We start from the raw sequence: 57,297 nt of genomic DNA, 5'->3' as shown, positions 1-57,297 counted from the left end.
CTGGCGGGCCGGCTCGGAGAAGGTCCAGTCCACCCAGTTGCCGTCGGCCACGCTGATGTCTTCTATCGCACCGCTGAGCAGCAGCCGCGACTGCTGGTTGCGGGCCAGCAGATCCCCGCCCTGGCGCAGGCCCGGGCTGCGGGGCAGCCGGGTGTCGGTCGCCAGCTGATGAGGCAACTGTGTCATAAGATTGACGCTGTCGCCCAGGCGCTGGGCCAGCCGCTCGGTCACCGCCAGGCCCAGCTCGTAAATCTGCCCGATCTGGCCCTGCTCCGGGCGCAGCAGCGGGAACTGGGTCAGGGTCATGCCCGGCCGGTAACGGCCGATGCACTGGGGCTGGAGGTTTTCATCGGGCCAGATGTCGGCGCGGACCTTGAGCCAGAGCCGGCCCTGGGACTGGCGCTCTTCCAGGATCACATAGTCCATCAGCTCGCCCTGGGCGGTGATGTCGAGCCGTTGGCCCGACAGCATGCCGTTGGTGACCGACTGCACCGTGGTCAGGGAGGCGCCGGCCTGCAACAGGGTGTCGGCCAGCGCCTGCTCCAGCGCCTGTTGCCGGGCGGAGTCGGTGCCCATGCTCAAGGGGGCAGAGCCCTCGGCCTGGTACCAGTCGGCCACGCCGCCGAGCGGAAATAACAGTAACAGTATGGGCAGAGTTTTCGATTGCACGTGATTGGAACCTGGAGCCGATGTGAGTGGATAAGTTTAGGCAATATATATGCCAGAGATCTGGGTTCAAAAAGGCAACATGTCGCCGGGATCTCCGTGCTAATTAAATCGGTGGAATTCGATAAAGATTCAAACGCTGCCGCCGATAACAGGTGATGGAATAATCATAATTATTAACATTGAAGTAGGGAGCCCTCTATGTCGAGGCCATTGTTTTGTTTACTTTTGTTGGGATTGACCGCCTGTAGTAGCACCACCACTCAGCCTTCGAACAGAGGCGTCGATGGTTCCCCGCATGCCCATGGATTTGATGCCATCCATCACTACCTGCCTCATGATCATGCGGCCCATTATTATGAGCAAGGTCGAGCTACCGCCCATCAAGGATACGTTGGCCATTACAACGCCTATGGCAATGTCCGACAAAAAGTGCATGAAGATGGTCGGCTTTATGTGCCGGATCACCGCTCTCCTCGTCATATTCTGGATGGTATACCCATGCGTATGAGCGCCGGGGATCGTAGTGTTTACCTGCCGGCGGCGGGGCCGTCGATCGTCGGTGGCCAGACCCAGTTACAGCAACACATTTCGGCTATGGCACATAAATTGCTTTCCAGCGTGCATGGACTGGATGGAAGCACCGGTATTGCGGTGAGCGGTTTTGTCGATCAGGAAGATTACCGCTCGCAAGATAGTTTCAGTCGCTTCTTGTCTGAGTCCATGATGTTTCAGCTCAATCAGTATGGGTTAAGGGTGATTGATTTCAAAACATTGCCCTTTATTCGGATTACTCCCCAGGGAGATATCAGTGCCAGTCGAGACTATCGTCAACTGACGACCAATCTGGACGCTCGTTATCTGTTACATGGAACCGTTACCCGGGCGTCAGGAGGTCGTATGGTGAATGCTCGCTTGGTCAGAATGGGGGATAATTCCCTGGTAGCCAGCTCTCAGCAGTTTGTGCCCGAGTACCTGGCATCCAGTGTACCCAAGCTGGCGGGACCTGAGGTGGTCATGACACCGGAGCAAAGGAGCCGGTATGCGAAATAAGTTAGTCGCCCTGCTGGTGTTGGCCCTGAGCGGTTGCGCCGGCCAGGGCAGTGGCCCTTTTGCGGCCTCTTCTTCCCCGCGGCAGTTGCAGGCGGTGGGCTATGCACCCATCAGCCTGCAGCGGCCAGCCGATTATCAGCAAAAGCTGCTGCACGCCATGCGGGCTTCCCGCATGGACGCCTATCGGGAGCTGTCGGAACAGCTGGCGGGGGTAATGATATCGAGCTCCAGCCGGCTCGACAGCCATATCCTGCAGGACGGCACCGTCAGCAGCAGCAGCCGTGGCGTGGTCAGGGGCGCGCGGGTGGTGAACAGCTATCCCGACGGGGATATGTACGTGACCGAGCTGGAGCTGGATCTGGCGACCTATCAGAAATTGCGCCGGGGACAGTGAGATAATCCGGCACCAGGGACTGGTGGCTGACTCCCCGGCCCCCGCAGTCAGACCTTGAAGCCGGCTCCCTTGTTGATGCCCTTGGTATGGCCCTTTTGGTCGTAGGTCATGCTCTGCCGCTCATGCAGCCGGCTCAGGGTGTTGGCCAGTTTGCGGGTGCTGGCCAGGGACTGTTCGAGCACCTGCTCCGCCACCTGGTTCTGCTCCTGGCAGTCGCGCAGCAGGGCGCGGATGGCGGCTACCTGTGCGCCGTGGGTCGAGCTGAGCAGGGCGCGGTCGGGATGGGTCGACAGGCGGCCGTCGGTGGCCTGGATCTCCAGCAGCAGGGCCTGCTTGCGCTCGGTCAGGGGAGGGAGCTCCAGCGCCTTGCGCTTGACGAGCAGCGCCAGCTCCTGCCCGGTGAGCTCGAGCAGTAGCTGGAGCTGGGATTGTTGATGGTTCAGCAGCTCATCCAGGGTCATTGCTATAGGGTCTCGATATCCTGTTCAAGGTTGGCGATATTGGCGGCCAGCCGGTCGCTGTCAACCTGGTAGCTGCCCTCGTTGACTGCTTTTTTGAGCGCTTCCAGCCGGGCGCTGTTGTCCGGGGCCGGTGCGCTGGCCAGCGACTGTTGCATCTTGGTGAGCCGCTGCGCCTCCGGCGTCAGGCTGACCGAGTCCTGCTTCGCCTGGGGTGAAGCAGGCGCCTGGCCATTTTCGGCCTGGGGAGAAGCCTTGTATTTATTGCCGCCCACCGTCTGGGCGCCGCCGGTCAGCCCGGGGGGTAACTTGTCGATAGCCATGATGTTCCAATCCTGAATTGCTGCTGCATTACCCACGGTATCGGCGCAGCCCGCGATAACTTTAGCAGAAATTACAGCCTGACCCGCACCACGCCGGAGGCGGTGACCCGGGCACTGATTTCGCGGCCGGAGTTCAGGTTGCGGATGCGGATACTGTCGTTGAACGAGCCGTCTTCCTGGGCCAGGCCCTCGGTTTTAATCGACAGGCTCCCCGTTTCGGCCAGGATCATCACCTTGTCGCCCTTGCACACCACGCACAGCTGGCTGCTGCGGATCGGTTGGCCGGGACGCAGATCCCGCTTGTTGCGGGTGCCGATAAGCTGGTTGGGATCGCTGAACACATCGCCGCGCAGCAGCACTTCGTCCTGGTAGTCGACCCGCAGGTGCTGTGCCTGCAGCAGGGTATTGCGGGCGACCGGATCGGCCGCCGTCACCACCGGCTTGAGAATTTTCACCCGTACCGGCACGAACAGCTCCCAGCCGGGCTGCTCATGGCATTGCAGGTAAACATGGGTGTTGCGCCGTACTTCGCCGTCGCCGCGAATGTCGGCGGTGAGCTTGCCCAGGCACTCGGTCAGGGGCAGGCGGGTATCGATGCTGGCCGCGGCCACTTCCAGCCGGTCGTGCTCGGCCACCGGCACGAAGTCCCGGACATAATCTTCCGCATAGTGGCGGATGCTGTCCTGCACCGACGACTGGGCCTGGGCGGGCGCGGCGGCCGCCAACAGGAGCCCCAGCCATGCTTTGCAGGGCGGGAAAATACCGTTAAACATCACTACCTCATCGCCGATAAAGAACGTAAGCTGGCCACTTATGGCGCTTAATCCACACGGATGCTAAGCTAACAGCGCATCGATAAATTCAAGCATAAAGCATGCCACGACGTAAATGGAGACACTGGAATGGCGGGGATACTCGACTCGGTAAACCAAAGAACACAGCTCGTCGGCCAGAACCGGCTCGAACTGTTGCTATTCAAACTTAACGGCCGTCAAAGATTTGGCATCAACGTGTTCAAGGTCAAGGAAGTACTGCAGTGCCCGGCATTAACCGCCCTGCCCCAGCGCCATCCGGTGATCAAGGGTGTGGCCAGCATCCGCGGACAGACCATCTCCATCATCGACCTGAGCAAGGCCATGGGCGGCAGGCCCACCGAGCTGACCGACAACTGCTTCGCCATCATCTCCGAATACAACCGCTCGGTGCAGGGGTTCCTGGTCAATTCGGTGGAGCGGATCATCAACGTCAACTGGGAGTCGATACTGCCGCCGCCCAAGGGAGCCGGCCGCCTGAATTACATGACGGCGGTCACCGAGATAGACGGCGAGCTGGTCGAGATCCTTGATGTGGAAAAAATCCTGGACGAAATCTCCCCCGCCAGCACCCGGGTCAATGCGGATATCGTCGAGCAGCTCTCCCACCTGGAGCAGGGCCAGCACAAGCCGATCCTGATCGCCGACGACTCCTCGGTGGCCCGCCGGCAGATACAAAAGGCCATCGCCTCCATCGGGATGGAATGCATCGTGACGGAAAATGGCCGCCAGGCGCTGAACAAGCTGCGGGAGATGGCCGGCGAGGGCCCCATTACCGAGCAGTTGTCGATGGTGATTTCCGATGTGGAAATGCCCGAGATGGACGGCTATACCCTGACCGCCGAGATCCGCAGCGACGCCAAGCTCCGGGACCTGCACGTGATCCTGCACACCTCCCTGAGCGGAGTCTTCAACAAGGCGCTGGTGGAAAAGGTGGGGGCCAACAATTTCATTGCCAAGTTTCAACCCGATGAGCTGGCCTCGGCCGTTAAAAGTGCCCTGTGATGAGGCGTGAATTCTGCGGATGAAAAACTTCACCGACGAGCAGTACAAGGCGTTTTGCCAGTTTCTCGAAACCCATACCGGCATCGTGCTGGGGGAGAGCAAGCAATATCTGGTGAAAAGCCGGCTGTCGCCATTGCTGAATCGCTTTGGCATCGAATCGCTGGGCGAGCTGCTCGGCCGTTCCATGTTGGTGCGGGAGCGGGAGCTGAAAACCGCGGTCATCGATGCCATGACCACCAATGAAACCCTGTGGTTCCGGGATGTCTACCCTTTCACCCTGCTCGCCGAGCGGCTCTTTCCCGAACTGGCCCGGCCCGGCAAGGGCCTGAAAATCTGGTCGGCGGCCTGCTCTTCCGGTCAGGAGCCCTATTCCATCGCCATGACCGCCCTGGAGTACCAGGCCCGGCGGCCGGGCTCCTTGCCGGGGCTGCAAATTCTTGCCACCGACATTTCCAGCAACATGCTGGAAATGAGCAAGGCCGGCATCTACGACAGCCTGTCCCTGGCGCGCGGTCTATCGCCCGAGCGCCGGAGCCAGTTTTTTACGCCGCTGACCGATGGCAAGATGCAGCTGCAGCCGAGGGTACGCAACATGGTGAACTTTCGCCCTTTCAACTTGCTCGACGGCTACGGCGTACTGGGCAAGTTCGACCTGATATTCTGCCGTAACGTATTGATTTACTTCTCTCCTGAAAATAAATCCAAGATCCTCAACCAGTTTGCCGGCGCCCTTAATTCCGGCGGCTACCTGCTGCTGGGGGCGTCCGAATCCCTGACCGGCCTGTCCGATCGCTTCGAGATGATCCGCTGCAGCCCCGGCATTATCTACCGTCTTAAATAGCCCTGATTGGCACATATTTTGCTTTTGTTTAGGCACTGGCAACGGGCCTAAGTCAGCATCAGGCAGGAGGTGTGTGTGGCGATATCGTTCGACAAGGCATTCGGTGTGCACCAGCATGCGCTGGTCGCGCGCTCCGAGCGTGCCGAATTGCTGGCCGGCAACCTGGCCAATGCCGATACCCCGGGCTACAAGGCGAAAGACATGGACTTCCAGGCGGCGCTCAGCCAGGCCCAGAACAACCAGAACTTTTCCCTGAATCGCACCCACATGCAACATTTTGCCGTGGAGCTTGCCCCCCCCGGCACCGTGCAATATCGGGTACCGACCCAGCCCGATACCGGCGACGGTAACACCGTGGATGTGCAGGCCGAGCGCAACGGTTACATGGAAAACGCCCTGCAGTATCAGGCCTCCCTGGAATTTCTCAACAGCAAGATCAGCGGCTTGATGAAGGCCATAAAAGGAGACTCGATGTGAGCCTTTTCAAGGTATTTGATATATCCGGCAGTGCCCTGAGCGCCCAGTCGGTGCGCCTGAACACCACCGCCAGCAACCTGGCCAACGCCGACAGCGTCAGCTCCAGCATCAACGAGACCTACCGCGCGCGCAAGCCGGTCTTTGCCGCCGACCTGGACCAGGCGCTGTCGGACCGTCAGGAAAGCGTCGGCGTCAAAATCATGGGCATCGTCGAGACCAACAAACCATTGCAGAAAGAGTTTCGCCCCGATCATCCGATGGCGGACGCGGAAGGCTTTATCTACAAGCCCAACGTCAATGTGGTAGAGGAGATGACCGATATGCTCAGTGCCTCGCGCAATTACCAGACCAATGTGCAGGTGGCCGACGCCGCCAAGCAGATGCTGCAGCAGACCCTGCGCCTGGGCAAGGGGTAAGGACGGATGCAGGTCAATAACGATTATCTCAACGGCCTCAAGTGGCCCGGGGAGCAGAGCCCGGCGGACAAGGCGGCGGACAACAGCAAGGCCCAGTTGGATCAGGAGGATTTTTTCGCCCTGCTGACCCAGCAACTGGCCTATCAGGATCCCTTCAAGCCGGCCGACAACTCGCAGATGATCTCCCAGATGACGTCTTTTTCCACCGCCGACGGCATCAACAACATGACGGCACAGTTGAGCGGCCTGAACGAGGTGATGACCTCCAACCAGGCGCTACAGGCCTCCAGCCTGGTGGGGCAGAAGGTGCTGGTGCCCAGCGATCTGACCTACTGGGACGGCACCGAGGCGATGGATGCCATCGCCGTCACCGGTGAGGGGGCGGATAACGTCCGTATCCGCATCGAAGACGAAAAGGGGCAGCTGGTCCGGGACATTACCCTGGAAGGTCCCCAGCGTGGCAATGTGCCCTTTAGCTGGGATGGCCTGGACAACGGCGGACAGCCGGCACCCACGGGCCGTTACAAGATCAGGGTGAATGGTCTCATCGGCAATCAGCGCGAAGATCTCAACGCCCTGGCCTTTGCCAGGGTGGACAGCGTGACGCTGGGCAGTGCCGAGAGCCCGACCCTGGTCAATTTATCCGGTTTAGGCGGCTTGCCGCTGAATCAGGTCTTGGAAATCGCCAGCCGCAAGGTTGGGTAAGGAGTAACGACATGTCTTTCACTATTGCCCTGAGTGGTGTCAACGCAGCCCAGAAAGATCTGGATGTCACCGCCAACAACATCGCCAACGTCAATACCATCGGTTTCAAGGAGTCCCGGGCCGAGTTTGCCGACGTTTATGCCAACTCTATTTTTGCCAACACCAAGACCCAGTCGGGCAGCGGCGTGCAAACGGCGGCGGTGGCCCAGCAATTTCATCAGGGAGCCCTGCAATTCACCAACAATTCGCTGGACATGGCGATCAACGGCAGCGGCTTCTTTGTAATGTCCAATGAACTGGGATCCCTGGATCGCACCTATAGCCGGGCCGGCGCCTTCAAGCTGAACGATCAGGGCTTCGTGGTCAACTCCCAGGGTAATTACCTGCAGGTGTTCGAAGCCAACAGCGATGGCACGCCGGCGGGGCTGGCGCTGAACTCCACCCAGGCGCTGCGCATTCCTGAGCGGGTCGGGGCGCCCCAGATGACCGAAAACGTTAATCTGAGCATCAACTTGCCGGCCGGCGCCGAGGAGCCGACAGCGGCTTTTAGCCGCGGTGATTCCGACACTTACAATGCTTCCACCTCTTCCACTGTCTATGACTCACTGGGTGAGGCGCATACCCTGACCAAGTACTTCATCAAGACCGATACCAATGAATGGCAGGTTCAGGTTTTTGTTGATGATGAAACGGTGGCGACGGCGACTGAAACCCTGACCTTCGATACCAGTGGCAATGTTACCGCACCGCTTCCGACCGAACTGACTACTGCGGCATTGGGCTTTACCAACGGCTCTGACCCTGCTCAGGCGGTCACGGTCCAGTTTGATGAAATCACCCTGTTCTCGTCACCCTTCGAAGTCTCCGCTATTGAGCAGGATGGCAGCACAGTGGGGCGGTTGACCAAGGTGGACGTGGGGACCGACGGGGCGGTCAGGGCGACGTACAGCAACGGCACCACCGAAACCCTGGGGATAGTGGCCATGGCCCGTTTCTCCAACGAACAGGGCCTGACCCAGATCGGCGATACCCAGTGGCGGGAGTCCCAGTTGTCCGGCGAGGCGGTTGCCGGGCAACCCAATACCGGGGTACTGGGCAAGATCAGCGTGGCGTCGCTGGAGCAGTCCAACACCAACCTGACCGGTGAACTGGTCGACCTGATCACCGCCCAGCGCAACTTCCAGGCCAACTCCCGGGCACTGGAGGTCAACAGTACCCTGCAGCAGACCATACTGCAGATACGGTAACGATTAGAATCTGGATGCTGGATGCTGGAAGCCAGAAGCGGGAAGAAAACCCCGGTGCCGAAAGGCGTCGGGGTTTTCCTTCTTAACCCATTGACAAACCTTGGTATTACTCTGTAGCCACTCCCGCTCTCTTTCCCGTCACTCCCGCAGGCGGGAGTCCAGGTGTTGGGCACCGATGTGGTGTTGGCGTTCTGGATCTCCGCCTTCGTGGGGATGACAGCATAGGGGGCGGAGATGACGGCTATTGAACAGCGGCGTTGAAGGGAGGGTTTCTGGCGAAAGTAGGGTTATGGGTATTGGCTTTCCCCCGTCGCCCCATCCTTCCAGCTGGCATTTTTCTTGCATTTAATTTCGTCATTACCGCTCAGCCAACGAACGGAGCTGAAATGGATCACCTGCTTTATATCGCCATGTCGGGCGCCAAGGAAAACATGCACAGCGTGGCCCTGCGCGCCAACAACCTGGCCAATGCCAACACCACCGGCTTTCGCGCCGATCTGGAACAGGCCCGCGCCATGCAGGCCTTCGGCGAGGGGCTGCCGAGCCGGGTGTTCGCCATGACCGAACGGCCGGGGCAAAATTTTGCCGCCGGCCCCATCCAGACCACGGGACGGGAACTTGACGTGGCCATCGCCGGCGACGGATGGCTGGCGGTGGAGTCGAAGGACGGCAGCGAAGCCTACACCCGCAACGGCAGCCTGATGCTGTCGCCGGAAGGCCTGCTGCAGACCGGCAACGGCCTCAACGTACTGGACGACAACGGCGACCCCATCTTTTTGCCGCTGCCGCTGGAAAAGCTGGAGATCAACAAGGACGGCACCCTCTTTGCCCGGCTGGAAGGAGAGCCGGCCAACGGCGGCGAAGATCTGCAGCGGATCAAGACGGTGCTGCCGGATAACGGCGACATCGAGAAGGGGCTGGATGGCCTGTTTCGCCGCAAGGACGGCGAGGCAGAGCCGCCTTCGGCCCAGGTGGAACTGATTGCCGGCGCCCTCGAGGGCAGCAACGTCAATCCCATCGCGGAAATGACCCACCTGATCGATCTGCAGCGGCGCTTCGAAACCCAGCTCAAGATGATGAGCCACGCCGAAGAAAATGACAAAGCCCATGACCAGTTGTTGCGCATCGGCTAACGGAGAGCGACATGAACCCAGCATTGTGGATTAGCAAGACCGGCCTCGACGCCCAGCAGACCAATATTTCGGTCACTTCCAACAACCTGGCCAACGCCAGCACGGTAGGATTCAAGAAAGGGCGGGCCATCTTTGAAGACCTGCTGTACCAGAACATCCACCAGCCCGGCGGCCGAGCCACCGCCGACACCGACCTGCCTTCCGGCCTGATGCTGGGTGCGGGCTCCAAGGTGGTGGCGACCCAGAAAACCTTTACCCAGGGCAGCGTGCAGACCACCGACAACGCGCTCGACATCATGATCGACGGCCGCGGCTTTTTCGAGGTGCTGTTGCCCGACGGCAACATCGGCTACACCCGCAACGGCCAGTTCGCCCTCAACGATGAAGGGGTGATCGTCACCCCCGGCAACGGCTACCCGCTGCAGCCGGAAATGCAGATCCCGGAAAATGCCCAGAGCATCAGCGTGGCCACCAACGGCGAAGTGTCGGTGCAGATTGCCGGCCAGGCCGAAGCCCAGGTCATCGGCCAGCTGATCGTCACCGACTTCGCCAACCCGGCCGGCTTGCAGCCGAAAGGGGAGAACCTCTACCTGGAGACCCAGTCCAGCGGCGCGCCGCTGCAGGGCATTGCCGGGGCCGACGGTTTTGGCGCCCTGAAGCAGGGCATGCTGGAGAGCTCCAACGTCAACGTCACCGAGGAGCTGGTCAACCTGATCCAGGCCCAGCGGGTCTATGAAATGAATTCCAAGGTCATCTCGGCGGTGGATGACATGCTGGCCTACGTGAACCAGCAGCTGTAACGGGGGATTGACGATGCGATCTGTGCCGGTTGTCCTGGCCATGCTGCTGGCGGGCTGCGCTTCCACGCCCTATACCCCCAAGCCGGACGATCCGGCGTACGCCCCGGTGATCCCGGTGTCCCAGCAGGCGATGCTGGAGCCCAACGGCGCCATTTACCAGGACACCTATGCCAACAACCTGTATTCCGATATCAAGGCGCACCGGGTGGGGGACATCATCACCATCGATCTGTCCGAATCGACCCGGGCGCAGAAGCGGGCCACTACCCAGCAGGGCAAGGACTCCAGCCTGGGCATCAACCCGCTCAGCCTGGGCGGGGTGCCGGTGAACATCGGCGGTTATCCGATTTCCGCCGAGATGTCGAGCAACAACGAATTCGACGGCCAGGCCAACACCAACCAGAGCAACAGCCTGCAGGGCAGCATCACGGTGAGCGTGGCCCAGGTACTGCCCAACGGCAACCTGGCGGTACAGGGCGAGAAATGGCTGATGCTGAACACCGGCGAGGAGTATGTGCGCATTACCGGCATGGTCCGGCCGCAGGACATTGGCCCCGACAACAGGGTGGAATCGACCCGGGTGGCCAACGCGCGGATCTACTACGGCGGCACCGGGGATTTCGCCAATACCCAGAGCCGCGGCTGGCTGGCCCAGTTCTTCAACAGCCCCTGGTTTCCGTTTTAAGGGCAACTTGAAGCTGGAAGAAAAACCACTGTGCTTGCGGGCCGGGGCCGTAGGATCGAATTTATTCGACCACCTGATGCAAGGTTTGTATCTGAGCCGTAGGGTCGAATTTATTCGACCAGCCGAGTGAATGGATGTGCCCAACAGTACTTATGCCCTTTGAGGGAGTGAATAGATGAAACCATTTACCGCTTTGCTGATGAGCCTGCTGTTGCTGCCGGCCCTGATGACGCCGGCCCAGGCCGCGCGTATCAAGGATATCAGCTCGGTAGCCGGGGTCCGTGCCAACCAGCTGGTGGGCTACGGCCTGGTGGTGGGCCTGCCCGGCACCGGCGAACGCAACAACGCCTTTGCCCAGCAGACCTTTCGTACCATGCTCAACAACTTCGGTATCACGGTGCCGGAAAACGTGCGGCCCAAGATGAACGACGTGGCGCCGGTGGCGGTGCATGCCGAGCTGCCGCCCTTCGCTAAGCCGGGCCAGACCATCGACATCACCGTCTCCGCCATCGGCGAGGCCAAGAGCCTGCGCGGCGGCACCCTGTTGCAGACTTTCCTCAAGGGGGTGGACGGCCGGGTCTACGCCCTGGCCCAGGGCAGCCTGGTGGTCGGCGGCCTGGGTGCAGAAGGGGCCGACGGCTCCTCCATCATGATCAATACCCCCACGGTGGGACGGATTCCCGGCGGGGCCATGGTCGAGCGGGAGGTGGCCAACTCCTTCTCCCGGGGGGACACCATCACCTTCAACCTGAACCGGCCCGACTTCACCACCGCCAAGCGCATGGCCGAGGTGATCAACGATCTGGTCGGCCCCAACAGCGCCCAGGCGCTGGACGCCACCTCGGTGCAGGTGTACGCGCCCCGGGATCCGGGCCAGCGGGTGAGTTACCTGTCCAGCCTGGAAAACCTGACCGTGGACGTGGCCGACGAAGCCGCCAAGATCATCGTCAACTCCCGCACCGGTACCGTGGTCATCGGCCAGCAGGTTCAGCTCAAGCCCGCCGCCATTACCCACGGCGGGCTTATCATCACCATTTCCGAAAACCCGCAGGTGTCCCAGCCGAATGCCCTAGCCGGCGGCGAAACCGTGGTGGTGCCCAACACCACCATCAACGTGGAACAGCAGGACGGGCGCATGTTCAAGCTGGATACCGGTACCACCCTGGATGACCTGGTGCGGGCGGTCAACCAGGTGGGCGTAGCCCCCGGCGATCTGGTGGCGATACTGGAAGCGCTGCGCCAGGCCGGCGCCATCCAGGGCGAGCTGGTGATTATTTAAAGCGAGACCGGCCCGTAGGGTCCAATTTATTGGACCAAAAAATCGGTCGATTGAAATCGACCCTACGACAAGGCATGCCCGCGACCGGCCCGTAGGGTCCAATTTATTGGACCAAAAAATCGGTCGATTGAAATCGACCCTATGACAAGGCTTACCTGCGACCGGCCCGTAGGGTCCAATTTATTGGACCAAAAAGAGTCGGTCGATTGAAATCGACCCTACGACAAGGCATGCCCGCGACCGGCCTGCCGGGTCCCATTTATTGGACCAAAAAAGGCCTGGGTTTAACCAAGCCAAACGGACGGATGTAAGGTATGAAAGCTATCGACTCGTTTCAGAACAGCCTGCTGGTCAACGATCTGCAGGGGCTGGACCGGCTGCGCCAGCAGTCCTTCGAGGATGACCGCGGCAAGGCGCTGGATGAAGCTGCCCGCCAGTTCGAGAGCCTCTTTACCCAGCAGCTGTTCAAGTCCATGCGCGAGGCCAACCGGGTGTTTGAGGCCGACAGCCCGATGAACAGTCGCTATACCCAGTTCTACCAGGATATGCACGACGAACAGATGACCGCCGAGCTGAGTCGCCAGGGCAGCCTGGGGCTGGCGGATCTGGTGGTCAAACAACTGGGCGGGGAAGAGGCGGCCGGGGCGCCCCAGGCCCGGCATTTCGATCTGGCCGACGTGCGCCGGGTGTCCGGCAAGACCATTCGCCCGCCCAAACGGGAAGACGGTGAAGGCGCGCCCGAGCAGGCCAGGCCGCCGCTGCGGGCCGCGGCAGAGGAGGCCGCACCCGCGAACAGGGTGACCCACAGCGCCGCCGAGCCGTTCCGCTCGCCGGAGGAGTTCGTCCGGCGGCTGCTGCCGGCCGCCACCGAGGCCGGCAAGCGGCTCGGCCTGGCGCCGGAAGCCATGCTGGCCCAGGCGGCGCTGGAAACCGGCTGGGGCAAGAAGATCATCGGCAGAAAAAATGGCGACTCCAGCCATAATCTTTTCGGCATCAAGGCCGATAAAAGCTGGCAGTCGGAAAAAACCTGGGTCAACACCCTGGAATATGAACAGGGGATCGCGGTCAAGGTGCAGGCGCCGTTTCGCTCTTATGCCTCCTTTAACGACAGCTTTAACGATTACGTGCAGTTTCTGCATGACAACCCTCGCTACGGCAAGGCATTGCAGCAAACCGGTTCGCCCCGACAGTATTTTCAGGCGCTGCAGCAGGCCGGTTACGCCACCGACCCCAAATACGCCGATAAATTGACGTCGATTTTCAATACCGTTACCCGGCTGGCAGCCCAAGCATAAGGACACACCATGGCCATCGACATGTATCAAACCGGCGTCAGCGGCCTGCTGGCGGCCCAGTCGCAACTGGCGACCACCGGTCATAACATCGCCAACGTGAACACCGAGGGCTACAGCCGCCAGCGGGTGGAGCAGTTGGCCACCGACAGCCTGTATTCCGGCGGCCAGTTCTACGGCACCGGCACCAAGGTCAGCGACGTCACCCGTCTGTACCAGGAATACGCCTTTCGTGACGTGCTGATCAACAACACCGAAAAAGCCGGTGCCGAGGCGCTGTACAACCACCTCAGCTTCCTCGACAAGAGCCTGACCAATGTCAACACCGGCATCTCCTCCAGCCTGGATGATCTGTACAGCGCCATCAGCGCGGTGGTGGACAACCCCGGCAACCTGGGCAACCGTGACCTGATGCTGACCAACGCCGGGGACGTGGCCAACTATTTCAACGAGCTGTACAGCGCCCTGGATCAGGAAATGAACATCAAGAACCGGGATATCAGCTCCCGGGCCGATCACGTCACCACCCTGGCGGCGGGCATTGCCGAGCTGAACCAGCAGATCGTGAACGCGGGGCAGCACGGCAACCCCAACGACCTGCTGGATCAACGGGACCGGCTGATCCAGAAGCTCGGCCAGGAGGTGCATATCACCACGGTCAAAGACAGCAAGGGCATGGTGTCGGTGATGCTGGGCGGGCGCGAGCCCCTGGTGGCCGGCAACCAGGCCTTCACCCTCGAGGCCCGGCCCGGCTCCCCGGATCAGCAGCAGACCGAGCTGTATCTGAGCAACCCCAGGCAACCGGATTTCAGCACCCGGCTCAAGGGCGGCAACCTGGGCGGCGAGCTGGGCGCTCTGTTCAGCTACCGGGATCAGATCCTGGGCCCGACCCTGAGCGAGATGGGCAAGACCGCCCTGGGCATTGCCGATGCCTTCAACGATATTCAGCGTCAGGGGGTGGATCTGAACGGCAACCCCGGGCTCGACCTGTTCAACGACATCAACGCCCCGGATGCCCAGGCCCGGCGCTTTTACAGTGACAACGCCGGGGTGGCGGGGGCGGTGGAGATCACCGATACCGGCGCCCTCACCGGCGGTGAATACCAGCTTAAATACCAGGCCAACGGGGACTATGTGTTTACCGATATGGTCACCGGCACCCAGACCACCGTGGCTGCCGCCGATATCGGTGCCGACGGCAAGATCAGCCCCGAAGGGCTGGGATTCAGCCTGACACTGACGGAAACGCCACCCGGCTCGCTCGCCCCGGGCGACGAGATGCTGGTCCGGCCCAGCCGGCAGGGTGCCAGCGACTTCAAGGTGAACCTCAACACCGGTGACCAGATAGCGGCGTCCAGCCGGCTGATGGCCAGCCCCAACGGCGACAACACCGGCACCGCCAACCCCGGCGTCTCCCTGACCGACGGCACCCCGGCCCTGGCCGACGCGGACTATCCGCTGACCCTGAAGGTGGAAGACGACGGCGCCGGCGGCCTGGTATACAACGTGCTCGACCAGGGCGGCGCCAGCCTGTTCAGCGGGGTGCCCGACGCCGACGGCAACATCGCCTTCAACGACGTGCAGATCAGCCTGAATGGCGAGGCCGAGTTGTTCGACCAGTTCCAGATCAAGGCCGCCGCCGGCTCGGGCAATAACACCAACGCCCTGGCCTTTGCCGAGCTGCAGAACAGGAAATGGCTCAACAACGGCAAGTCGACGGTGACCGACAGCCTGAACCAGACCACCGTCGGCATCGGCAGCCTGACCTACAACCAGAAGGTAAAGGCCCAGGCGGCCGGGGTGGCTTATGAACAATCCCACGATCGCATGCTGTCCACCTCCGGGGTCAACCTGGACGAGGAAGCCGCCAACCTGCTGCGTTTCCAGCAATCCTACATGGCGGCCGCCAGGGTGGTGACGGTGGCCAGTGAAACCATGAACACATTACTGCAGATACGTTAAGGAGCCATGATGCGGGTAGCCAGCTTTCAGTTTATCCAGCGTAACCTGAACAACATCAGCGGCCGTACCTCCGAGGCCAACCAGCAACTGGCCCAGATGTCGTCCGGCAAACGGGTGGAATACGCCAGTGATGATCCGGTGTCGGCCAACGGCATCCTCAACTACAAGCAGGAGCTGCGTAAGCTAGACCAGTATCAGAACAACATCAATCTGGCCGAAAACCGGCTGCGCCGGGAAGAGTGGGCCCTGGGCAGTGCCGAGAACATCACCCAGCAGGTCAAGGAGATCATGCTGGGCGCCAACAACCCGGCGATGACCCAGCAGGAGCGCGACGCCTACGGGGTGGAGCTGCAGAACCGCATCGACGAGCTGCTGGACCTGGCCAACACCCAGGATGAATTCGGCCAGTATATTTTCGGCGGCTTCCAGACCGATACCGCCCCCTTTACCCGCCAGTCCGACGGCAGCGTGGTCTATTCCGGCGACAGCGGCCAGCGCGACATGGCGGTGGGCGACAACGTCAAGGTGGGGCTCAACCACGACGGTGAGCTGGTGTTCGGCGGAGTGCCCAATCCGCGCGGCGATTTCACCGTGCGCTACGATCTGGTCGACAATGATCGCAGCGATCACCTGCGGGTGGAGCGGGCCCACATCGATGACAAGGCCGCCTTTACCGACGCCCATCCCTATACCCTGAGCTTTGCCGACGGCGCCACCCCCGGCGAGCTGGAGGTCACCATCACCGACAAGGACGGCAATGTCAGTGCCCCCGTGGTCTATCAGCCGGGAACACCGCTGACCGTGGACGGGGTGGAGATCACCGTCAAGGGGGAGGCGGCCGCCGGTGACGAGGTGACTTTGTCGTCCGCGGTCAGCGACGGCACCGGGCAGGATCTGCGGGATGTGTTCGAGGTGCTCAACCGGGCCAAGGACTGGCTGGCCAGCGATGGCCATAACCCCACCGGCCAGAGCGAACTGATCGACGTGCTGGACGAACTGGACGCCATGGCCGGCCACTTTACCCGGGTTCGGGCCGACACCGGCAACCGCATGCAGCGGCTGGACAACCAGAAGCTGACCCACGAAGATATGTCGCTGACCCTGGAAAAGCTGCGCGGCGGCATGGAGGATCTGGACTACGCCAAGGCCACCGGCGAGTTCAGCCAGACCATGGTGGCGCTGCAGGCCACCCAGAGCATGTTCGGCAAGGTACAGAACATGAGTTTGTTCAACTATATCTGACACGCAGACGCGATGCGTTGGCTGTAGGGTCTACGTTAGTCGACCGAACCGGGCGCCAATTTTCTTTCGCTCCTGCATTCCGTGTGGGAGCGAGAAATAAGATATGCCGATCTGCGTGGCCCCATGGTCCGGTGATACACAATTGCAAAGATTGGCCTGTACCATTGAAATGGGCAGCAAGGTCGTGATAACACGGCTGATGGTACCGTTCCCTGTTCAGAGAGGTGAAGGATGAAAATTGCGGTTGTGGGCGCGGGCTTTGTCGGCCTGGCCAATGCCATGTTGCTGGCCCAGCATAACGAGGTGGTGCTGCTCGACATCCTCCCGGAGAAGGTGGCGCTGCTGAACGATCGCCGCTCCCCCCTGCTGGATCCGGATATCAGCGATTTTCTGCAGCACAAGGCCATCAACTTCCGGGCGACCACCAGCAAGGAAGAGGCTTACCACGGCGCCGAGGTTGTGATTATCGCCACCCCCACCGATTACGACCCGCAAAGCAATTATTTCAACACCCGCAGCGTGGAACGGGTGGTGGGAGACGTAATGGCCCTCAACCCGCGGGCGCTGATGGTGATCAAGTCGACCGTGCCGGTGGGTTTTACCCGGTGCCTGCAAGAACACACCGGCAGCGGCAATATCCTCTTTTCACCGGAATTCCTGCGCGAGGGCAGGGCATTGCACGACAACCTGTACCCCTCCCGCATCATAGTGGGCGAACAGTCGGCACGGGCGGAGCGGTACGCCCGGTTGCTACTGCAGGGCGCGGTAACAAAGGATGTGCCCGTGCTGTATACCAACAGTACCGAGGCCGAGGCGGTCAAGCTGTTTTCCAATACCTACCTGGCCATGCGGGTGGCCTACTTCAATGAACTGGACAGTTACGCCGAAAGCCATGGCCTGAACAGCCGTCAGATCATCGAAGGGGTCTGCCTGGATCCGCGCATCGGCCACCACTACAACAACCCCAGCTTCGGCTACGGCGGCTACTGCCTGCCCAAGGACACCAAACAGCTGCTGGCCAATTATCAGAGTGTGCCCAACAACCTTATCCGGGCCATTGTGGAGGCCAACACCACCCGCAAGGATTTTATTGCCAACGCCATTATCAGCAAAAATCCCGGCGTGGTGGGCATTTACCGCCTGGTGATGAAGGCCGGCTCCGACAACTTCCGCGCTTCCGCCATCCAGGGGGTGATGAAGCGGATCAAGGCCAAGGGGATAGCGGTGATAGTGTACGAGCCCGCGCTGCAACAGGATGAATTCTACCGCTCCCGGGTGGTGAACGATCTCGACAAGTTCAAGCAACAGGCGGATATCATCATCGCCAACCGGCCCTCGGCGGAGCTGCGGGACGTGGCGGACAAGGTCTATACCCGGGACTTGTTTGGGAGTGATTGATGGAGCACGAGGGCCTGGTAATACAGCCCTTGTTGTTGGTTAGATATATCAGGCTCTATGATTATCATTCAGATTGTTGTTGAAGGGAGATGAGGGGATCATTGCCGTCATCTCCCTGGGTGTTCCTACTGAGGGTTGGTTGAGTATTCCTTCCATACAAGATGAAGGCATTCTTCCTTAATGTTTTTCTTTATCTTAAATACGCCAGCACTTTCTACTCTTTCAATTTCATCTAAGAATTCAAGAGTTTTATGATATTGACTTCTGTTCCAGAAATCATGGATGAATATCTTTGTTGCGTAGGGTGAAGGGCTTGCTTTCAATGTATGCATTATCGAGGAAATGGTACAGGCAACACGGAACCGTCCGTCGACTAAAATAAGATCGAAATGATCTTTGTGGTTGAATATTGATCGGCTGTAGTGGGGGAATTTTTCTTCATCTTTGGAAGTAGGATATCCCCATTCGCCTGTAGGACCTATATCTACATGTTCAACCTTGAAATCGTCACCGAGATGCTCTTTGAGCTTATCCACCCAGTTCTTATCACTTTCCACGCCATAGACAGTCAGACCATGTTCTTTCGCAACGACAGAGGAACCCCCTGAACCAAACTCAAAGTATCTCTTACATCTTGATATATATTTTTGGAATAGCTCTCTTTCCTTAGGTGTCATGGCTGGCGCAGTAGGTAGATCGATGGCGTTTTGCTGCTTTTTTTCTTTTATTTTGTTATCAACCAAGTAGTTGTCTGCAAGATCTTTAGAAATGGAGTCAAGTGTCAAGTAACACAGATCACAGAAATTGAAGACACTATGTGACAAAAAAGCCAGCTTCATCTTCCTGTTCTCGTCCAGCTTGCCGAGCTCTTCGCTGTTTTTCAGGAAAATGGCATCAATATTCCTTATTTTTGAGGCAATGGTCTTGGTGGTGTTCAGTGGCAGCTCGGCACAGCTGATGCTGGTCTGGTTGGTAAAGCCATAAAACTCGTATCCCAAGTTGGCGAGGCATTGTTCTGCCTGCCCAAGGAGCAAGAGGGACTGATTATTGAAGGATAGTTTTACCTGAACAAACAAGGCGTTTTGCAGGGTGCTTTGACCGTGCTCCATGGCTTCCATCAGGCTGTTGTTGTCGTCGAATACCAGCCAGTCCAGGGGCTCGGGGGTTGAAATCTCATCCAGCTTTATGCTCTGAGCCGGGACTGTCGTCAGCACCTGTTCTGCTCGTGATGGATGAGGATGCAGAGTACCGGTTTGGTTAATATCGGCGGTAATAAAGAGGGTTTTGAGGGCACCGTCACCCAGCACAGTCATGGGAACATAATGAAAATCGCCGGTATGTTGCAATTGCTGTGCATTGGTGAGCCTGCCTGCGGGATCCAGGCAAATGGTGCTCAGGGCGCCTAGCTTGTGCAAGCCGGCGAAAGCCGGTGAACTGCACAGGCCGGCGCCGTTATCCAGAGTGACGATTTTACCGCTAAAACGGAAGTGGAAATCGTCGTCTTCTATCTCTATCGGCTCAGGCGGGAGCTGAAGTTGTACCGGCTCGGCTTCGTCTGAAAAACAGGCATTGCCTTCTTTATCCAGGCTGAGGGCGGCGGGTTCTTTGCCTTCGCAATGCCGTTGCCAGATGGCGCGCATGGCGTTGCTGAAATTGCGGGCGAAGCGCTGGGCATCGCAGACCGGGGATTCAAGCAAGGCACTCCTTAGATGAGTGCGGATATTGGCCAGGTTGTCCAGGTCACTGGCCAGGGCCAGGACGATATCGTGGTACTGATCCCAGTCTTCCGCCACCAGTTGCGGCATGCCGGCATTGGTCAGATGGGTGGCGGAATGGCGGCCGGCGAAGGTGGGGCCGGGCAGGGTGACCACAGGCACCCCCATATACATGGCCTCGCAGGTAGTCAGACCGCCGGAATAGGGCCAGGGATCGAGGGCGATATCTATCTTGTTGTAGGCTTTCAGCAAATCTTCGTGGTAGGAAGGGCCTTCAATAATAACGCGCTCCTCGCCAATACCCTGCTCCAACAGCAACGCCTTGGTATTGTTGGTCAGAGTTTCACTACTGAACTGAAAGCCCTTCAGGAACAAGCGGGAGTCGGGCAGGGAGTGCATAATCCTGGCCCATTGCTTTAACAGTACGGGGTTAAGCTTGGTCGGGTTGTTAAAGCAACCCAGGGTGATATAGCCATTGTACCTGGCGGGTGGCGCTTGAATGTCGGGAGTATAGATGGGCGAGTTGTAACAGATATAGTCATCCGGCATGCGAATGAGTTTCTCTGTATAAAATTCGTCTTCTCCCTCGGGTGTTTCAATCTTGTCGCTCAGCAAATAGTCCATGGTGCTGAGACCCGTGGTGTTGATCAGACCGCCGACCCATTTTACCAGAATCGGGGCGGGCTTCATGGCCATGGTACGCATGTAGCTACCGCTGTTGTGGCCGCAAAGGTCGAACAGAATGTCGATCTTATCCTCAACCAGCTGGCGAGCCAGCTCCTGCTCGTCCAGGTGCACCACCGTCATCCATTTCGTCGAAAGGTTTTTGATACGCTGGGTCACCGCATCTTCGGACAGGTTGGTACTGTACGCATAGATTTCTATTTCATGGGGAGGGATTTCCTCCAGGGCAGACGTAATCATTTGCCCCACGGGATGAGTGCGAAACCCATCCGAAATCATGCCGATACGCAGGGTCTTGTCTGCGTTCAACGCAGTTACCGAATGACCGATTTGGGCGGTGTTTTTTGCGTAGCGTGCTTCCCAATCCTTATAAAGTTTTAATATTTTTTCTTTCGGGTAGTGCGGAATATAATGGCAAAAGCTCAGATAGTTGTTATAGGCGATATCATTGTCGCCAGACAACTCAATGGCCGTCAGATAGTGGCGTTCGGCTTCCTCAAACAAGCCCAGGCCCTTGTAGATGTTGGCCAGATTGTTCCAGTTGAAATGGTGGGGGGTGCCGTTTTCGATGATATTTTCAAGAATGGCGGCCGCTTCATTGTATCGATGCAGACCGCCGAGAATCATGCTTTTGTGTTCAAGAGTCTGTTGGTGTTCAGGTTGTGCTTTTTCAGCCGCTTCAATGTGATGGAGCGCTACTCGATTATCGTTGGCGCTGTGGTATAGCTTGGCCAGTTCAAGGTTGGCTTCATGGTGGTCTGGGGCCAGCGTCAATATGTGCTGAAAGTCGCGAATCGCATGCGCTGTTTCACCCGTTTCTCGATGAATCTTGCCCTTGAGTAACAAGGCCGAGATGTGGCCAGGGGTTTCGGTTAATGCCTGTTGTAATAGATCCAGAGCTTGTTTCGGCTGTGATGAACGCAGCAGTTGCAGGGCCGTTTCCAAAATCAGGCGGGTTCGTTCTGCATCCTGGGTAGTTTGTTCTGTATCGTGTTTACTCTGCGTCATAAGGCAACCCCAAACTGTGATGATATGACTCGTTCCAAAGAGCAAGAGAGGATACAACCAGAAGCCGCTAATGGTCTAGCGTGAGCGAGCCGGGTAGGTTGGTTGTCAATGAGTCCTAAAGTTGGTTGGGGCGAGGCCGATATCCAAGGTAATCAGGGGCGTTGGCGGGTGGCGAAAAAATTTTCTAAAGTCGCTTTTTTCGCAGCCGATACCCTGAATAACACGACCTGACCGGCAGTGTGCCGGCAACCCTCAACGGAGAGTTTATTATGGCGATTACAGTTAATACCAACGTCACCGGCATGACCGCACAGCGCAACCTGAACCAGTCCAGCAATGCCCTGGCTACCTCCATGGAACGTCTGGCTACCGGTAGCCGCATCAACTCCGCCAAGGATGACGCCGCCGGTCTGCAGATCTCCAATCGCCTGAACTCCCAGGTCCGCGGCCTGGGCGTGGCGATGAAAAACGCCAGCGACGGTATCTCCATCGCGCAGACCGCCGAAGGTGCGATGAACGAATCCACCAACATTCTGCAGCGGATGCGTGACCTGGCCCTGCAATCCGCCAACGGCACCAACTCCGCCGACGATCGCAAGGCGATTCAGAAAGAAGTATCTGCCCTGCAAAGCGAGCTGACCCGTATCGCCGAAACCACTTCCTTCGGTGGCCAGAACCTGATCGACGGAACCTTCGGCAGCCGTACCCTGCAGGTGGGCGCCAACTCTAACGAAACCATCGACCTGAGCCTGAAGAGCGTGGCCGCCAATGCCATCGGCTCCCACCGGGTGACTCTGGCGGCAGCGACTACCGCCGCTGCCGGTCTGGGTGGTGGCATTGCCGCCGTCGCTGCCATCACCACTGCTACCACCAACGGTATCGCCGCTCACACCATTACCATCAACGGCTCGGAAACCGCCACCGTGGATGTTGCGGCCGGTGACTCGGCCAAGACCATCGCTGCCAACATCAACTCCGAAAGTGCCAACACCGGTGTGACCGCCGAAGCCCGCACCGAAGCCGTGATTTCCGGCCTGAGCGCTCAGGGCCAGATCAGCTTTGAGCTGAACGGCACTGCGGTATCCGCCAACGTGGCTGATCCCAACGATCTGTCCACCTTGGCCGATGCCATCAACGCCAAGTCTTCCGAGACCGGAGTCAAGGCAACCGTGGACGGCGGTGAGCTGACCATCGTCAACGACAGCGGTGAGAACATCAACATCGAGAACTTCACTGGCGCCAACGCCAACCTGCAGGGCAAGGATATCGATGGCAACGATGCCGGTGACGCTGTTACCCTGACTTCAGGCGGTACCGACAGCTCCATCGTAGCGGGTTCCATCCGTGTCAACTCCAATGAGTCGTTTGCACTGTCTGCAAACGCTGCAGCTGCGACCCTTGACTTAACCGCAACTGCCGAATTCTCTACCCTGAGCGCGGTTTCCGAGCTGGACTTCTCTACCCAGTCCGGTGCCCAGTCGGCGATTTCCGTTCTCGACGGCGCCATCGGCATGATCGACTCCCAGCGTTCCGACCTGGGTGCCATGCAGAACCGTCTGAACAGCACCATCAACAACCTGGCCAACACCCGCGAAAACGCCGCCGCCGGTATGAGCCGCATCAAGGACGTGGACTTCGCCCAGGAAACCGTCAACCTGACCAAGCAGCAGATACTGCAGCAGGCCGGTACCTCCATCCTGGCCCAGGCCAAGCAAATCCCCCAGGCGGCCCTGTCGCTGCTGGGTTAACCCTTGCCGGTTACCGGGGGCGTTCACGCCCCCGGTTTTTCCGTTGTTCAGCTTAGCAATGGCAATGTTAAGCTAAACAACGATATAGTGACCGCCGTCGTGCACCAGGCCGAAGGAAACCACCATGGATACACAATCGCTGACACAAAAACCGCTGTCGCTGGCCGGCGAGGCCGGGCAAAAGCAGGTGTTGACCGCCGTCCAGGCCAGGGGCACCGAAGCCACCCAGACCGCCCAGGCGGTACAGGCCGCCGACAAGGCGACGCCGCCCGAGCTGAGCCACGAGCAGCTGGAAGAAATGGCCGGCCAGATGGAGTCCTTTATCGGCAGTTTCAATCGCGGCCTCAAGTTCCGGGTAGACGAAGATTCGGGTCGCCAGGTGGTGACGGTGGTGGACAACAACAGCGGCGATGTGATTCGCCAGATCCCCTCCGAAGAGCTGCTCGAGGTGGTGACCCGGCTGGCCGAGGCCACCGGCGGGCTGATTGACGTCAAGGTATAGGAGTACACCGCATGGCTGATCTGAAACTCCCGGGGGTGGGCTCCGGTTTTCCCATCCAGAGCTTTGTGGACGCCACCGTCGCCGGCGAGCGGGCTCCCAAGGAAAAGATGTTCGCCACCCGGGTGACCGATATCAATGTGCAGCTGTCCGCCTATGGCTCCATGAAGAGTGCGCTGAGCGAGTTCAAGGAAGCCTTCAAGAAACTGGGTGATGAAGAAGCCTTTCAGAAGCGCTCCGCCAGCCTGAGTGAAAGCGGCTTTGTTACCGCCAGCGCCGACAAGAGCGCCGTGGCCGGCAGCTACAAGCTGGAGGTCAAAACCCTGGCCGAGGCCCACAAGCTGGGAGTGGACCAAAGCGTAGCCAGCGAGCAGAAGCTGGGGTCGGGCACCTTTGAATTTACCGTGGATGGCAATGCCTTCAGCGTGGCCATCGACCAAGACAAGAGTACCCTGGCGGAGATTGCCGAGACCATCAACAACGCCGAGGGCAATACCGGGGTGCGCGCCACCGTGATCAACGACGGACAGGGCAATTCTTCGCTGGTGATGTTTGCCGAAAAAACCGGCGAGCAAAACGCCATCAGCTATACGGTCACCGGCAATAACGACGGCGACGATGCCGCCCTGGGCCTGGGCGCCCTGGCCGGCTTTACCGAAATCCAGGCCGCCCAGGATGCCACCCTGGTGATCGACAACACCACCACCATCACCAGCTCGACCAACGAAATAAAGGATGCCATCCAGGGGGTGACCCTCAACCTGAAAAAGCTGAACGACGTAGAAAAGCCCAGCACCACGCTGAGCATCGGCTACGACAAGGCGACGGTGGAAAAAAATCTCAAGGGCTTTGTCGACGCCTTCAACAAGGTGATGGGCACGGTTAACCAGCTGACTGCCTACAATCCCGAGACGGAGCAGGCCGCCCCGCTCAATGGCGACGGCACCGCCCGCAACCTGACTTCCCAGATCCGCCGCATGCTGAGCGAGCCGGTCGATGGCGCCGTGTCGCCCATCAAGAGCCTGACCGACCTGGGTATTACCTCCAAAAAAGATGGCACCATCGAGCTGGACGACGAACTGCTGAAGAAGCAGGTGGATGAGAATTTCGAGAAGATTGGCCTGCTGTTTTCTTCGGATCAGGGCGTGGCCAAGAAGCTGGACGATATGCTGGAAAGCTTTGTCGGCACGGAAGGCATACTCACCAAGAAAGACAGCTCCCTTAATGAGCAGATGAAAAAAATAGACAAGGAGCGGGCCGACTTCGAGATCTATATGGAGCAGTACGAAGAGCGGATCTACAAGCAGTTTTCCAGTATGGATATCATGGTGGCCCAGCTCAACCAGCAGCTGACGTCGGTGATATCCGCCTTCGAAAATATGCCCGATTTCGGCAGTAGCAAGCAATGACGCCGCTGGATGAGCTGAGCGAGCTGGACACACGGCTGCTGGCGGCGCTGCAGCAGCCGGACTCGCTCGAACCTGGCTGGCTGGATCAGCAGCTGGCCCGCCGGGCCGCCTTGCTGGCTCGGGTGATTGAGCAGGCGCAGGTCAGCGCCGAACAGGCCAGTGAACTGGTGGCCCGTTCCCGCCGGGTCAAGGAGGCTGCCGAGCAGACTCGGCAATGGTTTGCCGACAGGCTGGCCAGGATGCAGAAGGGCCGTCGTTCGGTCAAGGCCTATCAAAATATCAAACGCAATCAGGAGTAAGACATGCGCGGTTCCCTCAAAGCTTACAAGTCGGTAGCGCTGGACAGCCAGAAAACCGTGGCCAGCCCCTACAAGGTGGTACAAATGCTGCTGGCCGGCGTGCTGGAGCGGCTCGCCAAGGCCCGGGTGGCCATGGAGCAGCAGGATACGGCCCGGCGCGGCGAATTGCTGGGTGCGACCATGATGATAGTGGCCGAGCTGCGCATGGCGCTGGATCATGAGGAGGGCGGCGAGATCGCAGCCAACCTCGACAATCTCTATGAATTCATTATGAATGAGCTGGTGCTTGCCAACAGCGAAAACAGCGTGGAGCGGCTGGAAGCCATCAGCGGGCTCATCCGCGGCATCAAGGAAAGCTGGGATGCCATCCCCATCGGACAGCAGGATCTGCCTGTCGAAGCCTGAATCTCAGCCATGGCTCCCCGAGGGGAGCCAAATTCCCGACTTCTCCACCCTCCCGCCTGGTTACTAAATCGCCACTCGGTTACTGTGACGTCGTTGTCATTTGATCCTGCTCAAGCTTTCCTCTAAAACTACTCCCCGAGGGTCGAGTTCTGACGCTGGCTGTGTCAGAATTCCGGCAGTCATGACGCAATGCGACAATTTTTTGCGTTCTGGTTTGTCAACAAGACCTCGACCAATAACAAAAAAGAAAGCACGGGGCAGGCCATCAGGTGACGCGACAGGACCGGCCGCCCATTCAAGACTTACTACACTCGCGAAGTTTAAGGATGTCTTCACCCCATGGGTTCTTTCGGTAAAATATTGATTATTGACGGCGATCTTGAACGTCGTGGCAAGCTGGAAGCCATTCTTTCCTTTATGCAGGTGGACTGGGTCAGCCACGACGAAGCCGCCGCCCTGAGCGCATTGGCCGACGCCGCCGGTTTCACCGTGCTGCTCGGGCAGAGTCGGACCACGCTGGGGGAGCTGCTCCACCAGTATCCCCGCCATGTTTTTATCACCCTGGCGGCCAGCGCCGATCCCAGCCCCAATTTTATCGGCTGCCTGCGGCAGATGACCTATCACGAGCTGACCCGGTTGCTGTCGCAGGCGCAGCGCTGGTGCCCGCCGCCGGTGGCGGAACAGCAGGAGTGGCGTCTGCATCAGTTGCTGGTGGGTGAATGCCCGGCGATGCTCGAAGTCAAGTCACTGATCCGGCAGGTGGCCGACAAGCAGGCCAATGTGCTGCTGCTGGGGGAGTCGGGGACCGGCAAGGAAGTGATCGCCCGCGCCATCCATATGCTGTCGCTGCAGTCCGAGGGGCCCTTCGTGCCCATCAACTGTGGCGCCATTCCGGCGGAGCTGCTCGAGAGCGAACTGTTCGGCCACGAGAAAGGGGCCTTCACCGGCGCCGTCTCTTCCCGCAAGGGGCGCTTCGAGCTGGCCGCGGGCGGTACCCTGTTTCTGGATGAAATCGGCGACATGCCGCTGCCGATGCAGGTCAAGCTGCTGCGGGTACTGCAGGAGCGTACCTTCGAACGGGTAGGGGGCACCCGGCCCATCACCGCCAACGTGCGGATCATCGCCGCCACCCACCGCGATCTGGAAAAGATGATCCTTGAACGGCGTTTCCGGGAGGATCTCTATTACCGGCTCAACGTCTTTCCCATCGTGGCGCCACCGTTGCGGGAACGTTGCCGGGATATCCCGCTGCTGTTGCATGAGCTGATCAACCGTCACCGCCAGGTGCACGACGCCGAACTGGCGTTCTCGGCGCCGGCGGTGTCCGCATTGAAGGAATACGCCTGGCCGGGCAACGTGCGGGAGCTGTCCAACCTGGTTGAACGGATGTTTATCCTGTGTCCGGGGCGCGAGGTGGGCGTCGACGATCTGCCCGCCCGCTATCGCCCGGAGAGCGAGGCAGGATCCCGGACCTTCGACGAAATGGATGAACAGGCGGCGCTGTCGTCTATTTTCCGGCAGCCGGAGCGGGACGAGTTCGAGGAAGAAAACGAGGTTTTCTTCGATTTCGGCGCCGACGATGCAGATGGCCATCCCGACGGGGATTTCTACTTGCCGCCGCTGACGGCGGAAGGCATCAACCTCAAGGAAATGCTGGCCAACATCGAGATCGACATGATTGGCCGCGCCCTGGAAGCCAGCGACGGGGTGGTCGCCAGGGCCGCCGAGCAACTGGGCATGCGCCGTACCACCTTGGTGGAGAAAATGAAAAAGTACGGTATCGGCAGAGAATATTGATTAGGGATGTGCTGACTGTCCAAAACATCTATCACTAATGTGGCACTATTTTTGAATGGTGCCGGTGATGATATCCGTAAACCTTATGAGCCCCATGCCCGATACCCGCTGGCAGACGCTGCTGGATGCCGATCATCTCGAACAGATTATCCAGGCCATGCCCGGTGGCCTGCTGTGGGTGGACGGCCACGGCACCGTCAGCCGAGCCAATACGGCCGCCCTGTCGCTGCTGGGCGAGCCCCTGCTCGGCATCTCTTGGGTCGAGGTCATCGCCCGGGCTTTCGCGCCCCGGCCCGATGACGGTTTTCAGGTGTCGCTGCGCAACGGGCGCCGGGTGCAGCTGGCCATCTCCCACCTCGAAGGCCAGCCGGGTCAGTTAATCCAACTGACCGACATGACGCCGACCCGCACCTGGGCGGAGCAGCAGGGCCATGCCCAGCGCCTGGCCGCCCTGGGGCGCATGGCGGCCACCCTGGCCCACCAAATTCGTACTCCCCTGTCCGCCGCCATGCTCTACGGCGCCAACCTGGCCAGCCCGGCATTGAATTCCGCCCAGCGGAGCCAGTTTCAGCAGCGGCTGATGGACCGGCTGACGGACATCGAGCGTCAAATAAGCGATATCCTGCTGTTCGCCCGGCAGGACACCTCACCGCTGGCCGACGAACTGGAGGTGGGCGAGCTGCTGGCACAGACCCGGGAGGCGGCCGCGCCACTGCTGGCGGCGCGGGGGGTGGCCTTGTCCTGCGCCGACGACTGCCGGGCCAGGATCCTCGGCAACCGCAACAGCATCAAAAGCATACTGCTGAATTTGCTGGAAAATGCGGCACAGGCCGACGCCCGCCGCATCCATATCGACACCGAGCTGGAGCAGGAGCAACTGCTCATCCGGATCCGGGACGACGGCAAGGGCATGGACGAGACGTTGACCGCCAACATCTTCACGCCCTTTTTCACCACCCGCAGCCAGGGCACCGGGCTCGGGCTGGCGGCGGTGGCGTCGGTGCTCAAGGCCCACCAGGGCTCCGTTTCCGTCAGCTCGCAGCCGGGCCAGGGCAGTTGCTTCAGCCTGCGCCTGCCGCTGCTGACCAGGCATCATCAGGGAGCAACATCATGAGTGGCGATATTCTGATCGTAGAGGATGATCTCGGCCTTCAGCAGGCATTGCAGGATACCCTGCTGCTGTCGGGGTATCGGTGCGAGTGCGTGCCCAGCGCCGAGGCGGCGATCAGCCTACTGCAGCGGCAGGCGGTGCAGATGGTGATCACCGATGTACAGATGGCCGGCATGGACGGCCTCGGTCTGCTGCACTGGATCGGCGGCCGGTTTCCCGGCCTGCCGGTGCTGGTGATGACCGCCCACGCCCAGGTGGCGGGGGCGGTGAGCGCGATGCGTGCCGGTGCCGTGGACTATCTGGCCAAGCCCTTTACCCCCGACGCCCTGCTTGGGTTGGTGGCCCGTTATCTCCGGCCGCCGCGGGAAGACGACGGCGATCCCGTGGTCGGCGACGAAAAGAGCATCCGGCTGCTGCAACTGGCGGGCCGGGTGGCCCGCTCCGCCGCCAGCGTGATGATCACCGGCCCCAGCGGTACCGGCAAGGAAGTGCTGGCCCGGTTTATTCACCGCCGTTCGGCCCGGGCGGAGGGGCCTTTCGTGGCCATCAACTGCGCCGCCATCCCCGACAACATGCTCGAAGCCACCCTGTTCGGTTATGAGAAGGGCGCCTTCACCGGGGCGGTGCAGGCCTGCCCGGGTAAGTTCGAGCAGGCCCATGGCGGTACCCTGTTGCTCGATGAAATCACCGAGATGGATTTGAACCTGCAGGCCAAGCTGCTACGGGTATTGCAGGAGCGGGAGGTCGAGCGGCTGGGCGGGCGCAAGATCATCAGCCTGGATGTGCGAGTGCTGGCCACCAGCAACCGGGATCTGCGCCAGGCGGTGACCGAGGGGCGTTTTCGCGAAGACCTGTATTACCGGCTGAACGTCTTCCCGCTGAGCTGGCCGGCCCTGGCGGAGCGGCCCGGCGACATACTGCCGCTGGCGGAATACCTGCTGCAGCGACAGGCTCGTCTACTCGGGCGCAACGGCGTGACCCTGGGCGAGGATGCCAGGGCCTGCCTGCAGGCATGGCACTGGCCCGGTAACGTGCGCGAGCTGGACAACGTAATACAGCGGGCGCTGATTTTGTCGGTGGCCGGCACCCTGGGAGCCGGCGACATCCTGCTGGACGGGGCGGCCGCCCCGGCTCCGGTGGTGCCGGATGACGGCCTGGGTAAGGAACTGGAGAGTCAGGAGCACCAGATTATCCTGCAGGCGCTGCAGGCCTGTGCCGGCAGCCGGCGGGAGGTGGCGGAAAAGCTCGGCATCAGCCCGCGTACCCTGCGTTACAAGCTGGCCCGCATGCGCGAGGCGGGGATCCGTGTGCCCATGTAGACCCCCATCCGCTTATGCTTTTGATTTAAATATGAACTGGCCCGTGCTTTGCATTATGATCGCCGGGTGAATCACTGACAGGGACCATCGAGATGGACATTAAAGCCACCGCATTGCTGAACGAGATGCAGTCGTTGAAGGGCGAAGCGCAACAGCTGGCGCCGGTGAATGCCCCCGGCCCGCACCAGGACTTTGCCGCCCTGCTGACCCGGGCGGTCGACAACGTCAACGGCCTGCAGCAAAGCACCGACGGCCTGCGTACCCGCTTCGAGCTGGGGGACGAGTCGGTCAGCCTGGAGCAGGTGATGATCGCCGCCCAGAAGTCCGGCCTGGCCTTCGATGCCACCGTGCAGGTGCGCAACAAGGTGGTGGAAGCCTACAAAACCATTATGAACATGCCGGTATGAGGGGCTGACGGGTGGCTGATAATCAGTTGGTGGATGCCGACAGGAACGTGCTGGCCGCGAACGAGGCGGCGACACTGGAAGCGGAAGAGCGGAAAAGCACGCCTTTTGCCTTGCTGGGTAACGCCGACGTATTGCGCCAGGTCATCATCGTACTGGCGCTGGCTATCTGCCTGGCGATAGCGGTGTTCATCCTGCTGTGGGGCAAGGAGCCGGAAATGCGTCCCCTGGGGGTGTACAGCAACCAGGAGCTTATCGAAACCCTGGATTACCTGGACGGCCAGAAAATCCAGTACAAGATCGACGGCAATACCGTGCTGGTGCGGGCCGATCAGTTTGCGGATATCCAGCTTGGACTGACCCGGTCAGGGCTGGTGCAGGAGCTGCCCCAGGGGGATGCCATTCTGCTGGCCGATCCCGGCTTCGGCATCAGCCAGCGGCTGGAGCGGGAACGGCTCAACCTGAGCCGGGAGCGCCAGCTGGCGCGGGTGATCGAGCAGTACAACAGCGTGGCCCAGGCCCAGGTGCTGCTGGCTATTCCCCGAGAAAACGTGTTCGTGCGCGACCGGCGCCAGCCCAGTGCCACCGTGGTGCTCAACCTGCGCCGCGGCAGCGCCCTGCGCCAGGAGGAAGTGGACGCCATCGTCGATACGGTGGCGTCCGCGGTACCGGATCTGACCCCGGGCCGGGTCACCGTGACCGATCAGAACGGTCGCTTGCTCAACTCCGGCTCCCAGGATCCCATGTCGGCCCGTACCCGTCGTGAATTCGAATTGCAGCAGAAGCAGGAAGCCGACTACCGCCAGAAAATCGACGCCATCCTGAGTCCGGTGCTGGGCCTGGACAACTACACGGCGGAGGTGGACATCCGCCTCGATTTCACCCGCCAGGAGCAGACCGTCAAGTCCTTCAATCCCGACCTGCCCGCAGTCCGTTCCGAAATGGTGATGGAAGACAACACTTCGGGCATGGGGGCGCTGGGCATTCCCGGCGCCCTGACCAACCAGCCGCCGATGGAGTCGGAGATCCCGGAGCAGGCCGAAGGGCTGGCCCAGGAGAACAATCGCAACGAGCGCTCCCGCCGGGAGGCGACGCGGAACTTCGAGCTGGACACCACCATCAGCCACACCGAGAGCGCCATCGGCGATATCCGGCGGCTGACGGTGTCCGTGGCGGTGGACTACAAGGCGGTGAACAATGCGGACGGCAGCATGGAGCGGGTGCCGCTCAGCCAGGAGGAGCTGTCCCGCATCGATCGGCTGCTGCGCGGCGGCCTCGGCTTCGACGTCAGCCGGGGAGACGCCATCGAGGTGGTCTCGGTGCCCTTCAACCGGCCGGATCTGGCCGCAGTGGCCGATATACCCTTCTATGAACAGCCCTGGTTCTGGCACCTGATGCGCATTCTCGGGGCGGTGGTGGTGTTGATAGTACTGCTGCTGACCCTGGTGCGGCCGATGGTGAAGCGCCTGCTCAATACCGATGACAGGTTGCCCGAAGAGCTGGATCTGGATGGCCAGAATGCCCTGGCCGGTAACGATCAGCTCACCCTGCTGGCCCAGCAGGCGGAGCAGGAGGATTCGCTGTTTGGCATGCGCGATGGCCGCCTGCAGTTGCCGAATCTGCGCAAGGACGAAGATATTCTGGCCGCGGTACGGGCCCTGGTGGCCAATGAGCCGGATCTGGCCGCACAGGTCGTGAAAGACTGGGTGAAGAGTGATGAGTGATAGCCAAGATCTCATGATCAGCGACGAGCAGCGCCAGCTGCTCGCCAAGATGTCCGGCACCGAGAAGGCGGCGCTGCTGATGCTGAGCCTGCGGGAAGAGGACGCGGCCCAGATCTTCCGCCACCTGGATCCCAAGCAGGTGCAGCGACTGGGGATGAAGATGGCGGCGGTGGGCGATTTCGGCCCCGACCGGGTCGGTGCCGTACACCGGCTGTTTATCGAGGATATTCAGCGCTTTACCAATATCGGCGTGGGCAGCCACGACTTTGTGCGCAATGCCCTGGTCGCCGCCCTGGGGGAAGACAAGGCCGGTCGCCTGGTCAACCAGATAGTGGCGGGGGCGGGCTCGCGGGGGCTGGATTCGCTCAAATGGATGGATGCCCGCCAGGTGGCCAGCATCATTCATAACGAACATCCGCAAATCCAGACCATAGTGCTGTCCTACCTGGATCCCGAGCAGGCGGCGGAGATCCTGCAGCAGTTTTCCGAGCCGGTACGGCTGGATTTGGTCATGCGCATCGCCGAGCTGGAGGAAGTCCAGCCCGCGGCCCTGCAGGAACTGAACGACATCATGGAGAAACAGTTCGCCGGCCAGAGCGGTGCCAAGGCGGCGAAGATGGGCGGACTGAAGGCAGCGGCCAACATCATGAATTACCTGGACACCTCCATCGAAGGGATACTGATGGACGCCATCCGCGACCAGGATGAAGAGATGAGCATGAAGATCCAGGATCTGATGTTCGTGTTTGAAAACCTGATCGATGTGGACGACAGAGGCATCCAGCTGCTGCTGCGCGAGGTGACCGGAGAGCTGTTGCAGCGGGCGCTCAAGGGCGCGGACGATCAACTGAAAGAGAAGTTCTTCAACAATATGTCCAAGCGGGCCGCCGAAATGCTGCAGGAAGATCTGGAGGCCATGGGGCCGGTCCGAGTCAGTGATGTGGAAGTGGCGCAGAAGGAGATCCTCGCGGTGGCCCGTCGCCTGGCCGACTCCGGCGAGCTGATGCTGGCCAAGGGCGCGGGTGATGACTACGTATGAGTCGTGATCGCGCCTACCGTTTGGACAAAGAGCCAGGAGCAACGGAAACCGGGCGGGAAGTGGAACACTGGTCCTGGCCCGATATGTCCCTGCCGCCCCCCCGGCCGAGGGGCACGGCGCTGCGCATCAAGGCCGAGCCCGAACCCATCTACCCGGCTCCCGAGCCGGAGGAAGAGCCTGCGCCGCTCACCGCCGAGGCGCTGGACGCCATCCGCCAGGCCGCCTTCGAAGAAGGCTTCGGGGAGGGCAGGCAGCAGGGTTTCGAGCAGGGACGGGAGGAAGGACGGCTCCAGGGGCTGCAGGAAGGGCACGAGGCCGGCTTGCAGCAGGGGCTGGATCAGGGCCTGGCCGATGGCCAGGCCCTGATCCGGGAGCAGACCGAACAGTGGCAACACTTGCTCGAGCAACTGGCCCGGCCGCTGGCCGGGGTGGACCAGGTGGTGGAGCAGAGCCTGGTCACCCTGGCGGTCGAGCTGGCGCGCAACCTGCTGAAAACCGAGGCCGCTACCTCTGCCCAGTTGCTGCTGGCCACCCTGCACGAGGCGGTCGGGGCCCTGCCGGGGCATGGCGGCGGCGTCACGCTCTACCTGAACCCCGAGGATCTCGCCCTGATCGAGCAGCATTTCGACGAGGCCAGCCGCCGCCAGCGTGGCTGGGAGCTGGTGGCCGAGCCCAGCTTCGGCCGCGGGGATCTGCGCCTGAAAACCGCGATGTCCGAACTCGATGTCGGCCTGGCACGGCGTATCGACGAGCTGATGGCCAACTTTATCAAGGCCAACTGGGAGCGCTTCCATGACGCTCGGTGAGCGGCTCGGGGCCTATCAGACCCGGGGGCTGCTGCCGGCCATGGCCGCCAGCGGCAAGCTGACCCGGGTGGTGGGCCTGACCCTGGAGGCGGTGGGCTGTACCGCCGCCGTCGGCAGCCAGTGCAAGATACAGACCCTGTTCGGGGAAATGGACGCAGAAGTCGTCGGTTTTGCCGACGACAAGCTGTATTTGATGCCGGCCGAGTCGCTCAAGGGGGTCATTCCCGGGGCCCGGGTGACCCCGGTCGGCCAGGGCGCCGGGGTGCCGGTCGGCATGGCCCTGCTCGGCCGGGTGATCGACGGCGTGGGCCAGCCGCTGGACGGCCTGGGGCCCATTGCCACCCGGGACTCCGCCGATTTCACCGCCCCGCGGCTCAATCCCATGGCGCGCAAACCGATCGTCGCCCCCATGGACGTGGGGGTCCGGGCCATCAATTCGGTGCTGACCGTGGGTCAGGGCCAGCGGATGGGCCTGTTCGCCGGCTCCGGCGTCGGTAAGAGCGTGCTGCTCGGTATGATGACCCGGGGAGCCGAGGCCGATGTGGTGGTGGTGGGGCTTATCGGTGAACGGGGCCGGGAAGTGAAGGAATTTATCGAGGTGATCCTGGGGGAGGAGGGGCGCGCCCGCGCCGTGGTGGTGGCGGCCCCGGCCGATGCCTCGCCGCTGATGCGGCTCAAGGGCTGCGAAACCGCCCTGACCCTGGCGGAGTACTTCCGGGAGCAGGGGCTCAATGTGCTGCTGCTGATGGACTCGCTTACCCGCTACGCCCAGGCCCAGCGCGAAATCGCCCTGGCGGTGGGGGAGCCGCCCGCCAGCAAGGGCTACCCGCCGTCGGTATTCGCCAAGTTGCCGGCGCTGGTGGAGCGGGCCGGCAACGGCGCCGAGGGGCAGGGCAGCATCACCGCCTTTTTCACCGTGCTGACCGAAGGGGACGACCTGCAGGATCCCATCGCCGACTCGGCCCGGGCCATCCTCGACGGCCATATCGTGCTGTCGCGGCAGTTGGCCGACAGCGGCCACTACCCGGCCATCGACATCGAGAAATCGATCAGCCGGGTGATGACGGCGGTCACCAGCGAGGCGCACCAGCGCCAGGCCCGGGCGTTGAAACAGGCCTATGCCCTCTATCAGCAGAACCACGATCTGATCAACCTGGGGGCCTATCAGTCCGGCGCCGACCCCCGGCTGGATCTGGCCATCAATATCCGGCCCCGCCTGGAGCGCTTCCTGACCCAGGGCATGAAGGAGGTGATCGGCCTGCCCGCCTGCCTGCATGAGCTGGAAGTCATCAGCAGGCCGTTGCTGAGGGCGGCCGGGTGAGCAAGGCCCTGCACCTGCTGCTGGAGCAGCTCGACGGGCAGGAGCGCAAGGCAGCGGCCGAACTGGGGGCGGCCCAGCTGCAGCTGCGGCAGCTGGAGCTGCAGCAGCAGACCCTGAGCCAGTACCAGCGTCATTACAGCCAGGAATTCCAGAACCGCGGGCAAGGCGGGCTGAGCGCCCATCAGTTCGGCCATTTCCAGGGCTTTATCGACAAGCTGGAGCTGGCCCAGCGGCAGCAGCAGCAGGGGCTGCAACAGGCCCGGGAACAGTTGGAGCAGAGCCGCAAGGCCTGGCTGGCGCTCAGGGCGCGCAAGGACGCCATTGCCAAGCTGCTGGAGCGGGAGCGGGACCGGCAGCGGCTGGAGGCGGCCCGGCAGGAGCAGAAAATGCTCGATAACCTGGCCATCTATCGTTTTCACAAAAAAAACATTTAATGGTTGGCGCGTAACTTGCATTTGTTTGTAGCGGATAAGGAATTGAGCGGCGTGACGGCGCTATAGATGAAGGTGTTATCATGACGATAAGTATGACTCCCCTGCTCCGGGGGGCGGGCAAGCCGGGCCATGAGCCGATGGCCGGCGCCGCGCCGGGCACTCCCCGTTTTGCCGAGCTGCTGAGCCGGCAGGCCGAGTCGGATACTGCCACTCCCGGGCAGCCGGCACCGGCCACTCCCGGGCAGCCGGCACCGGCCACTCCCGGGCAGCCGGCACCGGCCACTCCCGGGCAGCCGGCACCGGCCACTCCCGGGCAGCCGGCACCGGCCACTTCCGGGCAGCCGACAGCCGGTGTGCCGGTTGAACCCCGGGACGATACATCATCCGCGTCCGGCGAGGCCGGCGACCATGCGCTATCGTCCGGGCCTGCCGATAAGCCGGAGCCTGCGCTCGACGACAGCCGCCCGGCCGACAAGGAGCCAGCGGCTGCGGCCCCGCCGCGTGCCGAGGCCGGGCCGGAGTCGGCGCAAGCCGCCGAATCCCCGGTCGTTGCGCCCGCCCTGCCGGTGGTGCTGTCCGAGGCGACGCCTGCCGAGGCGGAGCCCGAGCATGGCAGGATCGCAGCCGCCGACATGTCCAGGACGGACAGGGACACGGTCTTCCCTCGGGCGGCGGCGGACGTCGCCGTGGAACCAGGCAAAAACTTGCCGGTACCCGCCGCCCGGGACGAACCCGGGACAAGGCTGGATGCTGCCGGGAAGGGAGCATCCGATACCGATCTGGCCGTATCCATCGGCGCCGGCAAGGCGTCCGAGACGTCCTCCGAAACCGGCGACAACAGGAGCGGACGGTCGCCGGAGGGGCAAGCCCCGGCCGCGTCGGGCCGTCAGAGCGAGGCCCCCCGGCTTGCCGATCCGGAAGCTCATGAGGGGGCCGGCAAGGCACCAGAGGCCGGTTTACTGGGCGACAGGCCCGTTTCCGCTGATACGACTGGCCGGAACCCGGTCGTTGTCGCCGGCCCTCAGGCTCCACCCCCGCAGGCCCGGTCCGGTCTTCGTGAAGAAGAAAAAACCGCACCGTTGCCACCCGCCAACAGGGCCGACGCCGAGATCCCGGCCAAGGAGCCTAATGCCACCGAGGCCGATGGCGAAGGATGGACAGATAAGACGGAGATCCGCGGTAAAAGTGCCGGTATTCGAATTAGCGAGTCCGGCCTCCTGGTAATGGAAACTGATGCCGGGGGGCGGAAGGACGATACCGGCACTCGCGCTAACGGGGCCGACATTCGGATTGATGCTCCCGGTTTCCGGGTAACCGACGAGCGGGGCAGTACCCTGGGGGAGCGGGGGAAAGGCGATGAACCGCGGGTAAAAGAGGTCGAACATCGGGCAACGGGGATGGCTCCGAGAGTGTCAGGCGGTGAAACCGGCTTTCAATTAAAAGGCGAAAGTGATGAATCGGCAGCCGCCGCGCCACTATCGGTCTCGGTCGTATCGGGCGATGACTCGACGGCACCGGGTACGAAAGCCGCCGAGGCGGTGGTATCCAGCGTTCAGCCCGGCGGGGCCAAAACGCCGACGCATGGCCTGAGCGGGGCGAGTGAACCGGGAATTGAACTACCAGCTGAGCCGAAACCGCTCTCTGCACCACCTGCCGGGGGGAGCGACGGCCGCCGAGGTGTCGCACCTGTCCTGCCGGTGGGGGAAACGCCCGTCGATGCACCGGTCCTGCCGGTGGGGGAAACGCCCGTCGATGCGCCGGTCCGGTGGTTCCGGGAAGGCCGGGTGCAGGGACTGGAGCGGGATGCGCCGCCGGCCACCGTCGCCAGGGCCACCGCGACCCCGGAATGGCTGGCGCAAATCGAACATGGCCTGCGCTGGCAGCAAAGCACCGAGGGGGCGGGTGGCAAGCCGTTGCCGCCCGCCGTCGAGCCGGAAGGCGCCTCGGGCGAGATGGCGGAGGTGCCGGCCGAGCCGGACGCCAGTACCGGCAAGCCGGTCGCGGAAGCGCTGCTCTCCGGGCATAACCCTGCCCCGAGCCAGGGACAGGGCGGCGGCCCGCTGGTGCCGGAACCGGCGGCGTCGGCGGTGGCCCCGAGCCGGGACGGCGTTCAGGGCGCCCCCCCTCAGCCGGAACGGCCGGTGATGCTGGAACGGGCGCTGACCCTGCAGGGCGGCCCCGAGCACGGCGCCAGGCAACTGGCCCAGCAGGTACAGGTGATGGTCAGCCAGAACCTGCAGGAGGCCGACATCCGGCTCAACCCTTCCGAGCTGGGCGGGGTCAGGATCCAGCTGAAGATGGAGCAGGGCGAGGTCAACATCCAGTTCCTGGCCAGCCAGCCCCAGGCCCGTGAGCTGCTGGATCAGGCGCTGCCCCGGCTGCGCGACATGCTGGTCCAGCAGGGCATCACCCTGGGGCAGGGCCAGGTCGGCGGTTTTACCGGCCAGCAGGGGGCCCCGCAACAGGGAGCGGCGCAGCAGCAGGGCTCCCCGGGCCATGGCCAGCACGCCCGTCAGGGCGGCGAGGCGAATAACCCGGAGTGGACCGAAGGTGAGCCCGCCGGGCCACGTCGTCCGGCGACGGGGACTATCGATTTTTTCGCATGACACTAGTTGCTAGACTGTCTGCTTTGGATGTTAAGGATGCGAGATGGCCAATGATCTGATCATGCCCAGGGTGGCGTGGTACAAGCGTAAATGGATCTGGGTACTGCTGTTCCTGGTGCTGGCCGGTGGTGCCGGCGGCGCTGCCTGGTGGTGGCTGCAGCCGGAGGAAGCCCCCTTGTCCGAGCAGGAGGTGCAGGACAACAAGGCGCTCTACGTGGGCATGTCGCGCCCCTTTATTTTCAGTGTGCCGGGTGGGGTAAGAGACCGGCTGGTACAGATAGAGGTGCAGCTGCTGGTCCGGGGCACCGCCGATGAAGGCAAGGCCAAGCAGCACCTGCCGTTGCTGGAAAGCACGCTGCTGACGGTGTTCAGCCGGCAGACCGCCGACAATTACCTGACCGCGGATGGCAAGGACGCCGTGCGCCAGGAGGCGCTGGACGAACTCAATCACGTCATGGTGGAAGTGCTGGAGCAGCGACTGATTGAGAAAGTGCTGTTTACCGGCATCGTAATGCAATAGGTGAATCGTGAGCGATCTGTTATCCCAGGATGAAATCGACGCCCTGCTGCACGGGGTCGACGAGGTAAAAGAGGACGAGACATCGAAGGGGGGGGACGGGGTCTCCTCCTTCGATTTTTCGTCCCAGGACCGTATCGTGCGTGGGCGCATGCCCACCCTCGAGATGGTCAACGAGCGGTTCGCCCGCCATATGCGCATCAGCCTGTTCAACATGATGCGGCGCACCGCCGAGGTGTCGATCAACGGCGTGCAGATGCTGAAGTTCGGCGAATACGTCCACTCGCTGTTCCTGCCCACCAGTCTCAACATGGTCCGCTTTCGTCCGCTCAAGGGCATCGGCCTGGTGACCATGGAGGCCCGGCTGGTGTTTATTCTGGTGGACAACTTCTTCGGCGGGGACGGCCGTCACGCCAAGATCGAAGGGCGGGAGTTCACCCCCACCGAACGGCGGGTGATCCAGCTGTTGCTCAAGCTGGTGTTCGAGGACTACAAGGAAGCCTGGGCGCCGGTGATGGACGTGGAGTTCGAATACCTCGACTCCGAGGTCAACCCGACCATGGCCAACATCGTCAGCCCCACCGAGGTGGTGGTGGTCAGCTCCTTCCATATCGAGCTGGACGGCGGCGGCGGCGATTTCCACGTGACCCTGCCCTACGGCATGCTGGAGCCGATCCGCGAGCTGCTCGACGCCGGGGTACAGAGCGACAAGGGCGAAAACGACCTGCGCTGGGGCAAGGCGCTGCGCGACGAGATCCTCGATGTGGGGGTGGACATGTCGGTGAAGCTGCTGGAAAAAGAGCTGACCCTGCGCACCATCATGGAGATGCAGGCCGGCGATATCATACCGGTGCAGATGCCCGAGCACTTGCTGGTGTCGGTCGAGGATCTGCCGACCTTCCGGGCCCAGCTCGGGCGTTCCGGCGAGAAGATGGCGGTCCGGATCACCGAAAAACTGAAACGGCCCGAATCGGTCAAAACCGAATTGCACGAGGTCACCCGCCGGGGCGTCCGCATTGACGGCGAGGCCGAGCTGGAAGAACTGGAGAGAACCATTGAGGATGCATCATGAGTGATGAAGAGCAGAACGAGCTGGATGATGTGTGGGCCGAAGCCATGGCCGAGCAGGAAACCGACGAGTCGGCGGTAAAGCGGCCCGAGCTGGACGATTTCGGCAACGACGGCACGGCGCCGCTGACGGTGGAAGAGCGGCGCAAGCTGGACACCATACTGGACATTCCGGTCACCATTTCGATGGAGGTGGGGCGCAGCCAGATCAGTATCCGCAACCTGCTGCAGCTCAACCAGGGCTCGGTGGTCGAGCTGGATCGCCTGGCCGGGGAACCGCTGGACGTGATGGTGAACGGCACCCTGATCGCCCACGGGGAAGTGGTGGTGGTCAACGACAAGTTCGGTATTCGCCTGACCGACGTGATCAGCCAGACCGAACGCATCAAAAAGCTGAAATGACGATGCGTCCGTTCGTGTTGCTGCTGTGGCCGGCGCCCCTGCTGGCCCAGGGGCCGGAGATCCGCTGGGACTCCTGGGCGCTGTCGTCGCTGCTGGTGATCGGGCTGATCCTGGTGCTCGGCTGGCTGCTGCGCAAGCTGCGCCTGCCCGGGGCCCTGGGCGGCAGCCGCCAGCTGCGGATCGTGGCCAGCCTGGCGCTGGGGCATCGGGAACGCCTGCTGGTGGTGCAGGTCGGCGAGGAGCAGTGGCTGTTGGGGGTGAGCGCCCAGCAGATCGCCAGCCTGGGCAAGCTGGACAAGCCGCTGGCACCGGAGCAGGCCGGCGGCTTGTTGAGGGGGCGCTCCCATGAGCAGGGTTAGCGGCTGGCTGGCGCTGGCGCTGCCGTTGCTGGCGCTGCCGGTCATGGGCCAGGAGGGCATGTCGGCGGTGACGGTGACCACCAATCCCGACGGCAGCCAGGAATACAGCCTGACCCTGCAGGTACTGGCCCTGATGACGGCGCTGTCGTTTTTGCCGGCCATCGTGATCATGATGACCTCCTTTACCCGCATCATCGTGGTGCTGTCGATCCTGCGCCAGGCCCTGGGGCTGCAGCAGAGCCCGTCCAACCAGGTGCTGATCGGCATCAGCCTGTTCCTGTCCTTTTTCATCATGTCGCCGGTGCTGGACCGGGTGAACGCGCAAGCCTTGCAGCCCTACCTGGCCGAAGACATCGGCTCGCGCGAGGCGCTGGCCCGCGCGGAGCTGCCGGTGCGTGACTTCATGCTGGCGCAGACCCGGGTCAAGGATCTGGATACCTTCCTCACCATCGCCGGTATCGAGGTGAACGGCGAGGCGGAGGTGCCGCTGCGGGTGCTGATCCCGGCCTTCGTCACCAGCGAGCTGAAAACCGCCTTCCAGATAGGCTTCATGCTGTTCCTGCCCTTCCTGGTGATCGATCTGGTGGTGGCCAGCATCCTGATGGCGATGGGCATGATGATGCTGTCGCCCATGCTGATCTCGCTGCCGTTCAAGCTGATGCTGTTCGTGCTGGTCGACGGCTGGAACCTGATCATGGGCACCCTGGCCAACAGCTTCGGCCTGGGGGCGGGATAATGAGCCCGGAAACCTTCGTCGACATCTTCCGCAGCGCCCTCTGGCTGGTGACCCTGCTGGTATCGGCGGTGATCCTGCCGAGCCTGGCCATCGGCCTTATCGTCTCCATCTTCCAGGCGGCGACCTCGATCAACGAGCAGACCCTGAGCTTCCTGCCCCGCCTGCTGGTCACCCTGGGGGCGCTGGCGGTGGGGGCGCACTGGGGCTTCGAGATGCTGATGGACTTCTTTTACGAGCTGATCTATCAGATCCCGCAGGTGATCGGGTGAAAACAAGCTTGAAGGGTGAAGGGTGAGGGGTGAGGGGATTAAGGTGGTCATCTCCGCGAGGGCCGAGAGTCATAACCGATTGCCTGGGATTCCCGCCGTCGCGGGAATGACCACAGAGACAACGGGGAGTTACCTTGGCGCGTACTTTCAGTCGCCGCTACTTCTGGCTTCTGGCTTCCCACTTCCCGCTTTAGTCGGAGTTGAGATGTGAACTATACCACCGCCGAGCTGCTGCAATGGCTGGCCTCCTATCTCTGGCCTCTGTGTCGCATCGCCGGGCTGATGATGACCATGGCGATGTTCGGTGCCCAGCTCACGCCGGTGTACAGCCGCTTGCTGCTGGCGTTGGCGATCACCATCGCCGTGGCCCCGGTGCTGCCGGCCATGCCCGCCATCGCCCTGTTCTCCGGCGCCGGTTTCCTGGTGACCTTGCAACAGGTGCTGATCGGCGCGACCATCGGCCTGCTGTCGCAGTTTCTGCTGCAGACCTTCGTCACCGCCGGCCAGATCATCGCCATGCAGACCAGCCTGGGCTTCGCCTCCATGGTGGATCCGCTCAACGGCCAGTCGGCGCCGGTGGTCGGCCAGTTCTACCTGATGCTGGGCACCCTGCTGTTCCTGGCGCTGGACGGCCACCTGCTGATGATCGAAGCCATAGTGCTGAGTTTCGACACCCTGCCGGTGGCCGTCAACGGCCTGTCGGTGGCCAGCTGGCAGACCCTGGCCGGGCTGTTGACCTTGTTGTTCCAGGCGGCGGTGGCCATGTCGCTGTCCGCCATCGTGGCCATGCTGCTGATCAACTTCAGCTTCGGGGTCATGACCAGGGCCGCGCCCCAGCTCAATATCTTCAGCGTGGGCTTCGCGGTGAGCATGGTGTGCGGCCTCTTTATCCTGTGGCTGACCCTCGGCGGCTTTCTCGGTCACTTCGAGAATCAGTGGCTGCGTTTGCAGGGGGTGATGTGCGACAGCCTGCGGCTCCGTTGTGAGGAGGGCGGCTAGATGGCGGAGTCGGACGGTCAGGAACGCACGGAACAGCCCACGGAGCAGCGACTTCGTCAGGCCAGGGAAAAAGGGCAGATCCCCCGCTCGAAGGAGCTGGGCACGGCGGCGGTGCTGCTCAGCGCCGCCGCCGGCCTGCTGATGATCAGCGGCCCCTTGGGGCGGGCCATGTCCCGGGTGTTCGAGCAGAATTTCCGGCTCGAGCGGGCGGCGGTCTTCGATCCCGAGGCCATGATGGTGGCGCTGAGGGACTCGGTGCTGAGCCTGATGTGGCCCCTGCTCGGGCTCTTCGCCCTGGTGCTGGTGGCCGCCCTGGTGGGCAATACCCTGCTCGGCGGCTTCAACTTCAGTACCCAGGCGATGATGCCCAAGCTCAGCCGGATGAGCCCGCTCGCCGGCATCAAACGGATGTTCGGGCTGCAGGCCCTGGTCGAGCTGCTCAAGTCCATCGCCAAGGTGGTGTTTATCGCCACCTTCGCGGTGTGGCTGCTGTGGGGGCAGTTCGACCACATCCTGCAACTGAGCGACCACACCCTGCCGGCGGCCATGGTGTCGGCGCTGGAGCTGCTGCTGTGGATGGGGTTGCTGCTGTGCCTGGCGTTGCTGCCCATCGTGGCCATCGACGTGCCCTTCCAGCGCTGGAACCATAACCGCCAGTTGAAGATGACCCTGCAGGAAGTCAAGGACGAGTACAAGAACACCGAGGGCAAGCCCGAGGTCAAGGGGCGGATCCGCCGGCTGCAGCAGGAGATGGCCAACCGCCGCATGATGGCCGAGGTGCCCACCGCCGACGTGGTGGTGGTCAACCCCAGCCACTATTCGGTGGCCCTGCGCTACGACAAGGACAAGCCCGGCTCGGCGCCGGTGGTGGTGGCCAAGGGGCTGGACGAGATCGCGTTCAAGATCCGGGAGATCGCCCGGGAATACCAGGTGCCGGTGATCTCCTCGCCGGCGCTGGCCCGTGCCATCTACCATTCCACCAGGCTCGATAAGGAAATTCCCGACGGCCTCTTCGTGGCGGTGGCCCAGGTGCTGGCCTATGTGTTCCAGCTTAACGCCTGGCGCAAGGGCCAGGGCCGCAAACCGGTACCGCTCAAGGACGAACTGCCGATCCCCGATGAATACCGGGCCTGAGGGCGGAAGCTTGAAGCTTGAAGAAGGTAGCTTCCAGCTAAAGTGGCTTGTTTTTTGCATTTAAACTGCATCGGTTTTCAGCAGCAATAACTATTCATGGCATTCAGGGCAAGACTTTTACAGGCAGGACAGTGGTCGCAATGGTTCAACAAGGGCCTGGGTACGCCCTTGCTGGTGCTGGCGGCACTGGCCATGGTGGTGTTACCCATTCCCACCCTGTTGCTCGATATCCTGTTTTCCTTCAACATCTCGCTGGCGCTGGTGATCCTGCTGGTCGCCGTCTACACCCAGCGGCCGCTCGATTTCGCCGCTTTTCCGACGGTGCTGTTGGTGGCCACCCTGTTGCGGCTGGCGCTGAACGTCGCCTCCACCCGGGTAGTGCTGCTGGAAGGCCACGAGGGCGGCAACGCCGCCGGCAACGTGATCGAGGCCTTCGGCTCCGTGGTGATCGGCGGCAACTACGCGGTCGGCCTTATCGTTTTTATCATCCTGATGATCATCAACTTCGTGGTGGTCACCAAGGGCGCGGGCCGCATCTCGGAAGTGAGCGCCCGCTTCACCCTGGACGCCATGCCCGGCAAGCAGATGGCGATCGACGCCGACCTCAACGCCGGCCTGATCAACCAGGACGAGGCCCGCACCCGGCGCGACGAAGTGACCCGGGAAGCGGACTTCTACGGCTCCATGGACGGTGCCTCCAAGTTCGTGAAGGGGGACGCCATCGCCGGCATCATGATCCTCTTCATCAACATCATCGGCGGTTTCATCATCGGCATGGCCCAGCATGGCCTGCCGTTCGGCGAGGCGGCGCGGGTCTACACCCTGCTCACCATCGGCGACGGTCTGGTGGCGCAGATCCCCTCGCTGCTGCTGTCCATCGCCGCCGCCATCATCGTCACCCGGCAGAACACCCGGGAGGACATGGGCCAGGCCATGCTGGGCCAGCTGTTCGACAACCCCAAGTCGCTGTCCATCGCCGCCGGCATCCTGATCACCATGGGGTTGGTGCCGGGCATGCCGCACTTTGCCTTCCTGCTGCTGGGCGGCCTGTCCGCGCTGGGAGCCTGGTGGTTGCACAAGCGCAACCACCGGCAACGGGAGCAGGCGCAGCAGGAAGAGCGGGCCCCCGCCGTGGCCGGCAACGAAGTCAGGGATCTCAGCTGGGACGATGTAACCCAGGTGGATACCATCGGCCTCGAAGTCGGCTACCGGCTGATCAGCCTGGTGGATCAGGCCCAGGGCGGCGAGCTGCTCAGCCGGATCAAGGGGGTCCGCAAGAAGCTGTCCCAGGAGTTGGGCTTCCTGATCCCGGCGGTGCACATCCGCGACAACCTGGAACTCGGGCCCAACCAGTACCAGATCACCCTGATGGGGGTCAGCTCGGGCACCGCCGACATTTATCCGGAGCGGGAGCTGGCGATCAACCCGGGCCAGGTGTTCGGCACCGTGCAGGGCATCGACACCCGGGATCCGGCCTTCGGCCTGGAGGCGACCTGGGTCGCCCGGGATCAGGTCGAGCAGGCCCAGAGCCTGGGCTACACGGTGGTGGACGCGGCCACGGTGGTGGCGACCCATCTGAGCCAGCTGCTCACCAATAACGCCGCCGTGCTGCTGGGCCATGAAGAGGTGCAGAACCTGATCGACCAGGTGGGGCGCAGCCAGCCCAAGCTGGTCGAGGGGCTGGTGCCCAATACCCTGAGCCTGGCGCTGGTGACCAAGATACTGCAGAGCCTGCTGAACGAAGGGGTGACCATCCGGGACATGCGCACCCTGTTGCAGACCCTGACCGAGTACGCGCCCAAGAGCCAGGATCCGGAGGTACTCACCGCCGCCTGCCGGATCGCGCTGCGCCGATTCATGGTCCAGGAGATCGCCGGTACCGAGCGGGAACTGCCGGTGATCACCCTGGCGCCAGAACTGGAACAGATATTGCAGAACTCGCTGCAGGCCGGTGGCGCCCAGGGCAGCGGCATCGAGCCCGGCCTGGCCGAGCGCATGCAGCAGTCGCTGGTGCAGGCCGCCGCCAACCAGGAGCTGGAAGGGCAGCCGGCCATCCTGCTGACGTCCGGCATGCTGCGTACCACGCTGGCACGCTTTGTAAAACACACTATTCCCAATCTGCGGGTGTTGTCCTATCAGGAAGTGCCTGATGACCGTCAAATCCGCATTGTGGCATCTGTCGGCCAACAGTAGCAGGGGGGAGACTGAATGAAGATAAAACGGTTTTTTGCCAGGGACATGAGAGCCGCCCTGGCCGAGGTGAAAGACGTCCTCGGCCCCGAGGCGGTGATCATGTCCAACAAGAAGGTATCCGGCGGCATTGAGATCGTGGCCGCCGTCGATGACGACGAGGCGCCGCCGGCGCCGGGCCAGCGGCCGCTGACGGAAGACAACGTCAGAATTTCGTCGCAGGCCCGTCAATTTATCCCCCCGCTCGACGGCAAGGCCCAGGCGGAAACCCTGCAGGCGCTGTTGATGCGCAACCGGCCCGAGGCATCCCCGAAGACCCTGGCCGAACAGTCCCAATGGGCCGAGCCCGGGGCGCGCAAGGAGCCGAGCCTGGGGCAGGCGTTGCCCCTGTCGCCCCCTCAACTGCCCCGCGGCGAGAGCCGGGAAAACCGGCGCAAGGATCAGCCCAAGGACAAGGAACTGACCGCCATGCGCCAGGAAATCGCCAGCATCCGCCGGCTGCTGGAGCACCAGGTCTCCGGCCTGATGTGGCAGGAAGTCGAGCGGCGCGAGCCGGTGCGGGCCCTGGTGATCAAGCAGCTGGGCGAACTGGGGTTCAGTGACGGCCTGGCCGATCAGCTGGCCATGCGGGTGCACGACCGCGCCCCGCCCCACGAGGCCTGGAGCCAGATCGAAGCGGCGCTGACGCAACAGTTGCTGACCGGGGAGGACGACATTCTCCGCCAAGGGGGGGCTGTGTCCCTGCTGGGGCCCACCGGGGTCGGCAAGACCACCACCATCGCCAAGCTGGCGGCGCGCTTCGCCGCCCGCTACGGCGCCGAGCAGGTGGCGCTGATCACCACCGATCACTACCGTATCGGCGCCCACGAACAACTACAGACCTACGGCCGCATCATGGGGGTGGTGGTCAAGCAGGCGCGCACCTACCAGGAGCTGGCCCAGGCGCTCTATCACCTGCGCCACCGCCGGCTGGTGCTGATCGACACCGCCGGCATGGGCCAGCGGGATCTGCGGCTGAACGAGCAGCTCGACACCCTGGTGGGTGACAAGCAGGTCAAGATCCGCAACTACCTGGTGCTGCCGGCCACCGCCCAGCGGCGGGTACTGCAGGAGGCGGTGGATCATTTCCGGCGCATCCCCCTGGCGGGCTGCATCCTGACCAAGCTGGACGAAAGTCTGTCCCTGGGCGACGTCATCGATATCAGTATTCAGAACAGCCTGCCGATAAGTTATGTCACCGACGGCCAGCGGGTGCCGGAAGACCTGCGCCTGGCGGAGGCCGGAGAGCTGGTGCGGCAGGTGCTGGGGACCATGGAGCAGCGTCGGGAAGAACCTTATTATTGGGACACCTCTGAGTCCGATGAAGAGGATGCGCGTTTTTATGACTAATTGGTTTCAGGACCAGGCGAGCGGGCTTCGATTGATGCAGAAGACGAACAGGGTACAGGTGATCGCGGTCACCGGCGGCAAGGGCGGTGTCGGCAAGACCAATATCACCCTCAACATGGCCTCCGCCATGGCGGCCCAGGGCAAGAGGGTCATGGTGCTCGATGCCGACCTGGGGCTGGCCAACGTCGACGTGCTGCTGGGCATCCGGGTCACCCGCAACCTGTCCCACGTGCTGCGGGGCGAGTGCACCCTGGACGAGGTGCTGGTCGAGGGCCCCCAGGGCATTCGCATCATTCCCGCCACCTCAGGCAATCAGGCGATGACCGAGCTGTCGCCGCTGGAGCACGTCAGCCTGATCCGGGCCTTCAGCGAGATGCAGACCCCGGTGGACGTGCTGCTGGTGGACACCGCCGCCGGCATTTCCGACATGGTGCTCAGCTTTTCCCGGGCGGCCCAGGAGGTGCTGGTGGTGGTCTGCGACGAACCCACCTCCATCACCGACGCCTACGCCCTGATCAAGATCCTGTCCCGCGACTACGGAGTGTTCCGCTTCAAGATAGTGGCCAATATGGTGCGTAGCCAGCGGGAAGGGCAGGAGCTGTTCGCCAAGCTGACCCGGGTGACCGACCGTTTTCTCGACGCGGCCCTCGAACTGGTGGCCTGCGTGCCCTTCGACGGCAACCTGCGGCTGGCGGTGCGGCGCCAGACCCTGGTGGTCAACCAGTACCCCAAGTCCCCGGCGGCCCTGGCGATCAAGGGACTGGCCGGCAAGGCGCTCGGCTGGCCGACCCCGCAGCGGGCCGGCGGCCACCTGCAGTTCTTTATCGAAAAATTACTGAACCACCCGGTAGCGGAGCAGGATGTCTGGACTAAATAAAGCATTGGCCTATGGCCAGCCGTTCAACGCCCATGCCCTGGTAGAGCGCCATGCGGGGCTGGTCAAGCGGATTGCCCAGCACCTGCTGGCCCGTTTGCCGGACTGTGTGCTGCTGGACGATCTGATCCAGTCGGGCATGGTGGGGCTGCTGGAAGCCGCCCGCAACTTCGACGCGGGCAAGGGCGCCAGTTTCGAGACCTTTGCCGGTATCCGTATCCGTGGCGCCATGCTCGATGAAATCCGGCGCGGCGACTGGGTGCCCCGCTCGGTACATCGCAACAGCCGTCAAATCGCCGACGCCATGGCGGCCATTCAGCGGCGGGAGGGGCGTCATGCCCTGGATCGGGAAGTGGCGGCCGAACTCGGCATCGGCCTCGAGGCCTATCACGCCATGCTGATGGATGTCAGCAACGGCAAGATACTGGAAATCGAAGAGTTCGAGTCCGGTATCGATGCCCATGCGGACGCCGGCCAGCATCCGGCCGGACCTTTCGAGGGCATGGCCAGGGAGCGCTTTCTGCAGGCGCTGTCGGCGCACATCAAGGGCCTGCCCGAGCGGGAGGCGCTGGTGCTGTCGCTCTATTACGACGAAGAGCTCAATCTGAAGGAGATAGGCCAGGTACTGGAGGTGACCGAGTCCCGGGTCAGCCAGATCCATAGCCAGGCGATGCACCGCCTGAAATCGAAGATGAAAGACTGGCAAAATTGAGGCCTGACAACAGGTTAATTACCCCGTGATGGTATATCTTGCTAAAGCATCGGCGTCCGGGGCCGATACAGCTGGGAATACTCGCCATGTTCAGCGGCTGCCGGTTCGGCTGATAGGAGGAAAAGGTTGAACAAGAACATGAAAATCCTGATCGTGGATGATTTTTCCACCATGCGCAGGATCATCAAGAACTTACTCAGGGATCTCGGCTTCAACAATACCCACGAAGCCGACGACGGTACCACGGCGCTGCCGATGCTGAAGAACGGAGACTTCGATTTTGTGGTCACCGACTGGAACATGCCGGGCATGCAGGGCATCGACCTGCTGCGCGCCATCCGGGCCGACGACAAGCTCAAGCACCTGCCGGTACTGATGGTGACGGCGGAGGCCAAGCGCGAGCAGATCATCACCGCCGCCCAGGCCGGCGTGAACGGCTATGTAGTCAAGCCCTTCACCGCCGCCACCCTCAAGGAAAAACTCGAGAAGGTTTTCGAGCGCATCGGATAAGGCACCGTTATGGCAGAACAGAAAAGAATGATAAGCCTGGAGCAGGCCCGGGAGCTGGTCGTCATGCTCGAACGGGGCGAACAGGACGAGGCCGATCGCTACCTTGCCGACGTGTGCATGCCCGAAGCCAACGCCCTGCTGGGGCAGGTGGGGCAACTGACCCGCCAGCTGCACGAGTCCCTGCGGGAGTTTCAGAGCGATCCCCGGTTGCCGGAGCTGGCCCAGAGCGAGATTCCCGACGCCCGCGAACGGCTCAACTACGTCATCGACATGACCGACAAGGCGGCCAACCGCACCATGGATGCGGTGGAGGCCAGCCTGCCCATCGCCGATCGGCTCAATGACCGTATCCAGCAGGTGATGCCGGGCTGGGCGGAGCTGATGCAGCGCCAGCTGGAGCTCAACAAGTTCAAGGAGCTGTGCTTCCAGCTGAACGATTTTCTCAAGGACTCGGAGCAGGATGCGGATCGGCTGCGGCAGTTGCTGACCGAAATCCTGATGGCCCAGGATTACCAGGATCTGACCGGACAGATGATCCGCAAGGTCATCAACCTGGTGCACGAGGTGGAAGCCAAGCTGGTGGATATCCTGTCGGTGTTCGGCCGCCTGCCGGGCATGGAGGCGGAAAAGGTGCCGGCGAAGGCCACCCCGGTGTCGGCCATCGTCGCCGAAGGTCCGATCATGAATAAAGAGCAGCGTGATGACGTGGTCTCTGATCAGGACGGGGTCGACGACCTGCTGTCCAGTTTGGGATTCTAAGGAGAGAGCATGGGCTTTGAGGTAGACGAGGATATTCTGCAGGACTTTCTGGTGGAGGCATCGGAGATCCTGGAGCAGCTGTCGGAGCAGCTGGTCACCCTGGAACGGCAGCCGGACGACAAGAACCTGCTGAACGCGATTTTCCGCGGTTTTCACACCGTCAAGGGGGGCGCGGGTTTTCTGTCGCTGACCGCGCTGGTCGACACCTGCCACAAAGCCGAAAACGTGTTCGACATCCTGCGCAACGGCCAGCGGCGGGTGACCGCCGAGCTGATGGACGTGATCCTGCGGGCGCTGGATGCCGTCAACAGCATGTTTGTCGAAATCCAGAACCGGCAGGAGCCGACCCCGGCCGATCCCGGGCTGCTCGAGGAGCTGGGCCATTATTGCCAGCCCGCAGGCGAGGAAGCCGCGCCGGCGCCGGCACCGCCGGCTGTCGCCGCCGACGAGCCCGGCTCCATCGCCGACCTGACCGAAAGCGAGTACCGGCGGATGCTGGGCGAGCTGGAGCCGGACGCCGGATCCCAGGGCCAGGGCGACGACATCACCGACGATGAATTCGAGGCGCTGCTGGATCAGCTGCACGGCGCCGGCCGCCATGGCGGCGTGCCCCAGCCGACGGAAGCGCCGGTGGCGGCCGAGCCGGCCGCCCAGGGGGGGGACGACGCGCTGATCGACGACAGCGAATTCGAGGCGCTGCTGGACCAGCTGCACGGCGCCGGCAAGGGCCCGAGCGCTGCGGTGGCGGTGAGCCCGGCGCCCGCCCGGCCGGCGGCACCGGCGGCGGCCCCCACCCCGGCCGAGCCCGACAAGGCCCCGGCCCGGGCGGCCCAGGCCCAGCAGGCCGATACCACGGTGCGGGTCGATACCCGCACCCTGGACAGCATCATGAACATGGTGGGCGAGCTGGTGCTGGTGCGCAACCGCCTGCTCAGCCTGGACGCCAGCCATGAAAACGAGGAGGTGACCAAGGCGGTCGCCAACCTGGACGCGGTGACCGGCGATCTGCAGGGGGCGGTGATGAAGACCCGGATGCAGCCGATCAAGAAGGTGTTCGGCCGCTTCCCCCGGGTGGTGCGCGATCTGGCCCGCAGCCTGCAAAAGGAAATCAACCTGGAAATGGTGGGCGAGGAGACCGATCTGGACAAGAACCTGGTCGAGGCGCTGGCCGATCCCCTGGTCCACCTGGTGCGCAACTCCTGTGACCACGGCGTCGAGCTGCCCGAGGTGCGGGAAGCCGCCGGCAAGCCGCGGGTGGGCACCATTCGCCTCACCGCCTCCCAGGAAGGGGATCATATCCTGCTCGGCATCGAGGACGACGGTGCCGGCATGGATCCGGAAAAGCTCAAGAGCATCGCCATGGCGCGCGGCATCCTCGACGCCGACGCGGCTGCCCGCATGAGCGACAACGAGGCCTACAACCTGATCTTCGCCCCCGGCTTTTCCACCAAGACCGAAATTACCGATGTGTCCGGCCGCGGCGTGGGCATGGACGTGGTCAAGACCGGCATCAGCGCGGTTAACGGCTCCATCTTCATCGACTCGGAGCAAGGCAAGGGCACCCGGCTGCAGATCAAGGTGCCGCTGACCCTGGCGATATTGCCCACCCTGATGGTGCTGGTGGGCAGGCAGACTTTCGCCCTGCCGCTGACCAACGTCAATGAGATTTTCCACCTCGACCTGACCCGTACCAGCATGGTCGACGGCCAGCTCACCATAGTGGTGCGCAACCGGGCGATACCGCTGTTCTATCTGCAGGACTGGCTGATCCGCGGCAGCGGTCGCCAGCGCAAGGAGCAGGGGCACGTGGTGATCGTGATGATCGGCAACCAGCAGGTCGGCTTCGTGGTCGATGGCCTGATCGGCCAGGAGGAAGTGGTGATCAAGCCGCTCGATCAACTGCTGCACGGCACGCCCGGCATGGCCGGCGCCACCATCACCAGCGATGGCGGTATCGCGCTGATCCTGGATATTGCCGGCCTGATCAAGGCGTACGCCCGCCGCTACGCCTGATAACAATAAGGGAGCACGCTGACAAAAATGGCTATTCGGGTATTGGTGGTTGATGATTCGAGTTTTTTTCGCCGCCGGGTGAGTGAGATCCTGGAGCAGGATCCCTTGCTCACGGTGGTCGACACCGCGGCCAATGGCCAGGAGGCGGTGGAAAAGGTGAAATCGGTACGCCCCGACGTGATCACCATGGACATCGAGATGCCGGTGATGGACGGTATTTCGGCGGTGCGGGCGATCATGAAGTCCGTGCCCACGCCGGTGTTGATGTTTTCGTCCCTGACCCACGAGGGCGCCCGGGCGACCCTGGATGCGCTGGACGCGGGGGCCATGGATTTCCTGCCCAAACGGTTCGAGGACATCGCCCGCAGCAAGGAGGAAGCGGTGCTGCTGCTGCAGCAGCGGGTCAAGGCCATCGCCCGGCGTCGAGCCTTTTCGGCCCCCCGGCCGGCCGTTACCAGCCCGGCCCGGCCGCTTTCCGCCCTCGCCGGTGAACGCAGCCGCGGCGCTCAGCCGGCCGCGCCGGCACAGCCTGTTGCCGAGCGGCGTAGCCTGCCCCGGCGCAGCGGCAAGGGCTACCAGTTGCTGGCCATCGGCACCTCCACCGGCGGCCCGGTGGCGCTACAGAATGTGTTGAGCAAGCTGCCGGCCCAGTTTCCGCACCCCATCGTGCTGATCCAGCATATGCCCGGCACCTTTACCACGGCCTTTGCCGCCCGGCTCGACGGCCTGTGCCAGATCCGGGTGAAGGAAGCGGAAGACGGCGATCTGCTGCGCCCGGGCCACGCCTACCTGGCGCCCGGCGGCAGGCAGATGCTGTTCGAGGGGCGGCCGGGCGCGGCCCGGCTGCGGATCATGGACGGTAACGACAAGGTCAACTACAAGCCCTGTGTCGACATCACCTTCGCCTCCGCCGCCAAGACCTACGGCGGCAACGTGCTGGCGGTGGTGCTGACCGGCATGGGCGCGGACGGCCGCGAGGGCGCCCGGCTGCTGAAGGAGCAGGGCGCCAGTATCTGGGCCCAGGACGAGGAGAGTTGCGTGGTCTACGGCATGCCCCAGGCGGTGGCCAAAGCCGGCATCGCCACCGAGTCGCTGCCGCTGGACCTGATTGGCGAAGCCATCGTCAACGAGATGGGGTCCTGAGATGGCGCTGGCCGGTCTGCTGCTGGCACTGGTATCCATACTGCTGGCCCAGTGGTGGCATGGCGGCAGCCTGTCGGTGCTGGTGGATGGGCCGGCGCTGCTGATCGTGGTCGGCGGTACCCTGGGGGCGGTGGTGCTGCAAACCCCCTGGCATCAGTGCCAGGCGGCGCTGAGGGCCCTGGGCGGCCTGTTTCGTGGCCGGCACTGGCCCTTTCACGACCAGGCGTCGCGCCTGCTGCGCTGGTCCAACGAGGCCCGGCATGCCGGTTTTCTGGCACTCGAGCACCGGCTGGCCGATGGCGCCCTCGACCCCTTCACCCATCAGGGGCTGCAGTGGCTGGTCGACGGCACTGAGCCCCAGGTGCTGGAGCGGTTGCTCGACAATGAACTGGATCGGCTGGAAGAGCAGAAGGAGCTGGAGGCGCGGGTGTTCGAGGCGATGGGCGGCTACAGCCCGACCATCGGCATCATCGGCGCCGTGCTCGGGCTGATCCAGGCGATGTCGAACCTGGACGATCCCAACCGGCTCGGCACTGGCATCGCCGTGGCCTTTGTCGCCACTCTCTATGGCGTGGGCCTGGCCAACCTGCTGCTGCTGCCCCTGGCCAACCGGCTGCGGGCCCTGTACCGGCTGGAGCTGCGCTACCGCGAGCTCACCGCCATCGGCCTGCTGGCCATCGCCCGGGGCGACAGCAGCCTGGCGGTGAGCCGGCAACTGGCCCAGTACCAGGGACACCGGCAGTGAAGCGCCGCTCCCTGCTCCGACGGCCGCACAGCGCCGGGCTGGATCGCTGGCTGGTGTCCTATGCCGACTACATGACCCTGGTGTTCGCGCTGTTCGTGGTGCTCTATGCCATTCACGCCAGCAACAGCGACGAGCAGCAACCCTTGCTGGCGGGCATGCAGCAGGCCCTGACGCGGCTCGGCGGGGTACCGCCGGTCACGGTGTCTTCCGGACTGGCCCTGGCCGAGCCCTCTTCGCCGTCCGAGGCACCGCCGGCCGGGGCCGAGGCTCCACCGGCCCCGGAGCAGGCCGCCCTGGCCGAGATCGGGCAGGGGCTGAGCGAACAGCTGGCGCCCCTGCTGGAGCAGCAACTGGTGTCGCTCGAGCAGCAAGGGGACTGGCTCAGCCTGCACATCGACGGCGGCCTGTTGTTTGCCAGCGGCAGCGCCCTGCTGGGGCCGAACGGAGCGCCTTTGCTCGGCAGCGTGGTACCGGCCCTGCAGCGGGCGAATCATTTTATCCGGGTGAAGGGCTATGCGGATGCCCTGCCCATCAGCAACGAGCTGTACGCATCGAACTGGCAGCTGTCGGCGGAGCGGGCCAGGGTGGTGCTGGAATGGCTGGCTGGCGCCGGCATCGCCCAGCCCCGGCTGGCGCTGGAAGCCTACGGCGCGCAGCATTCCCGGGACGAAGCCCGGGGGGAGGCGGGGCGGACGATGAATCGCCGGGTGGAAATCGCCGTGTCCGCCCGGCAGTGGCAGCCGACGCCGTCCCTGCCTTCCCGCCCGCTGGAGGAAACGGACGCCGGCGGCATCCGCGTTTATGAGCTGCCCGGCGGTGGCATTCGCATCAGTACAGGACAGGATTAGCCAGTGATTGTTTGGACGGTTGCAAATCAGAAAGGCGGAGTCGGCAAGACCACCTCGGTGGTCGCCCTGGCCGGCCTGCTGGCACAGTTGAAGAAGCGGGTCTTGTTGATCGACACCGATCCCCACGGATCGCTGACGGCGTACCTCGACTACGACACCGATGCGCTGCCGCACACCCTGTTCGATCTGTTCCAGGCCGAGCGACCCGGCCGGACGCAGCTGGCGCAGGTGGCGCTGAACACCCGCTTCGACGGCCTGACCCTGCTGCCGGCTTCCATCTCCCTGGCCACCCTGGAGCGCACCTCCAGCGGCCGGGAAGGCATGGGGCTGGTGCTCAAACGGCTGCTGGCGGAGGTCAGGGACGACTACGATGTGGTGCTGATCGACTGCCCGCCGGTGCTGGGGGTGATGATGGTCAACGCCCTGGCCGCCTGCGATCGCATCCTGGTGCCGGTGCAGACCGAGTTCCTGGCGCTCAAGGGGCTGGAGCGGATGGTCAGTACCTTCAACCTGATGCACAAGGCCAGGAAGGACGGTTTCCGTTATACGGTGGTGCCAACCATGTACGATCAGCGCACCCGGGCCTCGGTACAGAGCCTGGAGAGCCTGAAACAGCGCTATGGCAGCCACGTCTGGCCCTCGGTGATCCCGGTGGACACCAAGTTTCGCGACGCCAGCCTGCGCCATGAACCCCCTTCCTATTTTGCCAAGGGCTGCCGCGGCGTTTATGCCTACCAGACCCTGCTGCGCTACCTGTGGCGGCTTGATGGCGTGGAGCAGCCCCTATGAATAAACGACAATTTGACGCGCTCGACGATTATTTCGGTGCGCTGCTGGAAGAAACCGCACCGGCGTTACACTCCCAGCCGGCGCCTCCGGCCGAACCGGTGACGACCTTTGCCGATCCTGCCGAAGAACAACGGCGCCAGGTGCTGGAGGCATTGCTGGCCCGGGTGGCCGAGCTGAAGGAGGAAGAGGCGCCCGCCTTGCCGGCGCCGGCGGTTGCCGCGACGATCGCCGAGCCCGAGCCCGAGCCCGAGCCCGAGCCTGATACCGTCGAAATCGGTGAGCCGGCGCAGATATTACAGACACAACCGGAGCCGGTTGCCGCCGAGTGGCGTAATATGGACACCGAAAACAGTTTCCAGGCGCTGTTTTTCGAGGTGGCCGGTATGACCTTCGCGGTACCCCTGACCTATTTGGGGGGCATTTACCAGCTGTCGAAAATCACCACTCTGTTCGGCAAGCCAGACTGGTTTGCCGGGGTGCTCACCGAGCGCCAGCGCCAGCTGTACGTGGTGGACACCGCCCGCTGGGCCATGCCCGGTCACCGGGCGGAAGAAAAGGAGTACCAGTACCTGGTGACCCTGGGGGAAAGCAATTGGGGGCTGAGCTGCCACCAATTGAAGGGCACCGCCCTGCTGCACCGGGATCAGGTCAAATGGCGCGCCAGCCCGGGCTCAAGGCCCTGGCTGGCGGGCATGGTAAAAGAAAAAATGTGCGCCCTGCTGCACGTGGATGCCTTGATCGGGCTGCTGGAGCAGGGTAAGAATATCGACGGTCAACAAGTCTGAGCAGACATAAGGGAAGCCTATGAGCAGTCATCGCAATGTAGCGGAAAATCTCGCAGAAGGTGAAGTATTACAGTGGGTTACCTTCCGCCTGGATAACGAGACCTACGGCATCAACGTGATGCAGGTACAGGAAGTGCTGCGCTACAGCGACATCGCTCCCGTGCCCGGCGCGCCGGACTATGTGCTGGGCATCATCAACCTGCGCGGCAACGTGGTCACGGTGCTGGACACCCGGCTGCGCTTCGGGCTGGAGCCCGCCGAGGTGACCGACAATACCCGCATCGTCATCATCGAGGCGGAAAAGCAGGTGATCGGCATCCTGGTCGACAGCGTGGCCGAGGTGGTCTACCTCAAGTCGTCCGAAATCGAAAGCGCCCCCAACGTGGGTACCAGCGAGAGCGCCAAGTTTATCCAGGGCGTGTGCAACCGCGAGCGGGAGCTGCTGATCCTGGTGGATTTGGACAAGCTGCTGTCCGACGACGAGTGGGACGAGCTGAGTCAGCTGTAATGATACAGCCGGCCTTTATTCTGGCGGTGCTG

Annotated in this window: 58 protein-coding genes (2 of these 58 only partly in view); 53 read left to right on the top strand and 5 right to left on the bottom strand. The window is 62.5% G+C overall.

The genetic code is table 11. The features are described from left to right. Positions 1-669, bottom strand: the 5' portion of a protein-coding gene (locus C7H85_RS06530) for a flagellar assembly protein T N-terminal domain-containing protein (RefSeq protein ID WP_245879591.1). Its footprint begins 465 nt before the window's first position; the window shows 669 of its 1,134 coding nt (coding positions 1-669); it begins with the start codon at positions 667-669; its stop codon lies off the left edge, out of view. 198 nt (positions 670-867) lie between these two features. On the opposite strand from C7H85_RS06530, the gene C7H85_RS06525 reads away from it, so the two are divergent. Together C7H85_RS06525 and C7H85_RS06520 are read left to right on the top strand one after the other, a co-directional pair. After that, entirely contained in the window at positions 868-1,719 is an 852-nt protein-coding gene (locus tag C7H85_RS06525) for a FlgO family outer membrane protein (protein WP_106728911.1), read from the top strand. Next, positions 1,709-2,113, top strand: coding sequence for an LPP20 family lipoprotein (locus tag C7H85_RS06520; RefSeq protein WP_106728910.1), 405 nt, complete (start codon positions 1,709-1,711; stop codon positions 2,111-2,113). The genes C7H85_RS06525 and C7H85_RS06520 overlap by 11 nt, the downstream gene beginning before the upstream one ends. A 47-nt stretch (positions 2,114-2,160) precedes the next feature. On the opposite strand, the gene flgN is transcribed toward C7H85_RS06520, so the two are convergent. From flgN to flgA, 3 genes are all read right to left on the bottom strand, one after another. Further along, a complete protein-coding gene (gene flgN, locus C7H85_RS06515) occupies positions 2,161-2,574 on the bottom strand; it encodes a flagellar export chaperone FlgN (RefSeq protein WP_106728909.1) in 414 nt (137 codons plus the stop codon). 2 nt (positions 2,575-2,576) lie between these two features. Further along, complete coding sequence (gene flgM, locus C7H85_RS06510) at positions 2,577-2,894, bottom strand: flagellar biosynthesis anti-sigma factor FlgM (protein WP_106728908.1); 318 nt, start codon at positions 2,892-2,894, stop codon at positions 2,577-2,579. 71 nt (positions 2,895-2,965) lie between these two features. Beyond that, positions 2,966-3,667 (bottom strand): flagellar basal body P-ring formation chaperone FlgA, encoded by a 702-nt coding sequence (flgA, locus tag C7H85_RS06505; protein WP_106728907.1) that lies wholly within the window; start codon positions 3,665-3,667, stop codon positions 2,966-2,968. Between the two features lie 129 nt (positions 3,668-3,796). Between flgA and C7H85_RS06500 the strand changes: the two genes are divergently transcribed. The 14 genes from C7H85_RS06500 (at position 3,797) to C7H85_RS06435 (ending at position 18,188) form a co-directional block, all read left to right on the top strand. Further along, entirely contained in the window at positions 3,797-4,711 is a 915-nt protein-coding gene (locus tag C7H85_RS06500; RefSeq protein WP_106728906.1) for a chemotaxis protein CheV, read from the top strand. A 19-nt stretch (positions 4,712-4,730) separates the two neighbouring features. Then, a complete protein-coding gene (locus C7H85_RS06495) occupies positions 4,731-5,552 on the top strand; it encodes a CheR family methyltransferase (protein WP_106728905.1) in 822 nt (273 codons plus the stop codon). A gap of 75 nt (positions 5,553-5,627) precedes the next feature. Further along, on the top strand, positions 5,628-6,029 hold the full coding sequence (gene flgB, locus C7H85_RS06490; RefSeq protein WP_106728904.1) for a flagellar basal body rod protein FlgB: 402 nt from the start codon (positions 5,628-5,630) through the stop codon (positions 6,027-6,029). Then, on the top strand, positions 6,026-6,445 hold the full coding sequence (gene flgC, locus C7H85_RS06485; protein WP_106728903.1) for a flagellar basal body rod protein FlgC: 420 nt from the start codon (positions 6,026-6,028) through the stop codon (positions 6,443-6,445). Before flgB ends, flgC begins: the two co-directional genes overlap by 4 nt. Before the next feature lie 6 nt (positions 6,446-6,451). Next, positions 6,452-7,150, top strand: coding sequence for a flagellar hook assembly protein FlgD (locus C7H85_RS06480; protein ID WP_106728902.1), 699 nt, complete (start codon positions 6,452-6,454; stop codon positions 7,148-7,150). Positions 7,151-7,161: 11 nt separating this feature from the next. Further along, positions 7,162-8,397 (top strand): flagellar hook protein FlgE, encoded by a 1,236-nt coding sequence (flgE, locus tag C7H85_RS06475; RefSeq protein WP_106728901.1) that lies wholly within the window; start codon positions 7,162-7,164, stop codon positions 8,395-8,397. Between the two features lie 386 nt (positions 8,398-8,783). Continuing rightward, on the top strand, positions 8,784-9,530 hold the full coding sequence (locus tag C7H85_RS06470) for a flagellar basal body rod protein FlgF (protein WP_106728900.1): 747 nt from the start codon (positions 8,784-8,786) through the stop codon (positions 9,528-9,530). Positions 9,531-9,541: 11 nt separating this feature from the next. Beyond that, positions 9,542-10,330 carry a flagellar basal-body rod protein FlgG gene (flgG, locus tag C7H85_RS06465; RefSeq protein ID WP_106728899.1) on the top strand — a complete coding sequence of 263 codons (789 nt, stop codon included), beginning with the start codon at positions 9,542-9,544 and terminating at the stop codon, positions 10,328-10,330. Positions 10,331-10,343: 13 nt separating this feature from the next. After that, positions 10,344-11,015 carry a flagellar basal body L-ring protein FlgH gene (gene flgH / locus C7H85_RS06460; RefSeq protein ID WP_106728898.1) on the top strand — a complete coding sequence of 224 codons (672 nt, stop codon included), beginning with the start codon at positions 10,344-10,346 and terminating at the stop codon, positions 11,013-11,015. Between the two features lie 175 nt (positions 11,016-11,190). Then, entirely contained in the window at positions 11,191-12,294 is a 1,104-nt protein-coding gene (locus C7H85_RS06455) for a flagellar basal body P-ring protein FlgI (protein WP_425445060.1), read from the top strand. A gap of 314 nt (positions 12,295-12,608) precedes the next feature. Next, complete coding sequence (gene flgJ / locus C7H85_RS06450; RefSeq protein WP_106728897.1) at positions 12,609-13,589, top strand: flagellar assembly peptidoglycan hydrolase FlgJ; 981 nt, start codon at positions 12,609-12,611, stop codon at positions 13,587-13,589. A gap of 9 nt (positions 13,590-13,598) precedes the next feature. Continuing rightward, positions 13,599-15,548 (top strand): flagellar hook-associated protein FlgK, encoded by a 1,950-nt coding sequence (gene flgK / locus C7H85_RS06445; protein ID WP_245879590.1) that lies wholly within the window; start codon positions 13,599-13,601, stop codon positions 15,546-15,548. Between the two features lie 9 nt (positions 15,549-15,557). Further along, positions 15,558-16,790: a flagellar hook-associated protein FlgL gene (gene flgL / locus C7H85_RS06440; protein WP_106728896.1), complete on the top strand. Its 1,233-nt coding sequence runs from the start codon at positions 15,558-15,560 to the stop codon at positions 16,788-16,790. A 231-nt stretch (positions 16,791-17,021) separates the two neighbouring features. Beyond that, on the top strand, positions 17,022-18,188 hold the full coding sequence (locus C7H85_RS06435) for a nucleotide sugar dehydrogenase (RefSeq protein ID WP_106728895.1): 1,167 nt from the start codon (positions 17,022-17,024) through the stop codon (positions 18,186-18,188). A 125-nt stretch (positions 18,189-18,313) separates the two neighbouring features. On the opposite strand, the gene C7H85_RS06430 is transcribed toward C7H85_RS06435, so the two are convergent. After that, positions 18,314-21,595, bottom strand: a complete 3,282-nt coding sequence (locus C7H85_RS06430) for an O-linked N-acetylglucosamine transferase, SPINDLY family protein (RefSeq protein ID WP_106728894.1) — start codon at positions 21,593-21,595, stop codon at positions 18,314-18,316. Positions 21,596-21,864: 269 nt separating this feature from the next. Here C7H85_RS06430 and C7H85_RS06425 point away from each other — a divergent pair, with 269 nt between their 5' ends. From C7H85_RS06425 to C7H85_RS06240, 37 genes are all read left to right on the top strand, one after another. Then, positions 21,865-23,343 (top strand): flagellin, encoded by a 1,479-nt coding sequence (locus tag C7H85_RS06425; RefSeq protein WP_106728893.1) that lies wholly within the window; start codon positions 21,865-21,867, stop codon positions 23,341-23,343. A 124-nt stretch (positions 23,344-23,467) separates the two neighbouring features. Further along, positions 23,468-23,845, top strand: coding sequence for a flagellar protein FlaG (locus C7H85_RS06420; protein WP_106728892.1), 378 nt, complete (start codon positions 23,468-23,470; stop codon positions 23,843-23,845). 11 nt (positions 23,846-23,856) lie between these two features. After that, positions 23,857-25,251, top strand: a complete 1,395-nt coding sequence (gene fliD, locus C7H85_RS06415) for a flagellar filament capping protein FliD (RefSeq protein WP_106728891.1) — start codon at positions 23,857-23,859, stop codon at positions 25,249-25,251. Beyond that, complete coding sequence (locus C7H85_RS06410) at positions 25,248-25,550, top strand: hypothetical protein (RefSeq protein WP_106728890.1); 303 nt, start codon at positions 25,248-25,250, stop codon at positions 25,548-25,550. Before fliD ends, C7H85_RS06410 begins: the two co-directional genes overlap by 4 nt. A gap of 3 nt (positions 25,551-25,553) precedes the next feature. Further along, positions 25,554-25,955, top strand: a complete 402-nt coding sequence (gene fliS, locus C7H85_RS06405) for a flagellar export chaperone FliS (protein ID WP_106728889.1) — start codon at positions 25,554-25,556, stop codon at positions 25,953-25,955. Between the two features lie 339 nt (positions 25,956-26,294). Then, complete coding sequence (locus tag C7H85_RS06400) at positions 26,295-27,752, top strand: sigma-54 dependent transcriptional regulator (protein ID WP_106728888.1); 1,458 nt, start codon at positions 26,295-26,297, stop codon at positions 27,750-27,752. Between the two features lie 67 nt (positions 27,753-27,819). Continuing rightward, positions 27,820-28,866: a sensor histidine kinase gene (locus C7H85_RS06395; RefSeq protein ID WP_106729382.1), complete on the top strand. Its 1,047-nt coding sequence runs from the start codon at positions 27,820-27,822 to the stop codon at positions 28,864-28,866. Next, positions 28,863-30,182, top strand: coding sequence for a sigma-54-dependent transcriptional regulator (locus C7H85_RS06390; RefSeq protein ID WP_106728887.1), 1,320 nt, complete (start codon positions 28,863-28,865; stop codon positions 30,180-30,182). Before C7H85_RS06395 ends, C7H85_RS06390 begins: the two co-directional genes overlap by 4 nt. 92 nt (positions 30,183-30,274) lie before the next feature. Next, positions 30,275-30,589 (top strand): flagellar hook-basal body complex protein FliE, encoded by a 315-nt coding sequence (gene fliE, locus C7H85_RS06385; protein WP_106728886.1) that lies wholly within the window; start codon positions 30,275-30,277, stop codon positions 30,587-30,589. Between the two features lie 11 nt (positions 30,590-30,600). Next, the gene (gene fliF, locus C7H85_RS06380) at positions 30,601-32,310 is read left to right on the top strand and encodes a flagellar basal-body MS-ring/collar protein FliF (protein WP_106728885.1); all 1,710 of its coding nucleotides are present in this window, start codon (positions 30,601-30,603) and stop codon (positions 32,308-32,310) included. After that, positions 32,303-33,349 (top strand): flagellar motor switch protein FliG, encoded by a 1,047-nt coding sequence (fliG, locus tag C7H85_RS06375; RefSeq protein ID WP_106728884.1) that lies wholly within the window; start codon positions 32,303-32,305, stop codon positions 33,347-33,349. Before fliF ends, fliG begins: the two co-directional genes overlap by 8 nt. Further along, positions 33,346-34,155 (top strand): flagellar assembly protein FliH, encoded by an 810-nt coding sequence (fliH, locus tag C7H85_RS06370; protein ID WP_106728883.1) that lies wholly within the window; start codon positions 33,346-33,348, stop codon positions 34,153-34,155. The genes fliG and fliH overlap by 4 nt, the downstream gene beginning before the upstream one ends. Continuing rightward, positions 34,142-35,476, top strand: coding sequence for a flagellar protein export ATPase FliI (gene fliI, locus C7H85_RS06365; protein ID WP_106728882.1), 1,335 nt, complete (start codon positions 34,142-34,144; stop codon positions 35,474-35,476). The genes fliH and fliI overlap by 14 nt, the downstream gene beginning before the upstream one ends. Beyond that, positions 35,473-35,910, top strand: coding sequence for a flagellar export protein FliJ (gene fliJ / locus C7H85_RS06360; protein WP_106728881.1), 438 nt, complete (start codon positions 35,473-35,475; stop codon positions 35,908-35,910). The genes fliI and fliJ overlap by 4 nt, the downstream gene beginning before the upstream one ends. Before the next feature lie 1,733 nt (positions 35,911-37,643). Beyond that, the gene (locus C7H85_RS06350) at positions 37,644-38,516 is read left to right on the top strand and encodes a flagellar hook-length control protein FliK (protein WP_146140428.1); all 873 of its coding nucleotides are present in this window, start codon (positions 37,644-37,646) and stop codon (positions 38,514-38,516) included. A gap of 43 nt (positions 38,517-38,559) precedes the next feature. Continuing rightward, complete coding sequence (locus C7H85_RS06345) at positions 38,560-39,036, top strand: flagellar basal body-associated FliL family protein (protein WP_106728878.1); 477 nt, start codon at positions 38,560-38,562, stop codon at positions 39,034-39,036. Between the two features lie 7 nt (positions 39,037-39,043). Beyond that, positions 39,044-40,105 (top strand): flagellar motor switch protein FliM, encoded by a 1,062-nt coding sequence (gene fliM, locus C7H85_RS06340; protein WP_106728877.1) that lies wholly within the window; start codon positions 39,044-39,046, stop codon positions 40,103-40,105. Next, positions 40,099-40,503 carry a flagellar motor switch protein FliN gene (gene fliN / locus C7H85_RS06335; protein WP_245879614.1) on the top strand — a complete coding sequence of 135 codons (405 nt, stop codon included), beginning with the start codon at positions 40,099-40,101 and terminating at the stop codon, positions 40,501-40,503. The genes fliM and fliN overlap by 7 nt, the downstream gene beginning before the upstream one ends. After that, complete coding sequence (fliO, locus tag C7H85_RS06330) at positions 40,500-40,862, top strand: flagellar biosynthetic protein FliO (RefSeq protein ID WP_245879589.1); 363 nt, start codon at positions 40,500-40,502, stop codon at positions 40,860-40,862. Before fliN ends, fliO begins: the two co-directional genes overlap by 4 nt. Before the next feature lie 43 nt (positions 40,863-40,905). After that, the gene (gene fliP / locus C7H85_RS06325) at positions 40,906-41,598 is read left to right on the top strand and encodes a flagellar type III secretion system pore protein FliP (protein ID WP_106729381.1); all 693 of its coding nucleotides are present in this window, start codon (positions 40,906-40,908) and stop codon (positions 41,596-41,598) included. Next, positions 41,598-41,867 (top strand): flagellar biosynthesis protein FliQ, encoded by a 270-nt coding sequence (gene fliQ, locus C7H85_RS06320; RefSeq protein ID WP_106728874.1) that lies wholly within the window; start codon positions 41,598-41,600, stop codon positions 41,865-41,867. The genes fliP and fliQ overlap by 1 nt, the downstream gene beginning before the upstream one ends. A gap of 207 nt (positions 41,868-42,074) precedes the next feature. Beyond that, the gene (gene fliR / locus C7H85_RS06315; protein WP_106728873.1) at positions 42,075-42,866 is read left to right on the top strand and encodes a flagellar biosynthetic protein FliR; all 792 of its coding nucleotides are present in this window, start codon (positions 42,075-42,077) and stop codon (positions 42,864-42,866) included. Then, positions 42,867-44,000 carry a flagellar biosynthesis protein FlhB gene (gene flhB / locus C7H85_RS06310; RefSeq protein ID WP_106728872.1) on the top strand — a complete coding sequence of 378 codons (1,134 nt, stop codon included), beginning with the start codon at positions 42,867-42,869 and terminating at the stop codon, positions 43,998-44,000. It abuts the gene before it with no gap. Between the two features lie 96 nt (positions 44,001-44,096). Continuing rightward, positions 44,097-46,193, top strand: coding sequence for a flagellar biosynthesis protein FlhA (gene flhA / locus C7H85_RS06305; protein WP_106728871.1), 2,097 nt, complete (start codon positions 44,097-44,099; stop codon positions 46,191-46,193). A 15-nt stretch (positions 46,194-46,208) separates the two neighbouring features. Then, on the top strand, positions 46,209-47,579 hold the full coding sequence (gene flhF, locus C7H85_RS06300) for a flagellar biosynthesis GTPase FlhF (protein ID WP_106728870.1): 1,371 nt from the start codon (positions 46,209-46,211) through the stop codon (positions 47,577-47,579). Next, positions 47,572-48,456, top strand: coding sequence for a MinD/ParA family ATP-binding protein (locus C7H85_RS06295; RefSeq protein WP_106728869.1), 885 nt, complete (start codon positions 47,572-47,574; stop codon positions 48,454-48,456). The genes flhF and C7H85_RS06295 overlap by 8 nt, the downstream gene beginning before the upstream one ends. After that, positions 48,440-49,165: an RNA polymerase sigma factor FliA gene (locus C7H85_RS06290; RefSeq protein WP_106728868.1), complete on the top strand. Its 726-nt coding sequence runs from the start codon at positions 48,440-48,442 to the stop codon at positions 49,163-49,165. The genes C7H85_RS06295 and C7H85_RS06290 overlap by 17 nt, the downstream gene beginning before the upstream one ends. A gap of 138 nt (positions 49,166-49,303) precedes the next feature. Then, positions 49,304-49,675: a chemotaxis response regulator CheY gene (gene cheY, locus C7H85_RS06285; protein ID WP_425445059.1), complete on the top strand. Its 372-nt coding sequence runs from the start codon at positions 49,304-49,306 to the stop codon at positions 49,673-49,675. Positions 49,676-49,684: 9 nt separating this feature from the next. Further along, entirely contained in the window at positions 49,685-50,434 is a 750-nt protein-coding gene (locus C7H85_RS06280) for a protein phosphatase CheZ (protein ID WP_106728866.1), read from the top strand. 9 nt (positions 50,435-50,443) lie between these two features. Next, on the top strand, positions 50,444-52,447 hold the full coding sequence (locus C7H85_RS06275) for a chemotaxis protein CheA (RefSeq protein WP_106728865.1): 2,004 nt from the start codon (positions 50,444-50,446) through the stop codon (positions 52,445-52,447). A gap of 27 nt (positions 52,448-52,474) precedes the next feature. Continuing rightward, the gene (locus C7H85_RS06270) at positions 52,475-53,590 is read left to right on the top strand and encodes a protein-glutamate methylesterase/protein-glutamine glutaminase (protein ID WP_106728864.1); all 1,116 of its coding nucleotides are present in this window, start codon (positions 52,475-52,477) and stop codon (positions 53,588-53,590) included. Position 53,591: 1 nt separating this feature from the next. After that, complete coding sequence (locus C7H85_RS06265) at positions 53,592-54,335, top strand: flagellar motor protein (RefSeq protein WP_106728863.1); 744 nt, start codon at positions 53,592-53,594, stop codon at positions 54,333-54,335. Continuing rightward, positions 54,332-55,183 carry a flagellar motor protein MotB gene (locus C7H85_RS06260; RefSeq protein ID WP_106728862.1) on the top strand — a complete coding sequence of 284 codons (852 nt, stop codon included), beginning with the start codon at positions 54,332-54,334 and terminating at the stop codon, positions 55,181-55,183. Before C7H85_RS06265 ends, C7H85_RS06260 begins: the two co-directional genes overlap by 4 nt. Before the next feature lie 3 nt (positions 55,184-55,186). Continuing rightward, positions 55,187-55,972 (top strand): ParA family protein, encoded by a 786-nt coding sequence (locus C7H85_RS06255; RefSeq protein WP_106728861.1) that lies wholly within the window; start codon positions 55,187-55,189, stop codon positions 55,970-55,972. Beyond that, positions 55,969-56,757 (top strand): chemotaxis protein CheW, encoded by a 789-nt coding sequence (locus tag C7H85_RS06250; RefSeq protein ID WP_106728860.1) that lies wholly within the window; start codon positions 55,969-55,971, stop codon positions 56,755-56,757. Before C7H85_RS06255 ends, C7H85_RS06250 begins: the two co-directional genes overlap by 4 nt. A gap of 19 nt (positions 56,758-56,776) precedes the next feature. Next, positions 56,777-57,265 (top strand): chemotaxis protein CheW, encoded by a 489-nt coding sequence (locus C7H85_RS06245; protein WP_106728859.1) that lies wholly within the window; start codon positions 56,777-56,779, stop codon positions 57,263-57,265. Then, a protein-coding gene (locus C7H85_RS06240; protein WP_106728858.1) for a DUF2802 domain-containing protein crosses the window boundary here: on the top strand, positions 57,265-57,297 show its 5' portion. Its footprint extends 372 nt past the window's final position; the window shows 33 of its 405 coding nt (coding positions 1-33); its start codon is at positions 57,265-57,267; its stop codon lies off the right edge, out of view. Before C7H85_RS06245 ends, C7H85_RS06240 begins: the two co-directional genes overlap by 1 nt.

This window comes from Zobellella endophytica (genome assembly GCF_003012775.1).
Taxonomy (GTDB): Bacteria; Pseudomonadota; Gammaproteobacteria; order Enterobacterales; family Aeromonadaceae; genus Oceanimonas; species Oceanimonas endophytica.
This window is presented reverse-complemented; position numbering and strand designations above follow the sequence as displayed.

Bases quoted from the DNA above. Each gene is read 5' to 3' on its own strand.
- C7H85_RS06525 (WP_106728911.1), top strand. From the start codon at position 868: ATGTCGAGGCCATTGTTTTGTTTACTTTTGTTGGGATTGACCGCCTGT.
- C7H85_RS06520 (WP_106728910.1), top strand. From the start codon at position 1,709: ATGCGAAATAAGTTAGTCGCCCTGCTGGTGTTGGCCCTGAGCGGTTGC.
- flgN (WP_106728909.1), bottom strand. From the start codon at position 2,574: ATGACCCTGGATGAGCTGCTGAACCATCAACAATCCCAGCTCCAGCTA.
- flgM (WP_106728908.1), bottom strand. From the start codon at position 2,894: ATGGCTATCGACAAGTTACCCCCCGGGCTGACCGGCGGCGCCCAGACG.
- flgA (WP_106728907.1), bottom strand. From the start codon at position 3,667: ATGTTTAACGGTATTTTCCCGCCCTGCAAAGCATGGCTGGGGCTCCTG.
- C7H85_RS06500 (WP_106728906.1), top strand. From the start codon at position 3,797: ATGGCGGGGATACTCGACTCGGTAAACCAAAGAACACAGCTCGTCGGC.
- C7H85_RS06495 (WP_106728905.1), top strand. From the start codon at position 4,731: ATGAAAAACTTCACCGACGAGCAGTACAAGGCGTTTTGCCAGTTTCTC.
- C7H85_RS06480 (WP_106728902.1), top strand. From the start codon at position 6,452: ATGCAGGTCAATAACGATTATCTCAACGGCCTCAAGTGGCCCGGGGAG.
- flgE (WP_106728901.1), top strand. From the start codon at position 7,162: ATGTCTTTCACTATTGCCCTGAGTGGTGTCAACGCAGCCCAGAAAGAT.
- C7H85_RS06470 (WP_106728900.1), top strand. From the start codon at position 8,784: ATGGATCACCTGCTTTATATCGCCATGTCGGGCGCCAAGGAAAACATG.
- flgG (WP_106728899.1), top strand. From the start codon at position 9,542: ATGAACCCAGCATTGTGGATTAGCAAGACCGGCCTCGACGCCCAGCAG.
- flgH (WP_106728898.1), top strand. From the start codon at position 10,344: ATGCGATCTGTGCCGGTTGTCCTGGCCATGCTGCTGGCGGGCTGCGCT.
- C7H85_RS06455 (WP_425445060.1), top strand. From the start codon at position 11,191: ATGAAACCATTTACCGCTTTGCTGATGAGCCTGCTGTTGCTGCCGGCC.
- flgJ (WP_106728897.1), top strand. From the start codon at position 12,609: ATGAAAGCTATCGACTCGTTTCAGAACAGCCTGCTGGTCAACGATCTG.
- flgK (WP_245879590.1), top strand. From the start codon at position 13,599: ATGGCCATCGACATGTATCAAACCGGCGTCAGCGGCCTGCTGGCGGCC.
- flgL (WP_106728896.1), top strand. From the start codon at position 15,558: ATGCGGGTAGCCAGCTTTCAGTTTATCCAGCGTAACCTGAACAACATC.
- C7H85_RS06435 (WP_106728895.1), top strand. From the start codon at position 17,022: ATGAAAATTGCGGTTGTGGGCGCGGGCTTTGTCGGCCTGGCCAATGCC.
- C7H85_RS06430 (WP_106728894.1), bottom strand. From the start codon at position 21,595: ATGACGCAGAGTAAACACGATACAGAACAAACTACCCAGGATGCAGAA.
- C7H85_RS06425 (WP_106728893.1), top strand. From the start codon at position 21,865: ATGGCGATTACAGTTAATACCAACGTCACCGGCATGACCGCACAGCGC.
- C7H85_RS06420 (WP_106728892.1), top strand. From the start codon at position 23,468: ATGGATACACAATCGCTGACACAAAAACCGCTGTCGCTGGCCGGCGAG.
- fliD (WP_106728891.1), top strand. From the start codon at position 23,857: ATGGCTGATCTGAAACTCCCGGGGGTGGGCTCCGGTTTTCCCATCCAG.
- C7H85_RS06410 (WP_106728890.1), top strand. From the start codon at position 25,248: ATGACGCCGCTGGATGAGCTGAGCGAGCTGGACACACGGCTGCTGGCG.
- fliS (WP_106728889.1), top strand. From the start codon at position 25,554: ATGCGCGGTTCCCTCAAAGCTTACAAGTCGGTAGCGCTGGACAGCCAG.
- C7H85_RS06400 (WP_106728888.1), top strand. From the start codon at position 26,295: ATGGGTTCTTTCGGTAAAATATTGATTATTGACGGCGATCTTGAACGT.
- C7H85_RS06395 (WP_106729382.1), top strand. From the start codon at position 27,820: ATGATATCCGTAAACCTTATGAGCCCCATGCCCGATACCCGCTGGCAG.
- C7H85_RS06390 (WP_106728887.1), top strand. From the start codon at position 28,863: ATGAGTGGCGATATTCTGATCGTAGAGGATGATCTCGGCCTTCAGCAG.
- fliE (WP_106728886.1), top strand. From the start codon at position 30,275: ATGGACATTAAAGCCACCGCATTGCTGAACGAGATGCAGTCGTTGAAG.
- fliG (WP_106728884.1), top strand. From the start codon at position 32,303: ATGAGTGATAGCCAAGATCTCATGATCAGCGACGAGCAGCGCCAGCTG.
- fliH (WP_106728883.1), top strand. From the start codon at position 33,346: ATGAGTCGTGATCGCGCCTACCGTTTGGACAAAGAGCCAGGAGCAACG.
- fliI (WP_106728882.1), top strand. From the start codon at position 34,142: ATGACGCTCGGTGAGCGGCTCGGGGCCTATCAGACCCGGGGGCTGCTG.
- C7H85_RS06345 (WP_106728878.1), top strand. From the start codon at position 38,560: ATGGCCAATGATCTGATCATGCCCAGGGTGGCGTGGTACAAGCGTAAA.
- fliO (WP_245879589.1), top strand. From the start codon at position 40,500: ATGACGATGCGTCCGTTCGTGTTGCTGCTGTGGCCGGCGCCCCTGCTG.
- fliP (WP_106729381.1), top strand. From the start codon at position 40,906: ATGGGCCAGGAGGGCATGTCGGCGGTGACGGTGACCACCAATCCCGAC.
- fliQ (WP_106728874.1), top strand. From the start codon at position 41,598: ATGAGCCCGGAAACCTTCGTCGACATCTTCCGCAGCGCCCTCTGGCTG.
- flhB (WP_106728872.1), top strand. From the start codon at position 42,867: ATGGCGGAGTCGGACGGTCAGGAACGCACGGAACAGCCCACGGAGCAG.
- flhA (WP_106728871.1), top strand. From the start codon at position 44,097: ATGGCATTCAGGGCAAGACTTTTACAGGCAGGACAGTGGTCGCAATGG.
- flhF (WP_106728870.1), top strand. From the start codon at position 46,209: ATGAAGATAAAACGGTTTTTTGCCAGGGACATGAGAGCCGCCCTGGCC.
- C7H85_RS06295 (WP_106728869.1), top strand. From the start codon at position 47,572: ATGACTAATTGGTTTCAGGACCAGGCGAGCGGGCTTCGATTGATGCAG.
- C7H85_RS06290 (WP_106728868.1), top strand. From the start codon at position 48,440: ATGTCTGGACTAAATAAAGCATTGGCCTATGGCCAGCCGTTCAACGCC.
- cheY (WP_425445059.1), top strand. From the start codon at position 49,304: ATGAAAATCCTGATCGTGGATGATTTTTCCACCATGCGCAGGATCATC.
- C7H85_RS06280 (WP_106728866.1), top strand. From the start codon at position 49,685: ATGGCAGAACAGAAAAGAATGATAAGCCTGGAGCAGGCCCGGGAGCTG.
- C7H85_RS06275 (WP_106728865.1), top strand. From the start codon at position 50,444: ATGGGCTTTGAGGTAGACGAGGATATTCTGCAGGACTTTCTGGTGGAG.
- C7H85_RS06270 (WP_106728864.1), top strand. From the start codon at position 52,475: ATGGCTATTCGGGTATTGGTGGTTGATGATTCGAGTTTTTTTCGCCGC.
- C7H85_RS06265 (WP_106728863.1), top strand. From the start codon at position 53,592: ATGGCGCTGGCCGGTCTGCTGCTGGCACTGGTATCCATACTGCTGGCC.
- C7H85_RS06250 (WP_106728860.1), top strand. From the start codon at position 55,969: ATGAATAAACGACAATTTGACGCGCTCGACGATTATTTCGGTGCGCTG.
- C7H85_RS06245 (WP_106728859.1), top strand. From the start codon at position 56,777: ATGAGCAGTCATCGCAATGTAGCGGAAAATCTCGCAGAAGGTGAAGTA.